Source organism: Nonomuraea sp. NPDC049684 (assembly GCF_044465345.1).
Lineage (GTDB): Bacteria > Actinomycetota > Actinomycetes > Streptosporangiales > Streptosporangiaceae > Nonomuraea.
On sequence record NZ_JBITLO010000004.1, the window covers coordinates 168,877 to 225,311 of the forward strand.

52 protein-coding genes (2 of these 52 only partly in view) are annotated in these 56,435 nt (G+C 72.0%); 27 read left to right on the plus strand and 25 right to left on the minus strand.

What is annotated here, in order from left to right; genetic code table 11:
- The 5 genes from ACIBST_RS14740 to ACIBST_RS14760 all read right to left on the minus strand — a co-directional run.
- A protein-coding gene (locus tag ACIBST_RS14740) for a type I polyketide synthase (protein WP_397171922.1) crosses the window boundary here: on the minus strand, positions 1–1,486 show its 5' portion. Its footprint begins 2,327 nt before the window's first position; only the first 1,486 of its 3,813 coding nucleotides appear in the window; it begins with the start codon at positions 1,484–1,486; its stop codon lies beyond the left edge, outside the window.
- 22 nt (positions 1,487–1,508) lie between these two features.
- On the minus strand, positions 1,509–2,552 hold the full coding sequence (locus ACIBST_RS14745; RefSeq protein ID WP_397171924.1) for a ketoacyl-ACP synthase III family protein: 1,044 nt from the start codon (positions 2,550–2,552) through the stop codon (positions 1,509–1,511).
- A gap of 20 nt (positions 2,553–2,572) precedes the next feature.
- Positions 2,573–2,830 (minus strand): acyl carrier protein, encoded by a 258-nt coding sequence (locus tag ACIBST_RS14750; protein ID WP_397171925.1) that lies wholly within the window; start codon positions 2,828–2,830, stop codon positions 2,573–2,575.
- Positions 2,827–3,837 carry a ketoacyl-ACP synthase III family protein gene (locus ACIBST_RS14755; RefSeq protein ID WP_397171927.1) on the minus strand — a complete coding sequence of 337 codons (1,011 nt, stop codon included), beginning with the start codon at positions 3,835–3,837 and terminating at the stop codon, positions 2,827–2,829. The genes ACIBST_RS14750 and ACIBST_RS14755 overlap by 4 nt, the downstream gene beginning before the upstream one ends.
- 351 nt (positions 3,838–4,188) lie before the next feature.
- Positions 4,189–5,508 (minus strand): cellulose binding domain-containing protein, encoded by a 1,320-nt coding sequence (locus ACIBST_RS14760; RefSeq protein WP_397171929.1) that lies wholly within the window; start codon positions 5,506–5,508, stop codon positions 4,189–4,191.
- A 433-nt stretch (positions 5,509–5,941) separates the two neighbouring features.
- On the opposite strand from ACIBST_RS14760, the gene ACIBST_RS14765 reads away from it, so the two are divergent.
- Positions 5,942–6,160 carry a hypothetical protein gene (locus ACIBST_RS14765; protein WP_352327660.1) on the plus strand — a complete coding sequence of 73 codons (219 nt, stop codon included), beginning with the start codon at positions 5,942–5,944 and terminating at the stop codon, positions 6,158–6,160.
- An 86-nt stretch (positions 6,161–6,246) separates the two neighbouring features.
- On the opposite strand, the gene ACIBST_RS14770 is transcribed toward ACIBST_RS14765, so the two are convergent.
- From ACIBST_RS14770 to ACIBST_RS14780, 3 genes are read right to left on the minus strand one after another with little or no spacing between them, the layout of a single operon-like run.
- Positions 6,247–7,461 carry an ROK family protein gene (locus tag ACIBST_RS14770; protein WP_397171934.1) on the minus strand — a complete coding sequence of 405 codons (1,215 nt, stop codon included), beginning with the start codon at positions 7,459–7,461 and terminating at the stop codon, positions 6,247–6,249.
- Between the two features lie 31 nt (positions 7,462–7,492).
- The gene (locus ACIBST_RS14775) at positions 7,493–9,268 is read right to left on the minus strand and encodes a sensor histidine kinase (protein ID WP_397171935.1); all 1,776 of its coding nucleotides are present in this window, start codon (positions 9,266–9,268) and stop codon (positions 7,493–7,495) included.
- A complete protein-coding gene (locus ACIBST_RS14780) occupies positions 9,265–9,948 on the minus strand; it encodes a response regulator transcription factor (RefSeq protein ID WP_397171937.1) in 684 nt (227 codons plus the stop codon). The genes ACIBST_RS14775 and ACIBST_RS14780 overlap by 4 nt, the downstream gene beginning before the upstream one ends.
- A 90-nt stretch (positions 9,949–10,038) precedes the next feature.
- On the opposite strand from ACIBST_RS14780, the gene ACIBST_RS14785 reads away from it, so the two are divergent.
- On the plus strand, positions 10,039–10,767 hold the full coding sequence (locus tag ACIBST_RS14785) for a L,D-transpeptidase (RefSeq protein WP_397171939.1): 729 nt from the start codon (positions 10,039–10,041) through the stop codon (positions 10,765–10,767).
- A gap of 29 nt (positions 10,768–10,796) precedes the next feature.
- The gene (locus ACIBST_RS14790) at positions 10,797–11,048 is read left to right on the plus strand and encodes a hypothetical protein (RefSeq protein WP_397171941.1); all 252 of its coding nucleotides are present in this window, start codon (positions 10,797–10,799) and stop codon (positions 11,046–11,048) included.
- Here the strand turns inward: ACIBST_RS14790 and ACIBST_RS14795 are convergent, their stop codons facing one another.
- Positions 11,049–11,243 carry a hypothetical protein gene (locus tag ACIBST_RS14795; protein WP_397171943.1) on the minus strand — a complete coding sequence of 65 codons (195 nt, stop codon included), beginning with the start codon at positions 11,241–11,243 and terminating at the stop codon, positions 11,049–11,051.
- A gap of 728 nt (positions 11,244–11,971) precedes the next feature.
- On the opposite strand from ACIBST_RS14795, the gene ACIBST_RS14800 reads away from it, so the two are divergent.
- Genes ACIBST_RS14800 through ACIBST_RS14810 form a run of 3 tightly spaced genes read left to right on the plus strand, consistent with a single transcriptional unit; the run spans position 11,972 to position 25,919 of the window.
- Entirely contained in the window at positions 11,972–16,726 is a 4,755-nt protein-coding gene (locus ACIBST_RS14800; protein WP_397171944.1) for an amino acid adenylation domain-containing protein, read from the plus strand.
- A complete protein-coding gene (locus ACIBST_RS14805) occupies positions 16,723–24,918 on the plus strand; it encodes an amino acid adenylation domain-containing protein (RefSeq protein ID WP_397171946.1) in 8,196 nt (2,731 codons plus the stop codon). The genes ACIBST_RS14800 and ACIBST_RS14805 overlap by 4 nt, the downstream gene beginning before the upstream one ends.
- Positions 24,919–24,935: 17 nt before the next feature.
- Positions 24,936–25,919: a threonine/serine dehydratase gene (locus ACIBST_RS14810; RefSeq protein ID WP_397171948.1), complete on the plus strand. Its 984-nt coding sequence runs from the start codon at positions 24,936–24,938 to the stop codon at positions 25,917–25,919.
- Positions 25,920–26,144: 225 nt separating this feature from the next.
- On the opposite strand, the gene ACIBST_RS14815 is transcribed toward ACIBST_RS14810, so the two are convergent.
- Complete coding sequence (locus ACIBST_RS14815; protein ID WP_397171949.1) at positions 26,145–26,351, minus strand: hypothetical protein; 207 nt, start codon at positions 26,349–26,351, stop codon at positions 26,145–26,147.
- A gap of 163 nt (positions 26,352–26,514) precedes the next feature.
- Here ACIBST_RS14815 and ACIBST_RS14820 point away from each other — a divergent pair, with 163 nt between their 5' ends.
- A complete protein-coding gene (locus ACIBST_RS14820) occupies positions 26,515–27,120 on the plus strand; it encodes a DUF6461 domain-containing protein (protein WP_397171951.1) in 606 nt (201 codons plus the stop codon).
- 158 nt (positions 27,121–27,278) lie between these two features.
- Here the strand turns inward: ACIBST_RS14820 and ACIBST_RS14825 are convergent, their stop codons facing one another.
- Positions 27,279–28,352, minus strand: coding sequence for a serine hydrolase domain-containing protein (locus ACIBST_RS14825; RefSeq protein ID WP_397171953.1), 1,074 nt, complete (start codon positions 28,350–28,352; stop codon positions 27,279–27,281).
- Between the two features lie 212 nt (positions 28,353–28,564).
- Between ACIBST_RS14825 and ACIBST_RS14830 the strand changes: the two genes are divergently transcribed.
- Complete coding sequence (locus ACIBST_RS14830; RefSeq protein ID WP_397171954.1) at positions 28,565–29,842, plus strand: serine hydrolase domain-containing protein; 1,278 nt, start codon at positions 28,565–28,567, stop codon at positions 29,840–29,842.
- 64 nt (positions 29,843–29,906) lie between these two features.
- Here ACIBST_RS14830 and ACIBST_RS14835 read toward each other — a convergent pair whose 3' ends face one another.
- Complete coding sequence (locus ACIBST_RS14835) at positions 29,907–30,200, minus strand: hypothetical protein (protein WP_397171956.1); 294 nt, start codon at positions 30,198–30,200, stop codon at positions 29,907–29,909.
- A gap of 300 nt (positions 30,201–30,500) precedes the next feature.
- Between ACIBST_RS14835 and ACIBST_RS14840 the strand changes: the two genes are divergently transcribed.
- The 9 genes from ACIBST_RS14840 (at position 30,501) to ACIBST_RS14880 (ending at position 34,983) form a co-directional block, all read left to right on the plus strand.
- Positions 30,501–30,869 carry a hypothetical protein gene (locus ACIBST_RS14840; RefSeq protein ID WP_397171958.1) on the plus strand — a complete coding sequence of 123 codons (369 nt, stop codon included), beginning with the start codon at positions 30,501–30,503 and terminating at the stop codon, positions 30,867–30,869.
- A 74-nt stretch (positions 30,870–30,943) separates the two neighbouring features.
- Positions 30,944–31,603 (plus strand): hypothetical protein, encoded by a 660-nt coding sequence (locus tag ACIBST_RS14845; RefSeq protein WP_397171959.1) that lies wholly within the window; start codon positions 30,944–30,946, stop codon positions 31,601–31,603.
- A 176-nt stretch (positions 31,604–31,779) separates the two neighbouring features.
- Positions 31,780–31,971 carry a hypothetical protein gene (locus ACIBST_RS14850; protein WP_397171961.1) on the plus strand — a complete coding sequence of 64 codons (192 nt, stop codon included), beginning with the start codon at positions 31,780–31,782 and terminating at the stop codon, positions 31,969–31,971.
- Positions 31,972–32,140: 169 nt separating this feature from the next.
- Positions 32,141–32,584 (plus strand): S26 family signal peptidase, encoded by a 444-nt coding sequence (locus ACIBST_RS14855; RefSeq protein WP_397171963.1) that lies wholly within the window; start codon positions 32,141–32,143, stop codon positions 32,582–32,584.
- A gap of 51 nt (positions 32,585–32,635) precedes the next feature.
- Complete coding sequence (locus ACIBST_RS14860) at positions 32,636–33,508, plus strand: ArsR/SmtB family transcription factor (protein WP_397171965.1); 873 nt, start codon at positions 32,636–32,638, stop codon at positions 33,506–33,508.
- A 96-nt stretch (positions 33,509–33,604) separates the two neighbouring features.
- Positions 33,605–33,784, plus strand: a complete 180-nt coding sequence (locus ACIBST_RS14865; protein WP_125645566.1) for a hypothetical protein — start codon at positions 33,605–33,607, stop codon at positions 33,782–33,784.
- Positions 33,785–33,851: 67 nt separating this feature from the next.
- Positions 33,852–34,349: a MauE/DoxX family redox-associated membrane protein gene (locus ACIBST_RS14870; protein WP_397171967.1), complete on the plus strand. Its 498-nt coding sequence runs from the start codon at positions 33,852–33,854 to the stop codon at positions 34,347–34,349.
- Positions 34,349–34,834, plus strand: a complete 486-nt coding sequence (locus ACIBST_RS14875) for a TlpA family protein disulfide reductase (protein ID WP_397171968.1) — start codon at positions 34,349–34,351, stop codon at positions 34,832–34,834. The genes ACIBST_RS14870 and ACIBST_RS14875 overlap by 1 nt, the downstream gene beginning before the upstream one ends.
- Positions 34,831–34,983, plus strand: a complete 153-nt coding sequence (locus ACIBST_RS14880; protein WP_397171969.1) for a hypothetical protein — start codon at positions 34,831–34,833, stop codon at positions 34,981–34,983. Before ACIBST_RS14875 ends, ACIBST_RS14880 begins: the two co-directional genes overlap by 4 nt.
- A gap of 64 nt (positions 34,984–35,047) precedes the next feature.
- Here the strand turns inward: ACIBST_RS14880 and ACIBST_RS14885 are convergent, their stop codons facing one another.
- The 4 genes from ACIBST_RS14885 to ACIBST_RS14900 form a co-directional block, all read right to left on the minus strand.
- The gene (locus ACIBST_RS14885; protein WP_397171971.1) at positions 35,048–36,031 is read right to left on the minus strand and encodes a hypothetical protein; all 984 of its coding nucleotides are present in this window, start codon (positions 36,029–36,031) and stop codon (positions 35,048–35,050) included.
- A gap of 167 nt (positions 36,032–36,198) precedes the next feature.
- The gene (locus ACIBST_RS14890) at positions 36,199–37,218 is read right to left on the minus strand and encodes a ferritin-like protein (protein ID WP_397171973.1); all 1,020 of its coding nucleotides are present in this window, start codon (positions 37,216–37,218) and stop codon (positions 36,199–36,201) included.
- A gap of 78 nt (positions 37,219–37,296) precedes the next feature.
- The gene (locus ACIBST_RS14895; protein WP_397171975.1) at positions 37,297–37,707 is read right to left on the minus strand and encodes a cupin domain-containing protein; all 411 of its coding nucleotides are present in this window, start codon (positions 37,705–37,707) and stop codon (positions 37,297–37,299) included.
- A 9-nt stretch (positions 37,708–37,716) separates the two neighbouring features.
- Complete coding sequence (locus tag ACIBST_RS14900; protein WP_397171977.1) at positions 37,717–38,469, minus strand: SDR family oxidoreductase; 753 nt, start codon at positions 38,467–38,469, stop codon at positions 37,717–37,719.
- A 185-nt stretch (positions 38,470–38,654) separates the two neighbouring features.
- On the opposite strand from ACIBST_RS14900, the gene ACIBST_RS14905 reads away from it, so the two are divergent.
- Positions 38,655–39,221 (plus strand): RNA polymerase sigma factor, encoded by a 567-nt coding sequence (locus tag ACIBST_RS14905; protein WP_397171979.1) that lies wholly within the window; start codon positions 38,655–38,657, stop codon positions 39,219–39,221.
- Positions 39,218–40,207 carry a CU044_5270 family protein gene (locus tag ACIBST_RS14910; RefSeq protein ID WP_397171981.1) on the plus strand — a complete coding sequence of 330 codons (990 nt, stop codon included), beginning with the start codon at positions 39,218–39,220 and terminating at the stop codon, positions 40,205–40,207. Before ACIBST_RS14905 ends, ACIBST_RS14910 begins: the two co-directional genes overlap by 4 nt.
- Positions 40,208–40,491: 284 nt before the next feature.
- Here ACIBST_RS14910 and ACIBST_RS14915 read toward each other — a convergent pair whose 3' ends face one another.
- Together ACIBST_RS14915 and ACIBST_RS14920 are read right to left on the minus strand one after the other, a co-directional pair.
- Positions 40,492–41,676: a low temperature requirement protein A gene (locus ACIBST_RS14915; RefSeq protein WP_397171983.1), complete on the minus strand. Its 1,185-nt coding sequence runs from the start codon at positions 41,674–41,676 to the stop codon at positions 40,492–40,494.
- 124 nt (positions 41,677–41,800) lie between these two features.
- Complete coding sequence (locus ACIBST_RS14920; protein ID WP_397171985.1) at positions 41,801–42,460, minus strand: sigma-70 family RNA polymerase sigma factor; 660 nt, start codon at positions 42,458–42,460, stop codon at positions 41,801–41,803.
- A 245-nt stretch (positions 42,461–42,705) separates the two neighbouring features.
- Here ACIBST_RS14920 and ACIBST_RS14925 point away from each other — a divergent pair, with 245 nt between their 5' ends.
- The 6 genes from ACIBST_RS14925 (at position 42,706) to ACIBST_RS14950 (ending at position 50,123) form a co-directional block, all read left to right on the plus strand.
- Positions 42,706–45,480 carry an AAA family ATPase gene (locus ACIBST_RS14925; protein WP_397171986.1) on the plus strand — a complete coding sequence of 925 codons (2,775 nt, stop codon included), beginning with the start codon at positions 42,706–42,708 and terminating at the stop codon, positions 45,478–45,480.
- An 847-nt stretch (positions 45,481–46,327) separates the two neighbouring features.
- The gene (locus ACIBST_RS14930; RefSeq protein ID WP_397171988.1) at positions 46,328–46,687 is read left to right on the plus strand and encodes a hypothetical protein; all 360 of its coding nucleotides are present in this window, start codon (positions 46,328–46,330) and stop codon (positions 46,685–46,687) included.
- Between the two features lie 221 nt (positions 46,688–46,908).
- Positions 46,909–47,229, plus strand: coding sequence for a hypothetical protein (locus ACIBST_RS14935; protein ID WP_397171990.1), 321 nt, complete (start codon positions 46,909–46,911; stop codon positions 47,227–47,229).
- Positions 47,230–47,731: 502 nt separating this feature from the next.
- Positions 47,732–48,130, plus strand: coding sequence for an RHS repeat-associated core domain-containing protein (locus ACIBST_RS14940; protein ID WP_397172577.1), 399 nt, complete (start codon positions 47,732–47,734; stop codon positions 48,128–48,130).
- A gap of 353 nt (positions 48,131–48,483) precedes the next feature.
- A complete protein-coding gene (locus ACIBST_RS14945; RefSeq protein WP_397171991.1) occupies positions 48,484–48,795 on the plus strand; it encodes a hypothetical protein in 312 nt (103 codons plus the stop codon).
- Positions 48,796–48,857: 62 nt separating this feature from the next.
- A complete protein-coding gene (locus ACIBST_RS14950) occupies positions 48,858–50,123 on the plus strand; it encodes a WD40 repeat domain-containing protein (RefSeq protein ID WP_397171993.1) in 1,266 nt (421 codons plus the stop codon).
- A gap of 609 nt (positions 50,124–50,732) precedes the next feature.
- Here the strand turns inward: ACIBST_RS14950 and ACIBST_RS14955 are convergent.
- The 3 genes from ACIBST_RS14955 to ACIBST_RS14965 form a co-directional block, all read right to left on the minus strand.
- Positions 50,733–51,179, minus strand: coding sequence for a hypothetical protein (locus ACIBST_RS14955; protein WP_397171995.1), 447 nt, complete (start codon positions 51,177–51,179; stop codon positions 50,733–50,735).
- A 149-nt stretch (positions 51,180–51,328) separates the two neighbouring features.
- On the minus strand, positions 51,329–52,384 hold the full coding sequence (locus tag ACIBST_RS14960) for an FAD-dependent monooxygenase (protein ID WP_397171997.1): 1,056 nt from the start codon (positions 52,382–52,384) through the stop codon (positions 51,329–51,331).
- 488 nt (positions 52,385–52,872) lie between these two features.
- Positions 52,873–53,238, minus strand: coding sequence for a hypothetical protein (locus ACIBST_RS14965; protein ID WP_397172579.1), 366 nt, complete (start codon positions 53,236–53,238; stop codon positions 52,873–52,875).
- A gap of 104 nt (positions 53,239–53,342) precedes the next feature.
- Between ACIBST_RS14965 and ACIBST_RS14970 the strand changes: the two genes are divergently transcribed.
- Positions 53,343–53,603, plus strand: a complete 261-nt coding sequence (locus ACIBST_RS14970) for a hypothetical protein (protein ID WP_397171999.1) — start codon at positions 53,343–53,345, stop codon at positions 53,601–53,603.
- Between the two features lie 214 nt (positions 53,604–53,817).
- Here the strand turns inward: ACIBST_RS14970 and ACIBST_RS14975 are convergent, their stop codons facing one another.
- Together ACIBST_RS14975 and ACIBST_RS14980 are read right to left on the minus strand one after the other, a co-directional pair.
- Positions 53,818–54,261, minus strand: coding sequence for a hypothetical protein (locus ACIBST_RS14975; RefSeq protein WP_397172001.1), 444 nt, complete (start codon positions 54,259–54,261; stop codon positions 53,818–53,820).
- Positions 54,262–54,278: 17 nt separating this feature from the next.
- Positions 54,279–54,788, minus strand: a complete 510-nt coding sequence (locus ACIBST_RS14980) for a MarR family winged helix-turn-helix transcriptional regulator (protein ID WP_397172003.1) — start codon at positions 54,786–54,788, stop codon at positions 54,279–54,281.
- 258 nt (positions 54,789–55,046) lie between these two features.
- On the opposite strand from ACIBST_RS14980, the gene ACIBST_RS14985 reads away from it, so the two are divergent.
- Complete coding sequence (locus ACIBST_RS14985) at positions 55,047–55,439, plus strand: DUF4158 domain-containing protein (RefSeq protein WP_397172005.1); 393 nt, start codon at positions 55,047–55,049, stop codon at positions 55,437–55,439.
- 130 nt (positions 55,440–55,569) lie between these two features.
- Here the strand turns inward: ACIBST_RS14985 and ACIBST_RS14990 are convergent, their stop codons facing one another.
- Together ACIBST_RS14990 and ACIBST_RS14995 are read right to left on the minus strand one after the other, a co-directional pair.
- Positions 55,570–56,391 (minus strand): hypothetical protein, encoded by an 822-nt coding sequence (locus ACIBST_RS14990; protein ID WP_397172007.1) that lies wholly within the window; start codon positions 56,389–56,391, stop codon positions 55,570–55,572.
- On the minus strand, positions 56,361–56,435 hold the final stretch of the coding sequence (locus tag ACIBST_RS14995; RefSeq protein WP_397172008.1) for a helix-turn-helix domain-containing protein. Its footprint extends 348 nt past the window's final position; only the last 75 of its 423 coding nucleotides appear in the window; its start codon lies off the right edge, out of view; it ends in the stop codon at positions 56,361–56,363. The genes ACIBST_RS14990 and ACIBST_RS14995 overlap by 31 nt, the downstream gene beginning before the upstream one ends.

Sequence of the window (56,435 nt, forward strand, 5' to 3'; positions counted from 1 at the left end):
GCAGATGGGTGCGCCGCAGCGCCAGCGTGTGCCCCGCCGACGCCGGGTCGACGCCCGTGCCCAGGTGATCGGCGAGCCGGCCCGCGTACTGACGGAGGGCCTGCTCCGACGCGGCCGACAGCGGGAAGAGCCGCTCCGCCCGGGGAGCCGCCTCCTCCGCCTGCGCGTGCCGGGGCGGCGGGGCCTGTTCGAGCACGATGTGCGCGACGGTGCCCCCGTACCCGAAGCTGGAGACGCCCGCCCGGCGCGGGTGGTCGCGCTGCGGCCAGGACGATCGCCGCGTCACCACGCGCAGGCCCGAGGACTCCCACGGGACGGCCGGGTTGAGCGCGGACAGCACGCTCGGCGGGATCTCCCCGCGGTCGAGGGCGAGCACCGCCTTGATGACCCCGGCGATGCCGGCGGCGCCTTCGAGGTGGCCGATGTTGGACTTCACCGAGCCGATCAGGCACGGGTCGCCCGGGGGCCGCCCCGCGCCGTACACCGAGGACAGCGCGCCCGCCTCCAGCGGGTCGCCGAGCCGGGTGCCGGTGCCGTGCGCCTCGACGTAGTCGACCGTGGACGGCGCGACGCCCGCCTGCCTGCAGGCCCGGTTCATCACGTGCTCCTGGGCCTCGCCGCACGGCGCCATGATGCCGTTGGTGTGCCCGTCCTGGTTCACGGCGCTGCCGATGACCAGCGCGAGCACGCGGTCGCCGGCGCGCTGCGCGTCGGACAGGCGCTTGAGCACGACCACGCCGCAGCCCTCGCCGCGGCCGTAGCCGTCGGCCGCCGCGTCGAACGACTTCGACCGCCCGTCGGGCGCCAGCGCGCCGGCGGTGCCGAGCGTGAGGGTCTGGCCGGGGGTGACCAGCAGGTTGACGCCGCCGGCGAGGGCGACGTCGCTCTCGCCGAGCCGCAGGCTCTGCGCGGCCAGGTGCAGCGCGACCAGCGACGCCGAGCAGGCGGTGTCGATCGCCATGCTGGGGCCGCGCAGGTCGAGGGAGTAGGAGATGCGGTTGGCCACGGCGCAGGTCGCGGCGCCGATCCCGGTCCACGCCTCGATCTCGGGCAGGTCCTCCAGCAGCCGGCCGCCGTAGTCGGCCGTGCAGACGCCGACGAACACCCCGGCGTCGGTCCCGGCCAGCTCGTGCGGCGGCAGGCCGGCGTGCTCCAGGGCCTCCCACGCGGTCTCCATGAGGATCCGCTGCTGGGGGTCCATCAGCTCGGCCTCGCGGGGCGACAGGCCGAAGAACTCGGCGTCGAAGCCCTCGATGTCGCTCAGGAAGCTGCCGTGCCGCACGGCGTCGCGCAGCGCGGCGGCGTCCTCGGGGCTGCGGGTCTCGTAGCGGCGCCAGCGTCCGGCGGGCAGCGGCCCGGTCGTGTTGCGGCCGGCGCACAGCAGGTCCCAGAACTCGTCCGGCGAGTGGACGTCGCCGGGAAGACGGCATCCGATCCCGACCACCGCGACTGGTTCCACCCTGGCGCCGCGCGGAGTGTCGACCATCTGCGTTCGTTTCCCTTCGGTGTCAGGCCCAATGAGGAGTTTCGAGGATTTCGAGCACGGCGCCGGAGACGGTCACCCCTGGCCCGGTGCCGAGCATGAGCAGGTGGTCGCCGGGGCCCAGCTGCCCGGTCGTGAGCAGGTGGTCGAGGGACAGGACCTGGTCGCCGGCCCCGCAGTGGCCGATGGTGCGGCCGTAGTCCCAGGTGGAGCGGGACATGGGCAGGTCGACCACGGCCATGCACCGCTGTTCGACGATCTCCTCGGAGTAGTTCATGAACGCCACGCGGGCCAGGTCGCGGGCCTCGATCCCGCTCTCGTCCAAAACGCGCTCGACGATCTCCATCAGCGCCCGCTGGATGTTGAACAACGCCGCGCCGGCCTCGCCCTGGGGCATGACCTGCTGCCGGAACTGCTCGTTGCGGGCCGCGAAGCTCATCCGGCGCCCGACCGTGACGCCCGGCGGGAACAGCGGTTCGCTGCCCCGGTGCAGCTCCTCGGCCTCGGCCACCGTCGTCGTGCAGACCGACGCCAGGCGGGCGAACCCGCGGTCCTTGGTGAGGACGAGCGCGGCGGCGGCGTCCCCGCCGATGTAGCCGGGGCCCATCCGCCACCGGTCCATCAGCGGGGTGCCGTAGTTGTCGGCGGTGACCAGCAGGGCGGCCTGCCTGCCGGGAGCGGCGGCCAGGTGGCCGGCCGCCAGTTCCAGGGCGATGAACATCCCGTTGCAGCCCTGCCGGATCTCGGTGGCCAGGACGTCCCCGCCGACGAGATGGCGTTGCAGGTAGGAGTGCGGGGGCCAGCCGTCCGGGCCCTGGTGCCAGGTCGAGGCGTACAGGAGGAGGTCGAGGTCGCCCGGCGCCCGGCCGCTGCGCTTGATCGCGCTGCGCGCCGCGTGCAGGGCCATCTCCGGAGCCGGCACGTCGCCGGCGACCACCGCCCCGGCCAGGTTGTGCAGCTCGGCGTCCGCCGCCGGGTACCAGCCCTTGGCGACGGCCTTCTCGACGCTGACGACGGTCCGGGGCAGGTAGGTTCCCACGCCGCCGATGTAGGTGTCCGCGTACCGCATGACTTCCGTCCTCGTCCCGGCTAAGCGGATTGGAGTTGTCTGACCATCGTCACGATGGTCGCGACGTCCCTGAAGTTCTCGGGGTCGAGCATGGCGGCGGTGATCCGGACGCCGACGTCCTTCCTGAGGAAGTTCAGCAGCCGTGCCGTGCGCAGGGAGTCCAGCAGGCCCGACACGAGGAGCGGGGTCGTCTCGTCCACCTCGACGTCGTCGCCGTCCAGGACGAGGTTGTCCTGGACGAAGTCGACCAGCCGCCGCGCGAGGTCGTCGTCGCTCACGCGCGGGCTCCTCTCGTGACGGGAGCGGTGGACAGGACGCGGAACGCCGCCGCGGCGACCGACGTGCCGGAGCCGAAGCCGACCATGAGCAGGTGGTCGCCGGGCACCAGCCCGCCGGTCGCGATCAGGTGCTCGAAGGCGATGAACTGGTCGACCGCGCCGCAGTGGCCGACGCGGCGGCCGTAGTCCCAGGTCGTCTGGTCCTCGTCGATGCCCAGCCAGGACATCTGCCCGTCCAGGTCCTCGCGGCGGCCGTGCGGGAAGGCCACCCGGGTGATGTCGGCGAAGCCGATCCCGGCCTCGTCCAGGGTCTGCTCGACCTGCTGCATCATCGTCTTCTGGATCGTCAGGTGGATGCCGGTGCCCTGCGACTTGAGCAGCCGCTGCCGGAACTCCTCGTGCCGGTCGCCGAAGCTCAGCCCCCTGCCGACGGTGGCGTCCGGGGGGAAGAGCGGGTAGGCGCCGTCGTTGACGGCGTCGGCCTCCGGGATCACCGTCATGTTCACCGACAGCAGCTCGGCCATGCCGTAGTCCTTGCCGAGGACGAGCGCGGCCGCGGCGTCGCCGATCAGCGCCCCGGGGGTCATCCGCCAGCGGTCCACCAGCGGAGTGCCGTGGTTGTCGGCGGAGACCACCATGGCCGTCTGCCGGTCGGCGGCGGCCTGGAGGTAGCTCGCCGCCAGTTCCAGCGAGCTGATCATCCCGACGCAGCCGCTGCGGATCTCGTGCGCCGGCACGCCGCCGCCGAGGAGGTGCATCTGCAGGTAGTGCTGGGGCTGCCAGCCGTTGGGGCCCTGGTGCCAGACCGACGGGTAGAGCAGCAGGTCCAGTTCGCGCGGGGAGGACTCGCCCCACCGCTCGTAGGCGTCCAGGACCGCGAGCCGCGCCATTTCCGGCGCCGGCATGTCGCCGGCCACCGCCGCGCCGATCTGCCGGAACCTCTCGGCGTCCGCGGCCGGGTACCAGCCCTCGCGGACGGCCTGCTCGACGCTCACGCTGTCAGGCACGTAAACGCCCAGGCTCCTGACGAACATGTTGGGTGTACGCACACGCCCCCTAACTCATCGACGAATCCCGGACAACGGCCCTCGACAGGGAAAAGCGCTTATCCGATTTATTTCCGGCCAGGAGTCACGTGGCCCCCGGCCGGTCGGTGAATACGACGGTAAATGCGCCGGCGGGCCGTCCCGGGTAAGGATAGGGGCGGCCCGCCGAATAAAGCAATATCGTGATCCGCGACCTTCCGTGACCAAGGTTCGACGGAACGTGGCGCAATAAGGGAAAGCCGCTATTCGGCTCCCCGCCGCGGATTCGCCGAATGAAATTCGGGAAACCGCGGCGACGGAACCCCGGTCGTCTCAGGCGGGCACTCTCGTGCAGAGGAGGTTGTTGAGCTTGAACTGGGCGGGAATGTCGTTCGTCCCGGTGACGGACGCAGAGAAGCCGAGGCTCTGGCTGGAGCCGGGGCCGATGTAGGTGTTGGTGCCGGCGTCGCGGGCGGTCACCTGCGTGCCGGTCTGGGTCACCGTGGCGTTCCAGGCGTTGGTGATCTGCTGGTTGCCCGTCCAGGCCCACGTGACGGTCCAGCCGTAGATGGGCGTCGTGCCGGTGTTCCTGATGGTCAGGCTGCCGTTGAACGCGCCGTTCCAGACCTCGGTGGCGTAGGTGACCTCGCAGGAGGTGCCCATCTTGAGCCCGCCGCGCAGGAAGGTCGTGAAGTTGGGCCAGGTGGGGTCGAGGGTGCCGGTGCCGACGGTCTCGCCGCAGTTCTTGGTGGTGCGGACGGTCTGCGTGCCGTAATGGGCGGGGTCCATGATCTGCGGCATCATGTGGTCGGCGCCGGGCACCGAGACGAAGGTGGCCGACCCGCACTGAGCCTTGATCTTGTTGTAGAGCAGCACGCTCTGCCCGTGCGGCACCAGGAAGTCGGCCTGGCCGTGCAGGAACATCAGCGGCGGGTCGTTGGCGTCGACGTAGGTCATCGGGTTGGCCTGGGCCACCGTGGCCGGGCAGGTCTGGATGGGACAGCCGACCAGCAGGGACTCCGGCGAGGCGGGCGAGTTGTGGTCCAGCCCGCCGGTCGGCAGGTTCTGCGCGTTCATCTGCAGGAAGTCGGTCGGGCTGTAGAAGGCGAGCCCGGTCTGCACGGCGCTGGAGACGCCGGTCGTGCCGATGCCGCCCTCCAGCGCCGAGACGCCGCCGGACAGCGTGGCCATCTCCGTCAGCCAGCCGCCCGAGGAGTCGCCCATGATCGCGAATCGGCCGGGATCGAGCTGGTACGTGGCGGCGTTCGCGCGCAGCCAGCGGATCGCCGCCTTGATGTCGTGCACCTGGGCCGGGAAGATCGCCTGGGCGCTGGAGCGGACGCTGACGCCGGCCACCGCGAAGCCCAGCGGGTTGAAGATCGCGGCGATGGCGTCCGCGCCGGCTTTGCCGTCGTCGCTGCTCCACGCCGAGCCGGTGTGCCAGATGATCAGGGGGCGTGGCGTGATGCCGGTGGCGGGCAGGTAGAGATCCAGCAGATGCCCTCTGCTGCCGGCCGGTTGCGCGGGCGCGTAGGCGATGTCGGTGATCGTCTGCGTCGCGTGCGCCGGCGGCGCGATGGCCGCCGGCACACCGACGGCGGCCAGCACGGTCATCGCCAGGCCGACGGCGGCCGTGCGGATTCGAGCTTGCATGGTGCGACTCCGGTTGGTCGGATGGTCGCCGCTTCCCCGGGTGGCCGTCCGTGTCTCGTCCGATGGCAGGGCGGCCGTGATGAGCACGCCGACCTGTAGCTCCTGTGAGAACAACGTCCTGTTCGAGTGTCGCGGCTCACATCGATATGGGCGGGGAGACGATATGACACCTACGCGACGGTGGTCAAAGTTTTCGAAGTTTCGTTTCCTTTAGAACGGGAAAGCGGCATAAATCGTACTTTGGGGCTGTAAGGCGCGGAGACGGCCCCAGATGATCCATGGCATGCACAGCCGGTCGGATACATCCCCGCGGCGTCTTTCACGCCGATGAAACTTTCATGACCTGACGGCCCGCGATTCCGCCGCGACAATCCCGCCGGAGCGGTGAGTGATAATGTCCACCGACATGATCTCCCCAGTCGCAGGAGGACGAATGCGAAAGGCACGCGCTGTTCTCGTCTCGGCCGTCATGGTCCTTGGAGTGTCGCTGACGATCGGCGCCGCCCCGGCGAACGCCGAGAAACTGGCGGGCGTCTTCAGGGAGCACGCGGAGTGCGAGCGGATCGGCACCCAGGGCGTCGACCAGAACTGGTGGGACGACTATTCATGCCAGTGGGAGAGCAAGTACAGCTACTACTTCCTCTACGCGTGACCCCGTGAGGCGCACGCCCCCCGGGCCCGCGGATCGAACCGGGGGCGCGTGCGCCCGCCGCGACCGCCGGACGCCGGACGGCCGGCTCAGCGGAGGGCGGCCAGGGTCGTGAGGGGGTTGTCCAGGAGGCCGGCGAAGGCGAGCTCGGCGGCTCCGGCGAGCGTGGTGTCGTCGCCCAGGGCCGTCACGGCCAGGCGCACCCGTTCCCGCGACACCGGCAGCACATGCGCGTCGATCCGGGCGCGGACGCGCGGCTCGGCGCCCGGATAGACGTCGCGCAGCATCCCGCCGAAGACCACGAGCGCCGGGTTGAACAGGTTGATGAGGTTGACGACGCCGACGCCGAGCCAGTCGCCGACGCGGTCGAGGGCGTCCCGCGCCCTGCCGTCACCGGCCCGGGCGAGGGCGACGACGGACCGGATGCCGTCGCGGCCGACGAGGTCGCCGGAGCGTCCCGCGTAGTCGAGCAGCGCCTCCTCCCCCACCTCGGCCTCCAGGCAGCCGCGCGACCCGCACAGGCAAGGCCGGCCGTCGAACGGGTTGACCAGCATGTGCCCGAGTTCGCAGCCGTAGCCCGTGTCGCCGTCCAGGAGGTCGCCGCCGACGATGATGCCGCCGCCGACGCCGACGTCCCCGTGCAGGTAGACGAGGTCGTCGACGTCTCGTCCCGCGCCGCGCACGTGCTCGGCGACGGCCCCCATGTGCGCCTCGTTGCCCACCTCGACGGGCAGCCCGAGGCCGAGCCCCGCCCCGAGTTCCGTGCCGAACGCCTGGTCCACCCAGCCGAGGTGCGGCCCGTACCGCACGGTGCCGTCGGTCCGCCTGATCAACCCGCAGTACGAGGCGCCGACCCCCACGCACAACGCGCCCGGCGCCGCCCCGGCGACCAGCTCGCGGCCGAACGCGGCCAGGACCCCGACGACGTCCTCCAGGTCGACCCCGGCGCGGGCGCGGACCGCCTCCCTGCGGTCGAGGACCCGGCCGCCCAGCCCGACGCGGGCCGCGACCAGCCGGTCCACGGCGACGTCGAACGCCAGCCCGTACACCGTGCCCTGCTCGGGCATGACGACGATGGACGGCCGCCCCGCCCGGCCCCGCCCGGCGGGCACGCCCTCGCGGACGAGCCCGGCCGCGGCGAGTTCGGCGGTCAGGTCCATGATGGTGCTGCGGTTGAGGCCCATCCGGCGGCTCAGCGCGGCGCGGGACACCGCACCCTCGTCGTGGACGCGGCGCAGCACCTCGCTCAGGTTCCGCTGCCGCATCTGCTCCTGCGTCCGCACGCCCACCGCCGATCCCGTCATCTCCGTCACCCTAGGACGTGTCCTCACAGGATCACGGTCGCGCCGGAAGGCGCAAGGCGAAGGTGGTGCGGACGCCCGGGGTGCTGGCGGCCGTGGCGGTGCCGCCGTGCGCCTCGGCCAGGTCGCGGACGATCGCGAGGCCGAGGCCGCTGCCGCCGGTGCGGCGGTTGCGCGACTTCTCCGCCCGCCAGAACCGGTCGAAGACGTGCGGAAGGTGCTCGGCGCGGATGCCGATCCCCGTGTCGGTCACCTCGATGACCACGTGGTCGCCGTCCTGGCGGGCGTCCAGCGTGATGTGCCCGCCGGGCGGCGTGTAGCGCAGGGAGTTGGTGACGAGGTTCCCGACGGCCTGGCGCAGCCGTACGGGGTCGGCGGTCAGGGTGGGGGCGGCGGCGCCACCGGCGGTCAGGGTGAGCCCGGCGGCCTCGGCGCGGCCCCGGTGGGCGGTGGCCACCTGGTCGAGGAGGTCGCCGAGGTGCACGGGTTCGAGGTGCAGGCGCAGCTTGCCCGCGTCGGCGAGGGCGAGGTCCTGGAGGTCGTCCACGATGTGCTGCAGCAGCAGGAGCTCCTCGACCAGGGAGGCGATCAGCGCGGGGTCGAGCTCGGCGACGCCGTCCTGGGCCGCCTCCAGCCAGCCCCTGAGGTTGCTCAGCGGGGTGCGCAACTCGTGGGAGACGTCGCTGACCATGGCCTTGCGCTGCTCCTCCATGCGCTGGAGGTGCTCGGACATCTCGTTGAACGCGGTGGCCAGCTCGCTGATCTCGCCGGTCGTCCTGACCTGGACGCGGGCGGAGCTGTCCCCGTCGCGCATCCGCCGGGCGGCGTGGGTGAGCGCGTTGACCGGGCCGACCAGGCGCCTGGCCGCCATGACGCTGACGCCGACGGTCAGCACGAGCACGAGGAGGGCGGCCCCGGCGATCGAGGGCAGCGGGATGCGCGGCCCGGCGGCCTCGGACGGGGATCCGATGTACAGGTAGGCGGCGGGGGCGACGTAGGGATCGAGCTGTTCCTTGCGGGCGGCGGCGATGCACGAGGAGATCGTCTGGCCGGGTTCGGCGGCCGAGGACGCCGGCCGCTTCTCCTTCGCGACCCAGGTGAGGTCCAGGCCGACCGAGCCGCGTTCCGCGCCCTTGCCCTTCAGGCACCTGCCGACCAGGAGGTTGAGCTGCTTCAACGCGGCCTTCTCGGTGCGCGTCGGCGTGTTGAAGGCGGCCGCGTCGCAGGGGGCCGTCACCGCCGGGGCCGGGCTCGGCTCCTGCGGGACGCCCTCGCCGGTCGTCGTCACGGACGGCCTGCCGGTGTGGGAGACGACCGTCCGGACGGGCTGACCGGTACGTCTCATGCAGGCGGCGTAGGCGTCGGCGGCCTTCCCCAGCCGGACGCGGTCACGGTCGGGCAGCAGGAAGGGGCCCACCGCGCGCGGATCGATGCGGTCCTTCGCCGCCCCCGGCACCAGGGTCACGTCCACGGCCAGCGGATCGACGACGGCCGACACCCGGGCGGGCAGCGGGGTCCCGGCGGCCGCCGAGTCCGCGATGAGGGCGCCCTTCTCGGTGGTCAGCGCGATGCGGCGGCTGTTGGCGGCGGCGAGGTCGCGCACGGTGGCCGCGACGCCGGACCAGTCGGGATGGCGGGCTGCGTAACCGAGCAGGCTGTTGTTGATCTGGGCGTCGCTGGCCAGCGTCTGGCCCTGCTCGCGCTGGATGGCGCCGGAGGTGCTGTTGGCGGCCAGCCAGGCCGTCGCCGTGATCGAGCAGACCGCCACGACGGCCGAGCTCGTGAGCAGCCTGACGAACAGCGACCTCATGCGTGGGTCAGCTTGTAGCCGACGCCGTACACGGTCAGCAGCCGGGACGGGCGGCGCGGGTCGGGCTCGATCTTCCTGCGCAGGTTCATCACGTGCACGTCGACCGTGCGCTCGGTGATGAACCGGTCGAAGCCGTGGACGCGCTCCAGCAGCTGCTTCCTGGTGAACACCCGTTCCGGCTCGGCGGCCAGCGTCTCGACGATCCGGAACTCCGCGAGCGTGCAGTCGACCGGCGTGCCCGCCACGGTGACGGTGTGCCTGACCGGGTCCACGACCAGGTCGCCCGCCCGGAACAGCCGGCCCGCCTCCGGCGACCTGCCGGTGCGGCGCAGCAGCGTGCGCACGCGGGCCATCAGCTCGCGCGGGCTGTACGGCTTGGTCATGTAGTCGTCGGCGCCGAGGTCGAGCCCGAGCAGCAGGTCGTCCTCGGTGGACCTGGCCGTCAGCATCAGGATCGGCAGGTCGGACTCGGCGCGCAGCACCCGGCAGACGTCCAGCCCGTCGACCTTCGGCATCATCACGTCGAGCAGCACGAGGGCGGGGTCACCCTGCCGGGCCTCGTCGATCGCCGAACGCCCGTCGTGCACGACGCGGACCTCGTGGCCCTCCCGCTCCAGGTAGCGCCTGAGCAGTTCGGCCTGCTTGGGGTCGTCCTCGGCGACCAGCACGTACGCGCACATGGCCCGAGGTTATGCGCCCGCCACGAGTGCATACGGGATCCGCATGACAGGCAAACAGGTTCCACACATTCTGCCGCCAGGCTGCGCCGGGTGAGAACCAACCTGCTTCGTACGGCCGCGGCGACGGCACTCGCCCTCCTGGCGGCGGGCTGCGCGGGCAGCGCGGACAGTGCCGTGCGACCCGATCCCGCGACCACCACGGCGAGCACTGCGGCGAGCACTGCCAGGTCGAAGATCGCGAGCGTCAAGGGGGCACGGATCACGATCTACCGGGGCAGACAGGGCGCGGCCCAGCGGACGATCGCCAGTCCCAACGACTACGGCGCGACCCGCGTCTTCCTGGTGGAACGCGACGAGGGCGACTGGCTCCAGGTGCTGCTGCCGGTCCGGCCCAACGGCAGCAAGGGCTGGATCAAGGCCGCCGACGTGACGCTCGCGGAGACGTCCCACCGCGTGGAGATCGACCGCCGCGCGTTCCGCTTCACGGTCTACGACGGCGACCGGCCCGTCAGGACGGGCAAGGTCGCGACCGGCGAGGCCGGCACGCCGACGCCTCCGGGCCGCTACTTCTTCACCGAGCTGGTGAGGCCCACCGGCGACGGCGGGGCCTACGGCGCCTACGCCTTCGGGCTGAGCGGCTTCTCGCCGGTGCTGAAGAGCTTCGCCGGCGGCCCCGGCCAGCTCGCGATCCACGGGACGAACAAGCCTTCCGCCATCGGCACGCGGGCCAGCCACGGCTGCGTCCGGGTCAGCAACGACGACATCACCTGGATGGCGAAGAACCTGGCGATCGGCACCCCGGTCGTCGTCAAGGGCTGAGGCCCTGCTCGAAGGATGAGAGGAACCCTATGAAGATCAGAACCATGCTCGTCGGCGGCGTCGCGGCGCTGGCCCTCGCGGCGGGCCTCGCCGGGCTCTCGGGAACGGCCTCGGCCGAGCCCAAGAAGCCCGCCGCGGTGCCTGCCGCGGTGCCCGCCGCAGTGCCCGCCGCGGTCACCTCCCCGGCGCCCGCCCCGGTGCCCGCCGAAGGCCGGCCCACCGTGGAGCGGACGGCGGGGCCTAAGGAGCCGGTCGCCGTCAAGCCGCGTTACACCGGCTGATCACGACCCGTCGCCGCCGCGTGACGTCCCGCCTCTCCTGCCCGTCGGCCGCGTCGGCGGCCTGGCCATCACGGGCGGGAGCCGGGCCCGGACGCCGCGGCGCGACGTGCGGGCGGCGACCGGGGCGGCCACACCGTCCCTGACCACCCACCGCCGCGCCACGTGCGCGGCGGCCATGCCGTCCTGACCGCGCACGACACGGCGCCACGTGCGGGGCGGCCACGCCCTCGCTGTCCGCGCACGACGCGGCGTCCGTGACGCCGCGTGTCCCCCGCCGGGGCCCTACCCCGGCGGGGGCCTTCTTTTTCCGGGCCGTCCTCCGCGACGACGCCCGCGGACCGGGCCTTTCCCGTCGCGCTGCCGACCTCGCCGTCCTCCGAGGTCCTGCGACGGATGTGCTTGCCCGTCCGCGTCTTTCGCGCCTTTCGACCCCGTTTGCGGGAGCGCCCCGGCGAAGAGGATCATGTCGGTGTGGCGTTCCGGAGCGGTGGCGAGAAGGCCGCACTCCTCGCCTGCGTCCGGAGCCCGGGGTTTGCCTGTCGCCGGTCCGGGAGGTTCGCGCGCTCCGGCCGACGCCGGGCGCCGGGACGCCGCTGACCTCCTGCCGAGCCGTCCCGCGCCCACCGGCCGGCGACGCCTGCAAGCAAGATCATGGCAGGTTCCAAGTCAGTGGCAAGCCGGCTCACCGATGCTGTCGTGCGGACGACTATGGGCGAAAGGAGCACGCAACCGCAGAACACGACATTTGCCGCGAATGCCCCCCGCCGCACCCGCCTACCGCGCGACACTGAACCGCCCGCACGACCCCGCACGACCCCACGCGCCCAGCGACGACCTCGCCCTGGCCCGCGTGCCGTCCCGAGGAACGGGCTGTTCCATAACGCCCACCCGGGCACGTTTGACCTTTGCTGGAAAGAGGACACATGAATACGGATGTGACGGGCGCGAACCGCCCTCTCACCGACTCGCCGGGACGCCTCCACGAGGCCCTGGAGGCGCAGTGCCGGCGGACACCCGATCGCCTCGCCGTCGTCGCGGGCACGAGCCGGATGACCTACGCCGAGCTCGACCGCAGGGCCAACGGGATCGCCAACGCCCTGGCCGGGCGGGGTGTCGTACGCGGCGACCTGGTGGGCATCTGCCTCGACCGCGACGAGTGGCTGGTGCCCGCGCTGATCGGGGTGCTCAAGGCGGGCGCGGCCTACGTGCCGCTGGACCCGGCCTATCCGGCGGAACGCTTACGTTTCATGGCCGAGGACGCCGCCATGACCGCCGTGGTCACCTCGACGGCGCGGCGCGAGACGGCGGCGCCGACCGGCGCGGACGTCGTGCTCGTCGACGACGTGACGCCCGCCGCGCACGGGCCCGAGGTGCCCGGCGAGCCGGGCGACGCCGCGTACGTGATCTACACCTCCGGCTCCACCGGCCGTCCCAAGGGCGTGGTCGTGGAGCACCGCAACACCCTGAACCTGGTGCGCTGGGAGGCGTCCGCCTATACGGCCGAGGAGCTGAGCGGCATGCTCGCCGGCTCCTCCATCTGCTTCGACGCCTCGATCACCCAGATCTTCACGCCGCTGTACGCGGGCGGGACCGTGATCATGGCGGACAACGTGCTGGCGCTGCCCACGCTGCCGGCCCGCGACGAGGTGCGCACGGTATTCGGCGTCCCGTCCGCGCTGTCGGTGCTGCTGCGCGAGCCGCTGCCGGAGGGCGTGCGCATGGTGCTGTCCGGCGGCGAGCGGCTGACCGCCGCGCTGGTCGCGCGCGTGTACGCCAACCCCGGCGTGCGCCGGGTGCTCAACATGTACGGCCCCACCGAGTGCACCACCGGCTCCACCCTGTTCGAGGTCGCCCGCGACCACCAGGGCGAACCGCCGCTGGGCGGGCCGATGGCGGGCGCGCTGCTCAGCGTGCGCGACGCCGACGGCAGGCCGGTCCCGGACGGCGAGGTCGGCGAGTTGTGGATCGGCGGGCCGAACGTGACCCGCGGCTACCTGGGCCACGACTCGCAGGCGTTCGGCGCCGACCCGGACGGCACCCGCGTCTACCGCACCGGCGACCTGGTCCGGTGGGTGGACGGCGAGCTGCGCTACGTGGGCCGCGCCGACGACCAGGTCAAGATCCGCGGCTACCGGGTGGAGCTGGGCGAGGTCGAGTCGGCGCTGGACCGCCATCCCGCGGTGCGCCGCGCCGTCGTCCTGGCGCACACCGACGACGACGGCATCGCCTACCTCGTCGCGCACGTGGCCGCCTCCGGCGTGACCGAGCCCGAGCTGCGCGACTGGCTGCGCGACCGGCTGCCCGACCACCTTGTCCCGGCCAGGATCGGCGTGACCGGCGACCTGCCGATCGCCCCCACCGGCAAGGTGGACCGCGCGGCCCTGCCCAAGCTGGGCGCCGCCCGGACGGGGAGCGCCGCGCCGGTCGCGCCCCGCACGGACGACGAGCGCCAGGTGGCCGAGGTGATCGCGGACGTGCTGGGCCTGCCGGAGGTGGGCGTGCACGACCGGTTCGCCGACCTGGGCGGGCACTCGCTGGCCGCCGCCCGGGTGGTGACCGAGCTGTCCCGGCGGCTCGGGCACACCGTGCCGCTGGCGACGTTCCTGACCGAGCCGACCGCGGCCGGGCTGGCGGCGCGCCTGCGCGAGCCGGGATCGGCTCCGGTGCGGCGGACCGGCCGGACCCGGCACCCGCTCACCGCCGCGCAGCGCGAGTTCTGGACGTTGCGCCAGCTCCACCCGCACAGCCCGGTCACCACCGTGTCGATCCGGCTGCGCGTGCGCGGCCTGAGCGGCAGCGCGCCGCTACGCCGGGCGCTGGACGCCGTCCTGCGCCGGCACGAGGCCCTGCGCAGCACGATCTCCGCCGGCGAGGACGGCGTCCCGTACGCGGTCGTGCACCCGCCCGTCGCCGTCCCGCTGGTCGAGCATCCGGCGGGCGCGGACCCGGTGAAGGTGGCCCGCGCCGCGGTGGAGCACGTGTTCGACGTGACGACCGAGGTGCCGCTGCTGCGCGCCAGCCTGTGCCCCGTCGGAGAGGGCGTGGCCGAGCTGGTGCTCGTGACGGACCACATCGCCTTCGACGGCGGTTCGGTCGGCGTGCTGATGGACGAGCTGGCCGCCGAGCTGGCGGGTGAGCCCGTCCCCGAGCCCGCGGTGCAGCTCGGCGACGTGGCGGTGCGCGAGCAGGAGGACCGGCCCGACCTCGCGCGGCTGCGGGAGTTCTGGCGCGGCGAGCTGGCGGGGGCGCCGGTGGCGGGCCCGCCGCCCGGCGACCTGACGACGTGCCGGGTGATCAGGCCGCTCACCGAGGAGTTCACGGACGGCGTGGCCGCGCTGGCCCGCGCGTGCGGCGCGACCCCGTACGCGGTGTACCTGGCCGCGCTCGCCCTGGTCGCCGGGGAGCCGGACACGCTGGTCGGCATGGTCGCGGCGCGGCGCGCCCGGCCGGAGCTGGCCCGGGTCGTCGGGCCGCTGATCGACACGGTGCCGGTGCGGCTGCGGCCGGACGCCGCGCCGACCTTCCGCGACCTGGTCCGGCAGGCCGGGCAGGCCGCCACGCGGGCGCTGGTCCACCAGGAGGTCCCGCCCGCCGACGTGCCCCGCGCCCCGGTGCTGCTGGCCATGCAGCACGCCGAGGTGCCGGTGCGGGCCGGCTGCCTGGAACTGCTGACCGAGGTCGGCTCGGGTGCGGCGGTGCACGAGTTCAGCGTGCTCGTCAACCGGACGGCCGCCGGCGCCGAGCTGCACCTGGAGTACGCGGTCGCGCTGCTCGGCCGGGAGGCGGCCGGGGCGTACCTGGACCGGCTGCTGTGGCTGCTGCGGCGCGTGGTGGCCGAGCCGGACCTGGCGATCGCCACGTTCGAGCCGGTCACCCCGGACGAACGCGCCGAGCTGCTGGCCCGCGCGGCCGGCCCCCGGCTGCCCGACGACCTGCCGCCGGTGCCGCTGTCGCTCGCCGCGCACGCGAACGGCACGGCGGGCACGGCGGGCACGGCGGTGGTCGGCCCCGACGGCGTCGCGATGAGTCACGCCGAGCTGAACGACCGCGCCGACCGGATCGCGGCCGGGCTGCTGGCGCACGGGGTGTCGCGCGGCGACGTGGTCGGCGTCCGCGTGCCGCGGGACGAGATGTTGCCCGTGGCGCTGCTGGGCGTGTGGCGGGCGGGGGCGGCGTACCTGCCGCTGGACCCGGAGCACCCGGCCGAGCGGCTGCGCCTGCTGGCCGCGGACGCCGGCGCCCGCGTGGTCCTCACCCGCGGCGGGACGCCCCTGGAGACGGCGCCCGACGCGGACGGGCCGGTGACGCTCGACGCGGACCGGCTCGCGGCGGGCCCCCGCGCGGACCTTCCCGAGGTGCGCGCCGAGGACCTGGCGTACGTCACCTACACCTCAGGCTCCACCGGCGCCCCCAAGGGGGTCGAGGTCACCCACGGCTCCCTGGCCGCCCTCGTGGCCGGCATGATCTCGACGCTCCGCCTCGGCCCGGCCGACGTGCAGCCCGCGGTCGCGCCGCTGAGCTTCGACGCCTCGGCCTCCGAGCTGTGGAGCGTCCTGGCCGCCGGCGGCACGTCGGTGGTGGTGGACAGGGCCACGGCCACCGACGGGCACGCGCTGGCGGAGCTGATCACCAATAGCGCGGCCACGGTGATCGACCTGGTGCCGACCTCGTACCGGATGCTGATCGCGGCCGGCTGGGCGGGTGACCCCGCGCTGCGCGCCGTCGCCGGCGGGGAGGCGCTGGACCCGGCGCTGGCCGAGCAGATCCTGCTGCGCGTCGGCGAGTTGTGGAACGCCTACGGGCCCACCGAGACCACCGTCACCTCGACGCTGCACCGGGTGCGCCCGCATGAGGGCGACCGGGTGCCGATCGGGTCGCCGATGCCGGGCGAGCGGGCGTACGTGGTCGACGCGCGGCTGCGGCTGGTGCCGCCGGGCGCGGTCGGCGAGCTGCTGCTCGGCGGCGCCGGGGTGGCCCGCGGCTACCGGGGCCGTCCGGACCTGACCGCGGCCGCCTTCGTGGCCGACCCGTTCACGCCGGGCGGCCGCTGCTACCGCACCGGTGACCTGGTGCGCCGGCGGCCGGACGGGACGCTGGAGTTCCACGGCCGCCGCGACCACCAGGTGAAGGTCCGCGGATACCGGATCGAGCTGGGCGAGGTCGAGGCCGTGCTGCGCGAGGTCGCCGAGGCCGCGGTGACCGTGGCGGGCACGGACGCGCAGGCCCACCTGGTCGGCTACGTCGCGCCGGAGACGGCGGACCTGGCCGCGGTCGAGCGGCACGCCCGGTCCCGGCTGCCCGGCCACATGGTGCCGCGCCGCTGGGTCGCGCTGCCGGCGCTGCCCACGCTGCCCAGCGGCAAGGTGGACCGCCACGCGCTGCCCGAGCCGGACACCGGCCCGGCCCCGGCGCGGGTCGAACCCTCCACCGAGGCCGAGCTCCTGGTGGCCGCCGTCTGGTCCGAGGTGCTCGAACGGCCCGAGGTCTCGGCCGGCGACGACTTCTTCGCCCTCGGCGGGGCCTCCTTCGCCGCGACCAGAGTGGCCGCCCGCCTGCGCGAGATGTTGCAGGTCACCGTGCCCGTGCGGCTGGTGTTCGACCGGCCGGTGCTGGCCGACTTCGCCGCCGCGCTGGAGGAACTGCTGGCCGCCGACCTGATCGAGGGGAACGAGGGATGACCGAGGTACGTGAGGACCGGATCGCCGAACTCGTCCGGTCCAGGCTCGCCGCCGCCCTGAAGCAGAAGGAGCAGGCGGCCGTCCCGCGGATCCCTGCGACGTCGGCCGCGGACATGCCGCTGTCGCCGGCGCAGCAGCGGCTGTGGTTCCTGGCCCAGCTCGAACCCGGCACGCCCGCCTACAACGTGCCGCTGACGCTGCGGCTGCGCGGCCCGGTGGACGTCGCCGCCCTCACCGGCGCGGTGGCGGACCTGGCCGAGCGGCACTGGATCCTGCGCGGCGTCATCGAGGACGGCCGCGTGCGGCCCGTCGCCGCCGTGCCGGTGCCCGTGGTGGACATGACGGACGCCGTCCCGGCGGACCTGGAGCGTGAGCTGGCCGAGCACGCCTGGCGGCCGTTCCGGCTGGACGCCGAGCCGCCCCTGCGGGCCGCGCTCTACCGGCTCGGCGACGAGGAGTTCGTGCTCGCGCTCACCCTGCACCACATCGCCACCGACGCCTGGTCGGAACGCGTGCTGCTGGACGATCTCGCCCACCTGTACGCCGCCCGCCTCGGCCTGGAGCCGCCCCCCGCTCCCCCGGCCCTGCAGTACGCGGACGTGGCCGCCTGGGAGGCCGGGCGGCCCGACGCCGACCTCGACTGGTGGGCCGGTCACCTGGCGGGCCTGCCGCCGGTGCTGGACCTGCCGCTGGCCCGGCCGCGCCCGGCCGTCCCCACGTGGGAGGGGGCGGCGGTCGCGGTGGAGGTGCCCGAGGCGTTGTCGGCGAAGGTCCGCGCGGTGGCCGGGACGTCGCCGTTCATGGTGTTCCTGGCCGGGTTGCAGGCGTTGCTGAGCCGCCTGTCCGGCGTGCACGACATCGCCGTCGGCGTGCCGCACGCGGGCCGCCACCACCCCGACGCCGAGCGGGTCGTCGGCTGTTTCATCAACACGCTGGTGGTGCGCGGCGACACCGCGGGCGACCCGACCGGCGCCGAGCTGCTGGCACGGGCCCGCACGGCGGCGCTGGACGCGTTCGCGCACGCCGGCACGCCGTTCGAGCGGGTCGTCGAGCGCCTGCAGCCGGAGCGGAACCTCGCGGTCACGCCGCTGTTCCAGGTGATGCTCAACGTCTATGACACCGGCGCGCCGCCGTCGCTGCCGGGGCTGGCGGTCGAGGCCGGGACGCCGCCCGTGCCGACCGCCAAGTTCGACCTGAACCTGGAGCTCGGCGACGACGGCACCCGTTTCTCGGGCGAGTTGCGCTTCCGCACGGACCTGTTCGACGAGGACACCGTGCGCCGGCTCGCCGGCTGGTACCTGGAGCTGCTGGACGGCATGCTCACCGACCCGGACGCGCCGGTGCGGCTGCCGGCCGGCGACGACCTGCGCGGCCGGGACGCCGGCCTGCCCGTGGACGTGCCGCTGCACACGCTGGTCGAGCGGATGGCCGACGCCCGCCCCGACGCGGTCGCGGTCGGCTCGCTGAGCTACGCGGAGTTGGACCGCCGCGCCAACCAGGTGGCCCACTGGCTGCTGGAGAGCGGGGTGCGGCCGCAGGAGCCGGTCGGCGTGCTGCTGGAGCGGCGGCCCGAGCTGGTGGTCGCCATGCTCGGCGTGCTCAAGGCGGGCGCCGCCTACCTGCCGCTCGACCCGGTCTACCCGGAGCGGCGCAACCAGGCGGTGGTGGCCGACGCCGGAGCGCGGATCGTGCTCACCGGCGCCGAGCTCGCCGCCGCGGCGGAGGCGTCCGGCGAGCGTCCCGGCGTGGCGGTGGCGCCGGAGAACCTGGCGTACGTGATCTACACCTCGGGCTCGACCGGGCGGCCGAAGGGCGTCGCGGTCGAGCACCGGCACATCACGCACTACCTCGGCGCGGTGGCCGAGGTCGTCCCGGCGGGGCTGACGTCGTTCGCGCTGGTCTCCACCGCCGCCGCCGACCTCGGCATGACGAACGTGTGGTGCGCGCTGACCACGGGCGCCACCCTCCACCTGATCGACCACGAGACGGCCACCGACCCGGCCGCGTTCGCCGCCCGCCTGGCGGCGCACCCGGTGGACGCGATCAAGATGGTGCCCAGCCAGCTCGAACTCCTCGGCACGGCCGCCCTGCCCGGCAGGCTGCTGATCCTGGCCGGCGAGGCGGTGCCGGCGGACCTGGTCGCGCGGGTCCGGGCGGCGCGGCCGGACCTGGAGGTGCAGATCCACTACGGCCCGACCGAGACCACGGTGTCGGTGCTGGCCTGCGACGCGGTCGAGGCCCTGGCCGAGCTGGGCCCGGGCCGGGCGCCGCTGGGCCGGCCGCTGGCCGACGTGGTGTGCCGGGTGGCCGACCCGTCCGGGCGGGCGGTGCCGCCCGGCGTGCCCGGTGAGCTGTGGATCGGCGGGCCGAGCGTGGCCCGCGGCTACCTGGGCCGTCCTGACCTGACCGCCGAGCGTTTCACCGGCGGCTGGTACCGCACCGGCGACCGGGTCCGGGTGACCGGCACCGGGCTGATCGAGTTCCTGGGACGGATCGACGACCAGGTGAAGGTGCGCGGCTTCCGCGTCGAGCTGGGCGAGGTCGCCGCGGCGTTGCGCGCCCTGCCGCAGGTCGCGGAGGCGTACGTGCAGCCGCTCGGCGACGGCCTGGAGCGCCGCCTGGCCGCCTGGGTGACGCCCGCGACCGTGGATGCCGCGGCCGTGCGCTCGGCGCTGCGCGAGCGGCTGCCCGACTACATGGTGCCGGCCGCGATCGGCGTGCTGGAGGCGTTGCCGCTCACGCCGAACGGCAAGGTGGACCGGGCGGCGCTGCCCGTCCCCGAGGCCGGGCCCGCGGTGCGGGTGCCGCTGGGCACGCCGGCCGAGCGCCTGGTCGGCGAGGTCTGGGCCGACGTGCTCGAACTCGCCGAGGTGTGGGCGGACGACGACTTCTTCGCCCTCGGCGGGCACTCGTTCGCGGCGACCCGGGTGGCCGGGCGGCTGCGGGAGCGGCTGGGCGCGGCGGTGCCGGTGCGGCTGCTGTTCGAGCATCCGGTGCTGGCCGACCTGGCCGCCGCGCTGCCCCGTCCGGCCACCGCGGCGCGCGTGCGGCGCGCGCCGGCGGACGGGCCGGTGCCGCTGTCCGGGGTGCAGGCCAGGCTGTGGTTCCTGGCGCAGCTCGAACCGGACAGCAGCGCCTACAACGTGCCGGTGGCGCTGCGGCTGCGCGGCCCGCTGCGCGCGGAGGCGCTGCTGGACGCGGTGCGTGACCTGGCCGAGCGGCACCACGTGCTGCGCGGCGTGGTCGACGACTCCGGCCCCGAGCCGGTGATGGTGGTGCGGGAGGCCGCCGAGGTGCCCGTCTCCACCGCGCGCGTGGACCCCTCCGAGGTCGAGGACGTGCTGGCCGGGCACCTGGCAACGCCGTTCGCGCTGGACCGCGAGCCGCCGATGCGGGCGGTGCTGCTCACCGTCGGCGACGGCCGGGACGACGACGAGCACGTGCTCTCGCTCACCTTCCACCACATCGCCACCGACGCGTGGACGCGGGGGCTGCTGCTGTCGGAGCTGTCCGGCCTGTACGCCGCCCGCCTCGGCCTGCGCCCGCCGCTCGACCCGCCCCCGGCGCAGTACGCCGAGGTGTCGCCGGTCCCCGACCCGGCCGACCTGGACTGGTGGGCCGGGCACCTGGACGGCCTGCCGCCGGTGCTCGACCTGCCCACCGACCGGCCGCGCCCCGCGGTGCCGGACCCGGGCGGAGCCGCGCTCGACCTGGAGCTCCCGGCGGAGCTGAGCGAGCGGATCAGGGCGGTGGCCGCCGCCTACCGGTCCACGCCGTTCATCGTGCTGCTGGCCGGGTTGCAGGCGCTGCTGGCCCGGCTGTCGGCGAGCGCGGACATCGCGGTCGGCGTGCCGGTCTCCGGCCGCGACCACCCGGACACCGAAGGCGTGGTGGGCTGTTTCCTCAACACCGTGGTCGTGCGGACCGACGTGGGCGGCGACCCGACCGGGCGCGACCTGCTGGCCCGCGCGCGGGAGTCGGCCCTCGGCGCGCTCGCGCACGCGGGCACGCCGTTCGACCGGGTGGTGGACCGGCTGCGGCCGGAGCGGAACCTGGCGGCCACGCCGCTGTTCCAGGTGATGCTCAACTACATCCCCGGCGTGGCCGGGGCCGGGCTGCCCGGCCTGGAGACGTCCGAGATCCACCTGCCGGAGCTGACCACCAAGTTCGACCTGAGCTGGCACGTCGTGGACGACGGGCCGGGCGCGCCGCTGCGCGGCGGGCTCGCCTACCGGACCGACCTGTTCGAACCGGGCACCGCGGCCAAGCTGACCCGCTGGTACGCCGCCCTGCTCGACGGGCTGCTCGCCGACCTGGACGCGCCGGTGGGCGCGGTGCCGCTGGAGCCGGTGACCGGCCCGGCGCTGGACGGCGGTCCGCCGCCGGAGCCGCCCGCCGGGGCGGTGCACCACCTGATCGAACGCTGGGTGGACGAGACCCCCGGCGCGCCGGCCGTGGTGGGCGCCGACCGCGCCCTGACCTACGCGGAGCTGGAGGCGGCCGCCAACCGGATCGCCCACTGGCTGCTGGAGGCCGGGGTGAGCGCCGACGAGCCGGTCGGCGTGCTGCTGGAGCCGGGCGTGGACCTGGCGTGCGCGTTGTTCGGCATCCAGAAGTCGGGCGGCGGCTACCTGCCGATGGACCCGGCGTACCCGGCGGCGCGGATCGCCGCGATGCTGGAGGCCGCCGGGGTGCGCGCCGTGGTGACGGTGAGCGAGTTCGCGCCCCTGATCGGGGACGGCAGGCAGGTGCTGGCGCTGGACCGGCCGCCGTCCCTGCCGGACACCCGGCCCCGGGTCGAGGTGCTGCCGGAGCACCTGCACCACGTGATCTTCACGTCGGGGTCCACCGGCACGCCCAAGGCGGTGGCCGCCGAGCACGGCGGCGTCCTGAACTACCTGGGCGGCATGCTGCCGCGCATCGGCGTGCCCGGCGGGTCGTTCGCCGTGGTCTCCACACCGGCGGCCGACTTCGGCCTGACCTGCGTGTTCGGCGCGCTGACCACCGGCGGGACGGTGCACCTGGTGCCGCGCGAGACCGCGATGGACCCGGCCGCGTTCGCCGGATACCTGGCCGAGCACCGGGTGGACGTCGTCAAGTGCGTCCCGAGTCACCTGGAGCTGCTGGCCTCGGGCGGCGACCTGGCCGCCGTGCTGCCGGGCCGGCTGCTGATCCTGGCGGGCGAGGCGTGCCCGTGGGACCTGGTGGAGCGGGCCCGCGCCGCCCGTCCCGAGCTCAGGATCCAGAGCCACTACGGCCACACCGAGTCCACGATGATCTGCCTGGTGTGCGACACCGAGGAGATCCCCGCCGACCGGCGGACCGGCATCGTGCCGCTGGGCCGTCCGCTGCCCGGCGTGTACGGCCACCTGGTGGACGCCGGAATGCGGCCGGTGCCGCCCGGCGTGCCCGGCGAGCTGGTCGTCGGCGGCCCCGGGGTCACCCGCGGCTACATCGGCCGGCCCGAGCTGACCGCCGAACGGTTCGTCCCCGACCCGCTGACCGGGCAGGGACGCTGCTACCGCAGCGGCGACCTGCTCCGCCTCACCGCCGACGGACAGATCGAGTTCCGCGGCCGGGTGGACGACCAGGTCAAGGTGCGCGGCTACCGCGTCGAACTCGGCGAAGTGGTGACCGCCCTGCGAGCCCTCCCCCAGATCGCCGAAGCCGTCGTCCTGCCCGTCGGCGAGGGCAAGGCCAGGCAGCTCGCCGCCTGGGTGACGCCCGCGACCGTGGAGGCCGCGGCCGTGCGCTCGGCGTTGCGTGAGCGGCTGCCCGACTACATGGTCCCGGCGCACGTCGTCGCGCTCGACCGGCTTCCCCTCAACCCGAACGGGAAGATCGACCGGGCCGCCCTGCCCGAGCCGGTGGCCGAGCAGGCCGCGTACGCGGCGCCCTCGACGCCGAACGAGGAGCTGGTCGCCGGGGCCTTCGCCCGGGTGCTCGGCGTGGAGCGGGTCGGGGCGGGCGACGACTTCTTCGCCCTCGGCGGCGACTCGTTCGCCGCCGTCCGCGCGGTCAAGGAGATCGGCCGCGGGCTGCGGGTGATCGACCTGTTCACCCGGCCCGCCGTGGCCGACCTGGCCGCGTACCTGGGCCGCGAGGACGGCGGCGGGCTGCTGCACCGCCTGGGCGGCGGCCGGACCAGCGAGTTCACGCTGGTGTGCGTGCCGTACGGCGGCGGGTCGGCGGCGGTGTACCAGCCGCTGGCCAGGGCGCTGGGCGACCGGGTGGAGGTGCTCTCGGCCGAGCTGCCCGGCCACGACCCCGCCCGCCCCGACGAGCTGCCGCTGCCGCTGGCGGAGCTGGTGGACGTGCTGGCCGCCGAGGTGGCGGCGACCGCGTCGGGCCCGGTCGCGGTCTACGGCCACTGCGTGGGCTCCGCGCCCGCCGTCGCGCTGGCGCGGAGGCTGGAGGCCGACGGCGTGCCCGTGCTGGGCGTGATCGCCGCTGCCAGCTTCCCGGCGGCACGACTGCCCGGAATGGTCAGGCGGCTGTTCGGCGGCGACCGCTGGGTCTCCGACCGGATGTTCCGCGACGCGCTGCGCGCCTCGGGCGGGCTGCTCGACGACATGGACGAGGCCGCCAAACGCACCGCCGTACGCGCCATGCGGCACGACGCCGACCAGGCGCAGGAGTGGTTCGGCCAGGAGCTGGCCGGCGGGGGCACGCCGCTGCGCGCCCCGATCCTGAGCCTGGTCGGGGAGCGCGACCGCGCCACCGAGCTGCACGAGGAGCGCTACGCCGAGTGGGCGGCGTTCGCGCCGCGGGTGGAGCGGGCCGTGCTGCCCAGGGCCGGTCACTACTTCCTGCGCCACCAGGCCGAGCCGCTGGCCGCCGTCGTGCTGGCGCACCTGACCCGCTGGGCGGCCGGAACGCTGCCCGATCCGGTACGACCGCCGGAACGCACCAGACTGGGGTCCTTCTACACCGTCGCCGGCGGGCAGATCGTCTCGGCGCTGGGCACGGCGCTGAGCTCGTTCGCGCTCGGCGTGTGGGCCTACCAGCGCAGCGGCGAGATCCTGGACCTCGCGCTGGTCACGATGCTGGCGCAGATCCCGGCCGTGCTGCTCACCCCGCTCGGCGGCGCGCTGGCCGACCGGGTGGACCGTCGTAAGATCATGCTGGCCTGCGACGCGCTGTCCGGGATCGCCATGGTGGCGCTGGTGCTGCTGCTGACCACCGATCGGCTGGAGTTCTGGAACGTCTGCCTCATCGTGGGCGTGACCTCGGTCGTGTCGGCGTTCCAGCAGCCCGCCTGGCTGGCGGCGATCGCGCAGCTGGTGCCCAAGCCGTACCTGCCGCAGGCCAACGCCCTGGCCAACGTGGGCTTCGGCGCGGGCAACGTGGTCGCGCCGCTCGCGGGCGGCGCGCTGATCGGCCTGTTCGGGTTGTCGGCGGTGGTGGCCGTGGACGTGGCCACGTTCGCGGTCGGCGTGCTGACGCTGCTGCTGGTGCGCTTCCCCGACCGGCTGTTCCACCGGCGCGAGGAGACGTTCATGTCGGCGCTCACCGGCGGGTGGCGGTTCCTGCGCCGGCGGCGTCCGCTGATGGTGATGGCGCTCTACTTCGCGGTGGTGAACTTCTGCACCGCGCTGATGTGGGTGCTGGTCACCCCGGTCGTGCTGGCCATCGGCGACTCGGCCGACCTCGGCGCGGTGACCGCCGTCGGCGGCGTCGGCGCGGCCGTGGGCACCGGCGTGGTGCTGGTGTGGGGCGGCACCCGGCGACGGGCGACGGGCATGATCGGTTTCGTCGTCGGGTCCGGGCTCGGCGTGGTGCTGATGGGCGTGTGGCCGGTCGTGTGGCTGGTCGCGGCCGGGTTGTTCGTCCGGCTGGCGTGCATGAGCATCGGCAACGCGCACTGGCTGTCGATCATCCAGGTGAAGGTCGGGCCGGAGCTGCAGGGGCGGGTGCTCGCGGTGAACATCATGATCGCCACGGCCATGCAGCCGATCGGCTTCCTCTCCGCCGGCCCGCTGGCGGACTGGGCCGGACGGTTCGCCGGCGGGCCCGGCGGGGGCGCCGGGGTGGTGCTGCTGGCCAGCGGCGTGTTCCTGGTCCTGTGGGGGCTGCTGGGGCTGCGGCACCGGCCGCTGCACCACCTGGAGGACCTCGTCCCCGACGCCGCCCCGCCCTCGGAGGCCGCGGCCGACCTGGACGCCATCCAGGAGAGGGTGCTGAGCGCATGAACGGCGGTGCTGAGCCCATGGAAGCGGAGGATGCGGCGGGCGTGCGGCTTGTCGCCGCGGCCGACGTCCGGGCGGCCGGTGACCGGATCGCGCCGTACGTCCGGCGCACGCCGCTGCTGCGGCTGCCCGGCGAACGGCTCTGGGTCAAACCGGAGAACCGGCAGCCCACCCGCTCGTTCAAGGTGCGCGGCGCGGTCAACGCCGTGGGCCGGCTGGCCGGACGCGGCGTCCGGCACGTGGTGGCGCAGTCGTCGGGCAACCACGCTCAGGCCATCGCCTACGCCGCCGCCGAGCACGGGGTGCGGGCGACCGTCGTCCTTCCGGACACGGCGCCCGAGCTGAAGGTGAGCGCCGCGCGCCGGCTCGGCGCGGAGGTGGTGATCGTCCCGCCCGCGCTGCGGGAGGAGGCATGCCTGGCGCTGGCCGACCGGTTCGGCGCGACGGTGATCGGCTCCGACGCGTTCGACGTCATCGCCGGGCACGGCAGCGCCGGGGCCGAGATCTGCCTGGACCTGCCGGACGCGGGGACCGTCCTGGTGCCGGTCTGCAACGGCGGCCTGCTGGCCGGGATCGCGGTGGCGGTCAAGGCCGCCGACCCGGCGATCCGGGTGATCGGCGTCGAGCCCGAGCTGGCCGCCGACGGAGCGGCCAGCTTCCGGTCGGGCACGCGCACGGCGTGGCCGGTGGAGCTGACCTACCGCACGCGGGCCGACGGACTGCGCGCGCCGGTGCTGGGCGCCCTGGCATGGGAGCACATCCACCGGTACGTGGACGACATGGTGACCGTGACCGAGGACGCCATCGACGCCGCCGCCGTCCTGCTCCGGCGGGAGCTGGGGGAACGCGCCGAACCCAGCGGCGCGGTGGCCACCGCCGCCTACCTCACCCACCAGGCGCACCTGCCGCAGGGGCCGGTCGTCGCGGTCCTGTCGGGCGGCAACGTCGCGATCGGAACGGAAACCAGTCAGGAGCCGCAGGAGCCACTGGCCCGAAGCACCTGACCACGTGTTCGCGTTGCTCATGATCACGCTTCCCGTCACACGTGATCACACTCTCCGTCGCGCGCGCCCGCTGACCGGGGGTGCGTGACGGTCGTGGTGGCTGTGGTGGGGGGGGGCCCCCCCCCCCCCCCCCCCCCCCCCCCCCCCCCCCCCCCCCCCCCCCCCCACGCCCGCCTCCGGCACCCCGGAGAACCCGCAGCCCCCGGAGAACCCCGCAGACTGTCCCTAACCGAGACGTTCCCGCCCCTTGTCCGTCAACGACGCCAGGTGGACGCCCACGCCGAAAGTGGTGAAGCCCGACCTGGCCGCCTTCGTGAACTCCGCGACCACCACGTCCGACGGAAAGTCCTTCACCAGGACGTCATAGGCCGCGAATCCGTGATCCCGGACGGCGGCGAGAACCATGTCCGTGGTCAGCTCGGGGTTATCCACGATCTCCTCCAGCAGGTCGCCCTGCCTTCACAGTCGCACCGTTGCCGCCACCTGTCACCCGCAACAACCCTTTCCGTCCCGGGGCACGGCCGCCGATCGGTCGTCCGCGTCTCTCGCCGATCGTCGCGATGATGTCCGGAAAACTGATCATGGGAGCGCTGACGTGACGGACGCGTACAAGGAGTTCGACTGGCTGGCCACGTACGGCCCGTTCTATGACGTCTCGTGTGTGTCCTTCGCCCGATCCCTCACCCCTCGCGAAGCGCTGACCCGGCTCGGCGCGGGGACCGGCGACATCGAGCAGGTGACCTTCGACGGCCTCCAGGAACGGACGATGGAATGCATCGACGCCGACAACCTGCGCAGTGGCTACGTGGGCGCACTTGAGACGCAAGGCTGGACGGTGCTCGTCCAACTCTGGACAGAATCTTGCAACCGCCGGCTGCCGATTCTCTCCCAAGGGACCGAGGTCGTGTCGATCAGCCGGAATCTCCACGCCGACGACTACTTCACCTATGCGATCGACGGCGAACGGATCACCTACTTCAACCTGCTCTCTCCTCAAACACGCATGGGCAGTGAGCCCGATCGCTTGTTTCTCGAGATGTGGGAGACAGGGCTGGATCCCTGCCACGCCTGGGAAGGCCCGGACCTCCATGCCCCCTTCCAGCGATCGTTCGCGCTGGCGAAGAAGCTCACCGGCGTCGCCTTCTCCCAGAGCATGCTGGACCTGGGATTCCTCGCCGCCAGGATCAGAAACGAAGGATGACCATCCCGTCGCCCGTCTCGTCGGTACGGATCCCGAGGCGTCCGTCTCTATGGACTCGACGCGCGTAACCGGGCGTGCAGGTTGTCGATGCGCCTGCTGCGCCTGCTCCTTCGCCGTTGAGGCCGTCCGCGGGAGGCGACCTCCGGGCCGGACCGGGACTACCGGCCGCACAGGGCGGTGCCGAAGGCTTCGAAGATGTGCGCGTCGGTCTTCGGGGTGCCGGTCACGTACAGGGTGACGGCGCGGCCCGAGCGGTCGCGGCCGCTGAGGACGCGGGTGCCGGGCAGGCCGCCGTCGTGCATCCAGGCCGGGCCGCAGGCGAACGGGTAGGAGTAGACGCCCAGGCCGTAGTCGGCCTTCGGCGGGTCGTTGGCGGGGACGGTCCGGGCGAGCATGGTCTTGATCGTCGAGGCGGGCAGGGACTGCCAGAAGCGGTTCAGGTCGTCGGGGGTGGAGATCAGGCCGCCCGAGGCGCCGAAGAGGTGGCCGGGCTCCAGGGTCGTGTCGACCACCTTGCCCTGGCTCTTCGGGTCGAACGGGTTCACGCCGTAGGTGTGGGCGTGCTCGCCGCGGATGTCCAGCTCGTTCTGACGCGGCCAGTAGCTGTGCCGCAGGTTCTTCAGGACGCCCTGACGGGTGGCCGTACGGAAGTCCTTGCCGGTGACCTTCTGGATGAGCATGCCGGCCACCAGGTAGTTCGTGTTGGAGTAGGCCCACTTCTCGCCGGGTTCGCCGGCAGGCTCGGCGTCCAGGGCCAGGCGCAGGAACTGGGCGTCGGGGTCGGTGCCGAGGCGGGCCGGGTCGATCAGCGTCAGGTACTCGGGCAGGCCGCTGGTGTGCGTCAGCAGTTGCCGCACGGTGATCGGCCTGCCGTCGAGCAGGCCGGGCGCGTACTGCTCCGCCTGGGCGTCCAGATCGATCCTGCCCTGGTCCGCCAGGCGCACCACGGTGGCCGCGACCACCGACTTGGTCACGCTGGCGACGCGGAAGTGCGCGTCCGCGCCGACCATCGGCCGGTCGGAGCCGCGTTCGGCGACGCCGGACGTCCACGTCCTGACCCGGCCGTCGGTTTCACGCACCGACACCAGCGCACCCGCCAGCCCGTCCTGCCGCGTCAACCGGTCAAGCTGCTGCTGCACGGTGGGCGACGACGGCTTGGCGGCGGCCAGCGCCGGGGACGCGGCGCCCAGCAGGACGACGGCTGCTGCGGCTGCGGCAAGATACCTACGCATGTTGTCGGCGACTCCCTTGGATGAGGTGATGTGCCCATCCTGCGGCTGCCGAGCGCCGGAATCGATCATGCCGCCCGGTGTCCCGATGGTGGGGACTGCCCTACCGACCCGCGAGCCCTACCAACCCGCGAGCTCGTCCGGCCCGCGCCACCGGCGGCGAAGTTTCAGATAGTTTGCCCGGTGACGTGTTGTTCGATCAAGGAGGAAGACAGATGCCTGACAGGCTGACCCGACGCGATTTCGGCCGGACGATGGGCCTGGCCGGGCTCGGATTGGCCGGCGCCGGGCTCGTCACCGGTCAGCCGGGCAGGGCGGAGGCCGCCGCCGCGACCTGGAAGACGTCCGGAACCCTCGGATCCGGGCTGGGCAGCTTCGACAGCACGATGAAGGCCTTCATGCAGGCCCGCAACCTCTCCTGCGGATCGCTCGCCGTCGCCCGCAAGGGCAAGCTCGTCCTGGCCCGCGGCTACACGTGGACGACCAGCACCACCCTGAAGACCCAGCCGACCTCGCTGTTCCGGATCGCCAGCCTGAGCAAGCCCATCACCGGCGCGGCCGTCCTCAAGCTGGTGCAGGACGGCAAGCTCAAGCTCACCGACCGGCTGCCCGACCTGCTCCCCCTGACGCCGCCGTCCGGCAGGACGCTGGATCCCCGGCTGAAGGACGTGACCGTCCTCAGGTTGCTGCAGCACCTGGGCGGCTGGGACTCCTCCGTCACCGCCGACCCCATGTTCAGCGACCTGGCGGTCTCCAGGGCGCTCGGCACGGCGCTGCCCGTCCGCCAGGCCGACATCATGCGGTACGCCGGCGGCCTCGCCCTGGACCACGACCCCGGCAGCACCTACGCCTACGCCAACTACGACTACCTGCTGCTCGGCCGGATCATCGAGAAGGTCAGCGGCATGCCGTACGGCACGTACGTGCAGCAGAAGATCCTCGCACCGCGCGGCATCACCCGGATGAGGCTCGGCCGCACGCTCAAGGCCGGCGCCGTCACCGGCGAGGTGCCGTACGTCTCGAAGTACACGGGAAAGACGGTGTTCGACGCCTCCGGCAGCTCTGTGCCGGCTCCGTACGGTTCGTTCAACCTGGAGAACATGGACGCGCACGGCGGCTGGCTGGGCACGGCGGTCGACCTGGTGCGCTTCGCCGGGATCTTCGACGCCGCCGGCTCGGTGCTCACCTCGACGTCCATCTCCCGGGCCTTCGCCCAGCCCGAGACCGGCGTCAACGGCGACGGCTGGTGGTACGGCTGCGGCTGGTCGGTCCGCAACGTCACCGGCGGCCGCAACACCTGGCACACCGGCAGCCTCCCCGGCACCTACACCCTCCTGGTACGGCGGTACGACGGGCTGACCTGGGCTGCGCTCTTCAACCAGCGCGACGACGCCTCCGGCCTCAGCTACGCCGACATCGACCCGGCCCTCCACAAGGCCGCCAACGCGGTGACCACCTGGCCCACCACAGACCTGTACGGCACCTACCTCTGACGAGCACCCGCCGTTGACCCGCCTCCGGCACGTGAGGCCAGTCGCGCGGGACCCTCTTGCGCGCTCAGGGGATGTACACCTCGTAGTAGAAGCCCGGCAGGTAAGGGCCGCCGCCGCGGAACCAGTGGCAGTAGACGAGGCCGGTGTACTGACCGTTCTGCGCCGCGTCCTCGTAGGCGAGGTCGCAGGCGGCCAGGGTGGAGTAGGGGCCCTGGAGGTACCAGTCCGGCGTCGGCCAGCCCGCAGCGGCAACGGACGCGCTGGCCTGGGTGGCCGCGACGGCGGGGGTGGCGACGGCCAGGACACCGGCGCCCAGCGCCAGGGCGAGTGCGGCGGAAGGTAATCGGCGGATCTTCATTTCGGGAGACTCCTCACACTCGGGCAGGAGAACACATTCAGGTGAGCACCGGCCACGAGCGATCGTCAAGACCTGGAATCAACGCCGCGTGTTTCTGCCTCCCGAACGAGACGCAACCAATGAGCTCTTTTCATCCTCGTTCGCCAAGCGCCTTGGATGGAGGCCGATGTGGCACTGCCCTGCGGCCTGCCGGGCAGCGGTTCACCCGTTCTCCTCTATCCGTTGGCCAGCCATGATGCTGCGGCTCCTGGATGAGGAAAGGCCGGCGGCGACCGCTGGAAGTGCGCCAGGCTTAGGGACATGACCATCAACAAAGTGCTGGATGACGCGGTACTCGCAGTACAAGGTGACATGGGCGTGACCGGTGTCGCCGGACGACTCGGCTTCGACATCCCGGAGTGGGACGAGCACGGTTACCTGCGCGTCGAATACAAGGGTCGATACTCCAGCCAAGGACTGCGTGCTGACGAAGAGCATGAACCGGTTGCCACCCTCGTGCTGATCGCCGACCTGGCCCAAGCGGTGATCGCCGAGCAGGATGGGAAGGCCTGGCCGACCTGCCCGGCACACTTCTTCGGGCTGCATCCGGAACAGGTGGGCGGGGCAGCGCGCTGGACCTGCAAAGGCGGTGGCGGGCACGTGGTGGCCGCTATCGGAGAGCTGAAGTGATGGGCTTCGACACTGGGACCCACGATCATGTTGTGCTCAGCACCCTCTACCACCGGGGATGAAAAGGGTTCAATGTGCCGGTGATCGCGGGCGAGGTGCGTCCGGCACGAGAGGTGATCCGACTTATGGTCAGCTCGCACGCCGAAAAGCCGGGCCGGTGCGATAGCGTCCCTGAGCAGAAAACGGTCCAGAAGGCGATCTCCGCCTTTGCCGAGAGGCCTGTGATGCATGAAGTCACGCACCGTCGACGCCGCCTACGCTCTCCCTCGATCCTCGCCGTGATCGGCGTGTTCTTGCTTTCCGGCTGCAGCCTGGCGCCGTCCGGTGATTCCGCGCCTCGCCCCTTGGCCATGGGGCGTACCGACGACGGCCGGTTCAGGTTCGTCGTGCCGCTCTGCGAGGGAGAGAACGTCCTTTCGTTCGAGGTTCAGGATCACCGGACCGAACGGCTCGTGTGGAAGGCTTCGCAGCCGACCCGATCGGCGGAACGCGAGGGATCGATCACCTTGGGCGACGCCCAAGGATTCACGACGGAGGAATCCCCGTTGTCGTCGCCTCTGCCGCCCGATATCAGCGTCGACGTGCAGGTGACGAGCGATGCTCCGATCGGGCGAGGCTTCCTGTTCGGTGAGGCGCCGAAAGAAATGAGCGGCACAGATCTGGTGACAGCCCCCAGCGGTGCGAGAATCCCGGAAAAGCAATTCCGGCAGGAGACGATCGCCGAGTATTGCTGACCACAACAGAAACAGGCGCGCCCAAGGCCCGAACTCGTAGCACGCGGCCCACGAGCAACCTTCACGGACCTCACCGCACGACCTGGCACCCCCGTGTCGAACAATCTGCGGGCATGGATTCCGCAAGACGCCCTGTCACCACGGACGTCCCGACCAAGCCGACCTACGCTGCCCGCATGGCTTTTGTTATCCCAGAGATCAAGGTCGGCCTGGCCGAGCTCGGCGGCGGGCCGGACTCCTGGTGCTCGAAGTGCGGCAAGCGGGCGACCCTGTACGCCGTCGACCCGGCGACCGGAAGGCCCACGTACGTCTGCACGGCCGACGCCGGTTCCGAGGTGGAGGCCATGCTCCTGCGCTCCCCCGACTAGGCGGAGCACCACCGCGAGGTCGCCCTCCGCCCCCGAGGAACGGGCGCCCCATGCCGTCCGTACGGCGCTCAAGCCGGGTGACGGCGTTCGTCGCGGACAGGACTTCAGCCCCTCCCGTCCGGCCGGACGAGTTCTTGAGCCCCACAGCCCGGACGCTTACGCTCGCGCCATGCCCGTGATCGCCGTGATTGCCGTGTTCGCCACATTGCTGATCGTGGTCGTCGTTCTCGGCAGGCGCCGATTGGCGGTGGTGACCGTACGGGGGGAGAGCATGGTGCCGGCGTTGCGGCCCGGCGACCGGTTGCTGGTGCTGCGCGGGAAGGCGGCCCGGCGCGGGCAGATCGTGGTGCTGGAACCGATCGGGCCGGGGATGCGGTGGCGGGACGGGCCGCTGCCCGAGGTCGCGGCGGCCGACTGGGTGGTCAAGCGGGTCGCGGCGCTGCCGGGCGAGCCGGTGCCGCCGCAGTGCCCCGGGCTGCCCGCCACGGTGCCGCCCGGAACGCTCGTGGTGCTGGGCGACGGGGAGGTCAGCGCGGACTCGCGGTTGTGGGGGCTCGTCCCGGCCGATCGGGTTCTGGGGGTCGTCCTGCGCACCCTTGTTAGTACGTCCTAACAGCCGCATACTCCAATATGTCCGGACATTTCCTGACAACGGGGCTGGGGTATGCGTCTGGTCTTCTCTGCCGCAGGACTGGCCGCGACGACCTTCACCATCTCCCCCCTCCACCACACCCTGTTCGCCGCCCTGTGCCTGCGTCATCCCGGCTTCGCCGTACCCGGATCGCCGTGGCGTGACCTGGCGCGCAGGACGCCCGCCAGAGCCATGCCGTTCGTCCGGCGGGTCCACCACGCGCCGCACAGCGTGTCCGGCTTCCTCTGGGCCGACCTGCCGCTGCCGCCCGGGGTGGGCACGCTCAACGACGAGCTCGACGTCCAGCCCGGCCTCGGTGACGTCGCCGACGCGCTCCGCGCCTTCTACCTCAGCTGCGTGGCCCCCGAGTGGGACGCGATACGCCGCCGCCTGAGCGCCCACGTGAACCGCTGCTCCGAGCTGATCTGCGTGCGCGGATTCGGCCGTACGCTGCCCGGACTCACCCCCAGGCTGAGCTGGTACGGCTGCGCCCTGCAGATCGACACCTCGGACCTGTGCCCGTCGCCGGTGGAGCTCGGCGACGGGGGCGTCGCGTTCTCGCCGCTGATGTGCGCCAGCCCCTGCTTCCTCGCGCTGTCGCCGCCCCGCGGCGACAGCAGGGCCGTCATCGCCTATCCGGTCAGCGACGAGGGCGCCCGCCGTCCCACGTCGGTGGACGCCCTGGCCCAGGTCGTCGGGCAGGCCCGCGCCAGGGTCCTGCGCTCGATCGGCGGCGGCTCGGCGACCGGCGAGCTGGCCAGGTCGCTGGCGGTGAGCGCCTCCACGGTGTCCGAGCACGTGACGGCGTTGCGGCTGGCGGGGCTCGTGAACACCTACCGCGAGGGCCGGGCCGTGCGGCACGTGCTCACCTCGCTGGGGCACGAACTCCTCGACTACAGCGCCTGATTTGTCGCATTTCGGTGGCGGTCCGAAAGGATTGCCCCTTCCCTGACCCGATGGTGATGATCAGGCGAATACAGTCCCTCTCCCCCAGGAGGTCGGATGACTCGCACACTCAAGGCGTTGGGCGACCGGATGCTCGGCGCCCTGCTGCCCGCCAGCACCGCGGACGCCAGAGGGTGCCCCTACGAGTGCTGGTGCTACCACTGGCTCGACCACACCGCGTGGACCTGCGTGCGGCCGGACTGCACGACCTACGTGTCCTGCTACGAGTGCTGCTGACCCTCCACACCCCGCCCACGCCCTCTCCGCAGGAGGCCGTGGGCGGCCCCCCACGTGAAGGAGCGCGATGCCGTACATAGAGCTGGGCTGCCGGGCCGTGCTCTGCCTGGTCTTCCTGGCCGCGCTGGCGGGCAAGGCCGCCGGCTGGCGCGCCTTCGTGTCCTCCGTCCCCGGGCTGGCTCCCGGGCTGCCCGCCGTGCCGGTCGCGGTGGCCGTGCCGGCCGGCGAGGGCGCCGCCGTGGCGCTGCTCGTCCTGGGCGAACGGGCCGGGTTCGTGCTGGCCGCCGTGCTGCTCGCGGCCTTCGCCGCCGCGATCCTGCTGGCCCTGCGCCGCGGCTCCGCCGCCACCTGCCGGTGCTTCGGCGTCACCGCCGCTCCGCTGAGCCGCGCCCAGATCGTGCGCAACCTGCTGCTGATCGCGGTCGCGGTCACCGGCTGGGCCATGCCGGGCGGGCGCGTCGAACTCGCCGGGGTGGCGCTGGCGCTGGTCGCCGCCGCGGTGCTCGCCGCCGTACTGGTGCTCTTCGACGACCTCGCCGACCTTCTCCTGGAGAGGAACCTCTGATGCCGTACGTCATCGCAGCCCTGGTCATCGTGGGCGTCATGAGCGCGCTCAACCTGGTGCTGACGTTCGCGGTGATCCGCAGGGTGCGCCACACCGAGCAGCACGCCGCTCCCGCGGGGCCGCCGTTGCTGCCGGTGGGCTCGACCGTCCCCGACGTGCGCGGGATCGGGCGGCCCGCGGTGATCGGCTTCTTCGACACCGAGTGCCAGGCCTGCCCCGGGCAACTGCCGCCGTTCCTCCAGCTCGTCGCCAACGCGGGCTACTCCCCCTCGCAGGTGCTCGCCGTCGTCTCCGGCCCCGGTGGCGAGAGCTACCGGGACGCGCTGCGCGGCAGCGCCACCGTGATCGCCGAGCCCGCCAACGGGCCGGTCTGCCTGGCCTTCCCCAACGCCGCCTTCCCCGCCTTCTACCTGCTCGACGACTCCGGCCGGGTCAGGTCCCGCGCGGTCACCGTGGCCGGGCTCGGCGCTCCCGTCACCGCATGACCCACGACCTCACCGCGGCGGAGAACAGCTCGCTCGGCGCCTCGCCCGAGCAGGTCAGGACGGCGGCGCGGCCGGCCGGGGTGGACACCGCGCTGGACGCCCTGCCGCACGGCCACGACACGTTGCTGAGCAACCGCTTCCTCGACTGATTCTCGGCCGAAGAGCGGGCGACTCCGCCGGGCGGCCGCAGCGTCTGCGCAGGCGCTCCCGGGGCTATGAGATCAGGCCGAACCCGCGGATCGCCCGCGCGTAGTGCTCGGAGAGCTCGCAGTCGATGCGAGAGGACGCCTGCGCAGTCAGCAGGTCGGCGTCGCCGGTGTCCATGCCGATCTCCGACGCCCGGTCCAGCGCCGACGTCCGGATCGCGGACGTGGCGGCCCCGCGCAACGCCGCGGCCTGCACCGGCGCCAGGAACCGCGCGCCTTCCATCAACTCGGACAACTCGCGCAGGTCGGCGTCCGTGACGACCGCATCCACCTCCGGCAGCTGCTGCTCCGTACGCCTGCCGCCATCGGCCCGTGCGAGCCTGATCAGCAGTCGCTGAAGCACCAGCACCGGCCAGCCCAGCACGTGGCCGACCGCGCGCCCGATCGACCCCGCCGCCTCGTACGTGCCCGCCGGCGTGCCCTGCACGCCGAACAGGGCGCCGATGCGGGTGTGCTGCTCCTCACGCAGGTGCGACGCGCTGCCGCCACCGCCCTGCAGCGACTCACGCCACTGCGTCAGGGTGGTCAGCGCGGTGCCGACGATCAGCCCCTCATGGGCCTGCTCGGCGTAGGCGCGCGCCATCAGGGCAACCCGGTGTCGGGCGGGCAGCACCAGCCACGTCGGCAGCCCGATCACCAGTGCCCTGCCGCCGAACCCGGTTCGTACATATTCGCTGGTCATTCCGAGATCCCTGACCGCCACCCGGGCCGGCGGCTGGACGTGCACGGCCCGCGCCACCCTCTCGGCCAACGCGTGCAGTTCGGGCGCGGCTGACCGCTCCACCACCTCGGCGTCGGCGGGTAAGCGGGGCGGCCGAGGACACATCAGCACGCCGACGCCGATGAGCACGCCCCCGATCATCCAGGCGAAGAGGAAGCCGGGGTTCACGTAGATGACCCGGACGCCCAGCGCGATCAGCGCCAATGTGCTCGCGTGGATCACCAGCGCCATCAGCACGGCAGCAGCCCTTCGGACCTTGACCACCTGCACACTCCCGTTCGTCGTCCGCGACCGGCCTGCTCCCGCGTTCGCCGAGCTGTCCGGTCCGTCATGGCGGTGTGCTCTGTGGTCGGCGCGGGATCCACCTCAAGATCCTCTCTCAGCCGCACCCAGGCCGTCGAGAGCTTCGCGGGCTACGTGCCTTCCGCCGTCGTGGATCAGCCGCGTGCTTCGCGCGGCACGTAGGCGAAGGTGGGGCCGGCGTCGCCGGGCAGCGCCATCAGGGCCTGCGCCTGGGCCCTGAGCGTGAACATGGCGCGGGTGGCGTCCGTGAGCCGCTTCGGGTCGCCGTTGAACGCCTGCTCCAGCAGCTCCAGCAGGGTGCTGTAGGTGGTGTCGAACCGATCCTGCGCCGCCCGCACGGCGCTGCCCTGCGCGGCGGGCCGGGGGTTGGGGGTCATCGGGAGCACGCCGTCCGGGTCGACGCGGACCTCCTCGCCGGTCGGGCCGGTCTTCGGGGTGTCGCCTCGCCGGTATCGGCGGCCGAGCTTGAGCTCCTGGAAGCGGTAGTAGTGGGCGACCTCGTCCCGCTCGGGGTGGAGAACGTCCTGGTCGCCGTCCCAGACCTCGCCGCGCGCGTTGCCCTCCCCCTGCTCGACGATCTCCTTCAGCGCGCCGAGCGCGGACTCCAGATCCTCGACGGCGAACAGCGAACCGGCGGTGTGACGGAAGTGAGCGCCGCTCACCTGCCGGACCGGGTCGCCGCAGAAGACCTCTTTCTCGCCGAGCGTGTCGCACAAATGGCGCAACCCCTGCTCGATCGCCGCGTAGAACTGCCCGATCGTCTCGTAGCCCTCGTCCTCCGGCGGCGCGCCGGGCGGCGCGGGCTGTTCCAGGCGCAGGAACATCTCCAGCGCCTGCGCGCCGAACGGCACCAGCGACACCTCCAGATCGCTGTGCGGCAGCCTGCGCGGGTGCGGCGGCAGCATCTCCGGCATGTCCAGGCGCGGCGTGCCGCCGACGGCGTTGAGCAGGTTGGCCGCCAGCGCCAGGTGCAGCATCTCCTCCACGAAGACGCCGCTCACCACCTCCACCGCAGCGGGGTTGCGCTCGGGGTCCAGCGAGTACAGCGCCGTCAGGTACGGCGGCAGGGTCGCGTGCTCCAGCTCGATCGCCCACTGCAGGTGCTCGCGCAGGCTGTCGAGCGTGCCGATCCGAACCGGTCGTTCATGTTTCATTCGTGTCATACCTCGGGTTGTCGGCATGGCGGATCGGGCCGCCGGCCCGCGGGCCGGCGGCCTGGCTCGATCCGGGGTTCAGGACGGACGTGCCGCGCGGCGATCCTCGCGCCGGGCCAGCTCGGCCTCCTCCACCAGCGTGAACATCGGCTTGCCCGGCTCACACAGCATGGTGACCGTGAACCGCAGCGGGACATCGTCGCGGTTGTTGCCGTCCTGGTAATGGATGACATCGCCGCCCGGCTCCCAGAACGCCTCACCGGCCCGGATCACCCGCTCCGGTTCCCCTTCCAGCTCCATCAGCATCTCGCCCTCCAGGACGACGCCGAAGGCGGGACCAGGATGGCGATGCGGCGGCGCGCCCGGGTCGCCGGGCGGGTACTCGATGACCACCGTCATCACGTGCGCGCCCTCGGGGATGTACGGCGGCCGCGCCTCCTGCAGCACGGTCAGCGCCGTCTGCCACGCGGTCGATCGCGGTTTGCCCATCGCCCTGCCCTACTTCGCGGCGGACCGGTCGAGCCAGTCCTTGTAGGTGATGGTGCCGAGCTGCGCGCCCTCGCCGGGCACCAGCGACCGCTCGCCGAGCACGCTGCCGAAGTAGCGGGCCTGCGGGTCGGCGACGACCTCGCGGGGGTCGCCCCAGGCGGCCAGCGCCTTACGGAAGAACTCATCCATCCTGTACTGGTTCGGTCCGGCGATCTCGATCCGGCCGTTCAGCGGCGTCCCCACCGCGGTCCTGCCCACCGCCTGAGCCACGTCATCGCCCGCGATCGGCTGGAACAGCACCGGTGCGACGTGCACCTTGCCGTCGACCGTGCCCTCGTCGGCGATGCCGCGGGCGAACTCGAAGAACTGGGTGGAGTGCACCAGCGAGAACGGGATGCCCGACTTCTCGATCAGCTCCTCCTGGGCGATCTTCGCCGCGAAGTAGTCGTTCTCCGGCATCCGCTCGGTCCCCACGATCGACACGGCCACGTGGTGGCCCACGCCCGCGGCCGCCTCGGCCGCCAGCAGGTTGCCGGTGGAGGTCCGGAAGAAGTTCATGACGGCCTCGCGCTCGAACGAGGGCGAGTTCGACACGTCGATCACGACCTCGGCGCCCTTCAGCACCTCGGCCAGCCCCTCGCCGGTCAGCGTGTCGACGCCGGTGTTCGGCGACGCGGCCACCGCCTCGTGGCCGTGCTCACCCAGCTTCTTCACCAGCTTCGACCCGATGAGCCCGGTCCCGCCGATCACCACGATCTTCATTGTTGACACCCTTCTGGCTTTGTGGACGCTGTACCGCGCCCCCGTCGTCAGCTAAGACAAGGCAGCCCCCTCGGTTGTGACAACGCGGCCACCGAAGCTGACCGGTTCGCGCTCCGGACGCGTGAACACTTGTCTCCCGATCGGCGAAGGACCGGTGTGAACCCAGGAATCAAGAGGTGACCGCGATGTCACGCGCGCTGCCGGCCCAAGCAGCGGACGCCGTGATCATCGAGCAGTCCCGGCGCGAGCCCGAGCGCTTCGCCGGCATATTCGACCGCTACTACCCCGAGATCCACGGTTACGCCGCGCGCAGGTTAGGCCCGGGCCTGGCCGACGACGTCGCCGCGGAGACGTTCCTCATCGCCTTCGACAAACGGGCGGGCTACGACCTCTCCCGCGCCGACGCGCGGCCCTGGTTGTACGGCATCGCCTCCAACCTCATCGCCCGCCATCATCGCGCCGAAGTACGCCAGTACCGGGCCCTGGCCAAGGCGGGCGCCGACAGCCCCGTGGAGGACCACGCCGACCAGGTCGCCGGGGCCGTCGACGCGGGGGCCCGCACGCGCCGGCTCGCCGAGGCGCTCGCCGGGATCGCCGATCGCGATCGGGACGTGCTGCTCCTGGTCGCCTGGGCGGAGCTGACCTCGGAGGAGGCGGGCAGCGCGCTCGGCATCCCGGCCGGGACGGCCCGCTCACGACTGCACCGGGCCCGCAGAAGCATCCAAGCCGCACTGGAAAGGGACGCATCATGAACGACCTCGAAAGGCTGCGCGAGGACTGGACGCGCCCGGCGCCGCCGGCCCCCGACGCCCAAGCCGCAGCGCGGGCGGCTCTCCTGGCCCGTGCCGGCCGTCCGCGTTCCAGGCGCGGATGGGCGGTCCGGGCGCTGGCGGTGGCCGCCGCCGCCGTGATCATCACGACCGGGGTGAGCGTGTTCCAGGGCGAGCGCACGCTGCCCGCCGCCAACGCGCAGGTGGTGCTGACCAGGATCGCGGCGGCCGTACAGAAGAAGGACTTCACACCCCCTCGCGACGACCAGTGGATCTACACCGAGAGCCGGGTCGCGGACCGGGGCAAGGGCATCGCCCAGGGCGAACGGCTCACCCCGCGGACACCGCTGCCGGAGAGGGCCGACCCGTGGTGGACCCGGGCCGACGGCAAGCGGGTGGGCTATATGGTGAACGGCAAGCTGCAGACCTCCAACCCCGGTGAGAGGATGCCGGAGAACACCTACGCGTTGCTGGCCTCGCTGCCGACCGACCCTGACGCGCTCCTGGCCGAATACCGTGAGTTCTACCAGGGCGTGGGCCCCGCCGACGACGAGTGGATCTTCCTGCGCTTCGCCGTGACCCTCAGCCAGAACCTCGTCTCCCCGGAACATGAGGCCGCGATCTTCCGGGCGATGGCCAAGCTGCCCGGGGTGACGGTGGACGAGACGGCGACCGACACCGAGGGACGTCCGGCGCTGTCGGTCTCCCAGGTCGCCGAAGGCTGGCGCAACGTCGAGATTCTGCTGGACCCCGTGACCTACGCCTACCGGGCGCGGCGGGAGACGGCGATCGCCGACCACGAGGAGCGTTACCCCAAGTCGGACGGTGTCCTGATGTCCACCTTGAAGGACGGCAAGTGGGTGCCCGCTCCCCCGCATCTGGAATGGAGCATCGAGAAGGGAACGACCTGGTCGGTCTTCACCCGCGTCGCGATCGGCGTCGTGGACCGCGCCGGGGAACGGCCATGACCCCCTCCTCGTCCCCAAAGGCACGGCCGCCGGGAGCCCTCCTCCAGCACCTCGACCGCGTCGCGCAGCACCCGCAGAGCGATCCTCTCGCGCACCGCGTCCGCCGGGTCGTACAGCCACTCGGTGACCGGCCGGCCCATCTCCTCCTCCGGGTGGCCGGCCTCGGCGATGACCAGTTCCTCCTCGATCTCGGCGTGGAGCTCGTACAGGAACTCGCGCTCGGCGTTCGGGTCGCTCATGTCTCCTCCATGTGATCGGCCGACCAGGTGTCGTCGGGGCCGGTTTCATGCACGTACCGTCCAGATGGCGACGGCGACCAGCGCGACGCAGGCGGCCGCGATCACCGCGACCACGCCGGCCACCCCGATCCACGGCGCCGCGAGCGGCGACGACACGACGGCGACGACGCACCCGGCCAGGGCGGTGCGCGGCAGGGCGGAGTGCGCGCCGAGCAGCGCGTGCACCGTCCGGAGCAGCACGAGGTACGCCCCGACCGGGATGGCGACCGCGTAGCCGAGCGCCGTCGGCGAGGCCGCCACCTGCCGCCCGCTCTGCTCCACCGCCACTTCGAGCCCGGCGCCGAGCGCCGCCAGCGCGGCGAAGACGCCGAAGTGCCCGTACCCCCACCAGTACGACCGGTGACGCCGGTCGCTGAGCCCCTCCCCCGCCTCGACCAGGAAGTACAGCCACCACAAGGCGAACAGCAGGACCAGACCCGATCCGGCGATGACGACGAGAGGACCCGCTTCGAGCGCCCCTTCGACCCCCCTGCTCGCGGCCAGGACGCTCTCGCCCAGCAGGATGATCGTGAACAGGCCGTAGCGCTCGGCGATGTGCCGCGGATGCCAGGTGGTCGCCCTGACCCGCTCCGCCCACCACGGCACCGCCAGCTCCAGGACGACCAGGCAGGCGAAGAACGGCAGCCCGAGTGACTCCGGCAGCACGCCCGCCTCCACCAGGGCGAGCCGGAGCAACCAGCCCGCCTCGGCCAGGCTGATGCCCGCGGCGTAGCGCAGCCCCGTACGGCGGCTCGCCGGGTCCTCGAACGCGGCCCTCAGCCACTGGGCGACGAGCCCGGCCCGCATGACGAGGTACCCCAGCGTGATGATCCCCAGGTCGGCCCGGCCGACCGCGGCGGGCACTCCGGCGGCCAGGACCAGCACGCCCGCCATCTGCACCATGGTCAGCAGCCGGTACGGGACGTCGTCAGTGTCGTAGGACGAGGCGAACCAGGTGAAGTTCATCCACGCCCACCAGATCGCGAAGAACACCTGGAGGAACGGGACGATCCCGGCCACCGCGTGACCTTCGGCGATGGCGTGCGCGAACTGCGCCGTGACGGCCGCGACCGCGACCACGAAGGTGAGATCGAAGAGCAGTTCGAGCTGGCTCGACGCGCGATGCGGCTCGTCGACGGGCCGCGAGCTCATCCGGACCCTGATCCGAATGCTGGTCCTGGTCGAGGGCACGCGCACGCTCCTGTCGTTCCTGCCGAGTCCGGTTGTCGCCCACTAGGACCGGACAGCCTCGCGATCTGTGACAGACCGCCACGACAGCGTGCGGAAGTCAGCGGGCGGAAGTGAGCGGATGAGGTCAGCGGGCGAGGTCGGCGGCGAGCACCTGTTCCAGCCCGGCGAGGTCGCCGGACCGGGCGGCGGCGACGAACGTCCGTACGAGGCGCCGGTGCGCGATGGCGCTCACCTGGCGGCGTCGCTCGGTGGTGACGTGTTCGCGGGCCCGTCGCAGGAGTTGCCGCGCGTGGTCCTCGCCCAGGTGGAGGGTCTCGGAGATCTGGCGGTAGGGGTAGTCGAAGGCCGTGCGCAGGAGGTAGACGGCTCGTTCGGCGGGCCTCAGCCGCTCCAGCAGCAGCCGGATCGCGGTGTCGACCGCCTCGCGTCGTTCGGCTGCCGTCTCGGGCCCGGCGGAGAGGTCCGCCGTCTCGGGGAGCCAGGGGCCGGCCGAGGTCTCCCGGCGCCTGCGCGCGGACTGGGCCACGTTGAGGGCGAGCCTCGTGGTGGTCAGCGCGAGGAACGCCGGCGGGCTGACGACGACCGACCGATCGGCACGGGCCCAGCGCAGCCAGGTCTCCTGGACCACGTCCTCGGCTTCGCCCGCGTCCTGCAGGACGCGCAGACCGATGGAGAGAAGCCGGGGCGCGGCGCTGACGAACGCCGAGGCGGCTCCGTCCCCTTCCGTGATCGACCGGTCAGGGGTCTGCTCCGCGTGGTCCTCGCGCGACTCCAAAAGGCTCATGGTCACGATGTCGGCTCCGTTCAACCCGGGCATCCGGTGATGCCGCTGGGATCACGGTCGCCGCTCGGGCCGCTGCATCGAGCCCCGGGAACCCCGTGGTCCGTACCGTGGCCTGGAGTCACGGGCAAATTGCTGGGCTTGATGGCAGACCGGTAGGTTACGTGTCCGTCTAGGATGTAGCGCCGGTTTCTCCCCGTGGTCGGCGGTCATGGGGCAACACACAGACGATCGTCGGGGGCAGCGCCATGGCAAGCAGAGGTCCCGGATCGCAGCTTCGCGGCCGGCAGATCGAGTGCGAGACGCTGGACCAGCTCGTGGCGACGGTGCAGGACGGCCACAGCTCCGTCCTGGTCCTGCGCGGCGAGGCCGGCATCGGCAAGACGGCGCTGCTGGAGTACGCGCGAGACAGCGCGTCCGGCTGCCGGACGGCCAGGGCGACCGGCGTCGAGTCGGAGATGGAGCTGGCCTTCGGCGGGCTGCACCAGCTGTGCGCCCCGTTCCTGGACCAGCTCGGTCGCCTGCCGGCCCCGCAACGCGACGCGCTCGGGACGGCGTTCGGCCTGAGCGCGGGAACGCCGCCGGACCGCTTCCTCGTCGGGCTCGCGGTGCTCAGCCTGCTCGCCGACGCGGCCGGGAAAGGGCCCCTGGTCTGCCTCGTCGACGACGCGCAATGGCTGGACCAGGTCTCCGCGCAGACCCTCGCCTTCGTCGCGCGACGCCTGCTCGCCGAGCCGATCGGGCTGGTGTTCTCGGTACGCGGACAGCACCTCGAACCGGAGCTGAGAGGGCTGCCCCAGCTCGACGTCGGACGGTTGAGCGACAGCGACGCCCGCGCCCTGCTGGACTCCGTGACCCCTGGACGACTCGACGAGCAGGTCCGGGACCGGATCGTCATCGAGGCGCAGGGAAACCCGCTGGCCCTGCTCGAACTGCCCCGGGGGCTGGCGCCGGCGGAGCTGGCGGGCGGATTCGGACGGCCCGACGCGCGACCGCTGGCCAGCCAGATCGAGCAGGGCTTCCTGCGCCGGGTCGGGTCGCTGCCTGCCGAGACCCAGCGGCTGCTGCTCATCGCGGCGGCCGAGCCGGTCGGCGACGTGACCCTGCTGACTCGCGCGGCGGAGCTACTGGGCGTCGAGGTGGCCGCCGCCGCGTCGCCGGCCGAGGCGGCGGGGCTGATCGCCATCGGCACACGGGTGCGCTTCCACCATCCCCTCATGCGCTCGGCGGCCTACCGCGCCGCGTCCCCGCAGGACCGGCAGGACGTCCACCGCGCGCTGGCCGACGCCACCGACCCCCGAACGGACCCCGATCGCCGGGCCTGGCACCTCGCCAACGCGGCGGCCGGCCCGGACGAGACGGTGGCCGCCGAGCTGGAGCGCTCGGCCGATCGGGCGCAGGCGCGCGGCGGGATCGCCGCGGCGGCCGCGTTCCACGGCCGGGCGGCCGAGCTGACCCCTGATCCCGCCCGCCGCGGCGCCCGGGCGCTGGCCGCCGCACGGGCCAAATACCAGGCCGGCGGGTACGACGCCGCACTCGAACTGCTGGACGCGGCCGAACTCGGCACCCTGAACGAACGCGAGCTCGCCCAGGCCGGCCTGCTGCGCGGCCAGATCGCGTTCGCCTCCAGGAGCGCGGGTTCTGCCTTCCCGCTGCTGCTCAGAGCCGGTGAGCGCCTGGCGCCGCTGGACTCCGGGCTGGCCCGCGAGACCTACCGCGACACGTTGAACGCCGCCATGAACGCGGGCCGGCTGCCGAGCGGCGCCCAGGTGGTGGACATCGCCGAGGCGATGCTCGCCGCGCCGCCGGGGCCGCCGCCGGAGCGCAACGACCTGCTCCTGAACGGCGTGGGCGTGGCCCTCACCGAGGGATACGCCGCCGGCGCGCCGATGGTGCTGCGCGCCCTGGAGGCGTTCCGCGCCGAAGGGGTCTCCAGGGAGGAGGGCCTCGGCTGGCTGCCGTTCGCGTCCCGGATGGCCCACAACGTCTGGGACTTCGACAGCTGGTCCGTGCTCTCCGCGAGACTGGTCGACCTGGCACGCGGGACCGGAGCGCTGTCCGTGCTGCCCTCGGCACTTCACATGCTCGTCTCGAACAGGGTCCTGGCCGGCGAGTTCGCCCTGGCCGACGCGCTGGTCGCCGAGGCGGTGACGATCGCCGAGGTGACGGGCAGCCGCTACCTGGCCCAGTACGCGACCCTGATCCTCGAAGCGTGGAGAGGACGCGAGGCCGCGACACGACAGGTGAGCGCCGCGATCACGCGGGACCCGGCCCTTCAGGGGGAAGGCAAGGTCCTGACCGCCACCCAATGGGCGAACGCGGTGCTCTGCAACGGCCTCGGCCGCTACGAGGAGGCGTACGTCGCCGCCGAGCGGGCCTTCGAGCACCCGCAGGAGCTCGGCGGGACGGCCATCAGGTCCACGATCGAACTGGTCGAGGCCGCCGTCCGGAGCGGAAGGCCGTCCAGGGCCGCCGAAGTCGCCCGGCAGCTCGACGAGATGGCCCGAGCCGGCGGCACCGACTGGGCCCTCGGCACCTCGGCGTGCGTACGGGCCCAGGTGAGCGACGGATCGCACGCCGAGGCCCTGTACGGCGAGGCGATCGAACGGCTCGGCCGCACCGAGGTCCGGACCACGCTCGCCCGCACCCGGCTGCTCTACGGCGAGTGGCTGCGCCGGGAGAACCGCCGCCTCGACGCGCGCGAACAACTGGGCCTGGCGTACGAGATGCTCGGCGACATGGGTGCCGAGGCGTTCGCGGAACGCGCCCGGCGCGAGCTCCAGGCCACCGGCGAGACGGTACGCAAGCGCACCGTCGAGACACGCGCCACGCTCACCGCCCAGGAGGCGCAGATCGCGCGCCTGGCCGGCGACGGGCTGACGAACCCCGAGATCGGCGCCCAGCTCTTCATCAGCCCGCACACCGTCGAATGGCACCTGCGCAAGGTCTTCGCCAAGCTCGGCATCACCTCCCGCAAACAGATCCGCACCACCCTGCTCAAGGGCACCACCCTCACAACCTGACGCGCCACGCCGAGCGCCCTGCCCCCCTTCGTCGCTGCAGCGCCACGCCCTCGCCGTACTCATCCGCAGGGGACGCCCATGGCACCGTGGCCCGATCTCCGGTCCTCGCCATGCCGTGGGCGGGGAACGGGGATCACAACGAGCAGCCCCACTCCCGCCGCTCGCCGAGCGCGCGGCGCACGCCTGCGCGAAACTAGCCAGCCGCTCGGGCCCCAGCACGTCGATGAACAGGACGTGCACCAGCTCGGTGTGCTCGGAGACGGCCTTGTCGATCACCCCATGGCCCTTGTCGGTGAGCCGCACGTCGGGGCAGCGGCGGTCGCCAGAGTCCACCCGCTCGACCAACCCGCGCTGCGCCATCAGGGTGAGCTGGTGAGACAGGCGACTCTTCTCCCCCTGCGTCGCGGCGGCCCCTCCGCGACGGACATCTCCCGCCGCTCCGACTCCACGAGCCGAACCAGGACCTCGAACTCGGCCGCGCACAGGTCACCACCTGGCTGGCCCCACCGGCACACCATCCCGCACTGACCGGCGCCCCCTCCTCCACGTGGCCTGACGACCGTTCAACCCTGCCCAGGCCCGAAGCCAGGCGGACCACGAGGTCCGTCCCGGCAATACGAATCAGAGCCATGGATCGAGCGTAGTCGGCCGATTACCAGCGGCGAGGGATTCGCAGTCTCCGAGAAGGGGCTCACATGCAGGCAATCCGCCGAACCCTCACCCTTTCCCTAGCAGCGGTTTCAGCGGGCACACTCCTCACGACCACCTCACCCTCCGGCGCCGCGGCAACCAGTTCCCCGTGCGGCAAAGGCCCCTGGCCCGAGTGGCACGACCCACCATCAGCGAGATGACCGACATCAGGGAAGTGGTGAACCAGACGACGCACGAAGTACAGGTCAACGACGGAGAGAACCAGGACCTCCGTTTCACCGTCCCGGCCGGCCGCCAATGGACCGGTTCCATGTGGGTCCCCTGGGCCGGCCATCAGGACGAGATGTGGAAGAGCATCACCATCAAGTGGGGGAACCGGAATCGCTACTGGGTGTTCCAGAGATACGGCGGATCCGACCACGGCGACATCAAGTGCAGCGCGATGGGCGACTTCGACAACAGCGGCCGCGTGTCCAACGGCATCGAAGGCGGCAGAAAGAGACTCGTCATCCGCAACAACGACACCCTCTTCCTGGAGTGGATCAGCTACCCCTGACCCCGGCCTGAACAATCAGCAACAACCCCGGGCGTACTCATCGGAGAATCCGAACTGTCCAACTGCGCCGCACCCCCCGGCACCTGAGCCCATAGGGTGGCACACTAGACCACAGCGGTAACCCCCACGCAACCATCACCGTCTCCTGCGGATGTGTGGTCGTCCCGGCCCACGCCTGGGACAGCTCCAACTTGAGCACGGCCGTGGATAATGATCAGGTGATGCCAGAACTCGTGTGGGTTTTACTCGCGGTAGCCACCCTCAATGCTCTCTTAGGCGCCTACACCGTGGGCAAAGGCCATCCGCCGGCGTGGATGGCCCGGCGGGGCAAGCGCCGCCCAGGTCGCCTCACCGGATGGGCGAATCTCCTGATGTCGGTGTTCATCGCTCTGCTCGTCATCAACATGTCGAACGTTGTTCCGCTGGACGCGAGTCTCGTGGTGATCACGATTCAAGTCCTCTGCGGCTTTGCAGCCCCAGTGCTGATGCTCATCGACACCAATCGCCAAAGCGAGCCCGACAGAGCCCCACTGGAGAGGTGAGCAGCGGGTTGGACGATGAAGCCGTTGCTCACCATGGATGGCCGTATGCCGTCGAACCGCGACGTGAGCTGGTTGAGGAGCGCCTGCTCCAGCGCCGTGCAGGTCGCGCGTCGCCCGCAGATACGTCGCCCGGGTCACCGATCGTGACAGGCGGCCTGAGCTGCACCTCCGAGCCGTTGCCGCCCGACCGAAACGTCAGCCGCCTGCCCCTGATGTAGATGCGGTCGTCCATTGCGGGCATGCCGCTCATGTCCGGAGCGGCCATGCCGCGCTTCGAGCGCATCGACGCGCTTCCCCAGCTCGCGGTAGCGGGCGCCATGTCCGTGGTCAGCGGGTCGAAACGGTTGCTCATTCGACGGCACCGCCGCGGCCGTCACCTCCATCGAGTACGGCGACGACCTGGACGACAACATGACGTCCGGACGGGGGCGGCGCTCAACTCGCCTTCTGCGATCTGCGCGATGACCTCATCGGGGCCTTCACCGTCACCGGCACCGCGCTGATCGAGTCGGTCGCGTACAAATTCTCCGGCGAGGTCGTCACGCGCACCGGGACCGCCCATACGCTCGGCTATCAGGGCGGCCACACCGACCCGAGCAGTGGCAAGATCAGTATGGCCGCCCGCTGGTACCAGCCGACCATCGGCAGCTTCATCAGCCGCGACACCGTCACCGACCCCGACGGCCACAAGACGAGCAAGCCGAAAAAGCCGAAGACTCAGTACGACAAATGCAAGAAGAACCTCACAAGAAGGGCTTCGAGAAGTGTGTGTTCGGGACGAATAAAACGACACAGCAGTGCAAGAAGGATGCCGTTCACAAGGTTAGTGAGGAGTATCGGCACAAGGGCAACAGATGCGATGGCGCTGCCGTATGGACCGGGGTACGACACCTGGATGTGAGGCAGCGCGTGAGGCCTACTCGGTGTGCACCTACGACGGCTGGGCATCGTCGGGGCGGATTAGCTACAAGCAGTCGGACGCGTCTGTGCCGATGTGGCCGACAGCGTGAGCAACTGCCATGTCCGAGGAGGCGATCCGAAGACCTGCTCCGGAGGAGGGCTCATAGACCTCGAATGCATCGGGAAACCGGAAAGGTCGAAGGATGCGCCAAACTGCACGCCGACGTGAACGAGTGCATTCCTCACCTGAAGCGCGCTGGATGTGACGACAAGCCGATCGAGACCTGCATCGAGAACTCAAGCACAAGTACGAGGAACGCTGCTAGCAGAGCTGCTCCCCCGCCCAAGGTATGGATGAAGAAGATACTGCGGGACAAGCAGCCGGGCTCGGTCAACGGTGTATGTGGGGCCATTGACGTAATCGGTGGATTCCTGGGCGTCGATAAGATTCCTGTGGTCGGACAGTACAAGGGCGTGGTCGGCAACATCTGCAAGGGGTTGTCCGCCATGGAGAACATCCTGCTCGACCATGGTGTCAGCTGGGAGAACATGAAATGGGACCGGCTGCGCAAGAGCAACCCGAGCCAGTGGCACTTTCACGTTCGACTCCTGCGGTCGATGGCTTCAGGCCCCGCCCCGACTACTTACAGATGGCGCGAGGAATGACGAATCAACGTGCTGCACGCGGTCGGTCCTGGTCAGGTCTTGGCCTGATTCTGCTGGCAGGCGTGCTGCTGGCCGCTCTGGCCTGGGTGGTGGTCGACGGGCGTGAGAGCGCCAGGATCGCCACCGCCAGGGACCTGGCCCTGCAAGGGGTGAGGCTGCGTGATGTCGATGACCTGGCCGCGCGGCTCGTGGGCGCGGCCGCGGTCGAGCTGCACGCCGATGCCGGTACGCGGGCCGCGCTGATCGGCACGTTGCTCGCCGGGCGTCAGGGCGATCTGCCGGGCGCGAGCGATGTGCGGGACCTTGCGCTGTCGGCCGACGGGCGGATCGCGCTGTCGGCGGACGCGCACGAGCGCGTCGTCCGGTGGGAGCTGGCGCCTCAGGGGCTTCCCGGGCGCGGCCTGCTGGTGACCGCGTCGAGCACGTTGCAGGATCGCCTGGACGCCTCCGCGGTGGCGCTCACCGCTGATGGCCGCACCGGCCTGATCGGTGGCCGCGACGGTTCGGTGCGCGTGTGGGAGATGAGCGGTCATTCCCGCTCGCGCACGGTCGTGGCGGGTGATGGCGTGCGGCCGGTGAGCGCGGTGGCGCTGTCGCGGGACGGCGGGAGGGCCGTGGCGGGCTTCGACGGCGGCGGGGTCGTCTTCTGGGACGCGGCCGGCGGGCAGATCCGGCGGCCGTCGGCGGTGCACGCGTCGGCGGTGTCGTCGGCGGGGTTGAGCTCCGACGGGCGCAGGGCGTTGACGGTCAGCGAGGACAAGGCGGTGGTGTGGGACCTGGCCGACCCGGCGCGTCCGGTTCAGGCGGGGGTGCTGACCCGGCCGGGTGGACCGTGGGGTGCGGGTGCGCTGAGCGCCGATGGGCGTACGGCGGTGACGGGGAATCAGGTGTGGGACGTGGGCGATCCGGCCAGGCCACGGCGGCTGGCGACGTTGCCAGGGGTGCGGAGCCTGGTGATCGGCGTGGCGTTGACGTCCGATGGGAGTGGCGCCGTGACGGGCGAGGACGGCGGCAGGGTCGGTTGGTGGGGGCTGCGTGACCGGGTGCGTCCGGTGCTGCTGGCCGATCTGCCCGGGGCGCCGGGCCCGGTGGGCGCGGTGGCGTTGAGCGCCGACGGCGGGGTGGCCATGAGCGCGGCGGCCGGGTGGGGGGTGAGGTCGTGGCTGGTCGGCGGGATCAGCGGTGATCCTCTGCGTGACGTCTGCGCCGACTCGGCCTTACGTGCTCTCCGGGTGACACCGGAGACGTGGGCGAAGATCGCCGGTGGCGTGGGCTGGCCGGATGGACTCGGCGATCCAGGCCCCCACAACCCATGTCCTGCGCTCTGATCATGAGGAAACACCGAAACGCGAGTAGTCAGGGCGTGCTGGAAGGGAGCGTAGGGGCTCCATTTCTTGAGGGGTGTCTCCCGCGGGGACGACTGTGGAATGCCGCCACAGCGCTCGACGTGATCGTGACGGTGATGGGCTGTGGTGACGGCACAACCTTGCATCTGCCGGTGATTACGTCCGCCCTGGTCATGACCCTACGAGGGCTCGCGTGGCGTGCGCGAGTTCCGGCCACCTTGGAGAATGCGTGCGGCAAGATGGTCGGCCGTATTCCTTCGCCTCGCCTACCTGACCATCACCAACACATTCGCCGCCCCCATGCGCACTCGGGTCAAGGACGTGGAGATTCGCGCCCGAAGACCGGACCTTTCTTGCCGCTCTCCTGACCTCGCTGCCCCGCGAGGCCCTACACCGGTTACGGCTCCTCGTCCGACCGGACACCATCCTGCACCGGCACTGCGATCTGATGGACCAGCGTCATGCCGGTACCTGCCGACCGAAGCAGCCCGGTGATCTTGCCGCAGCTCTGCCGGTCTCGACCTAGTCACCTGGCCGCCGACGTTTCTGACATCAGGGCAGTGCGCCACTGCCCGGGTCCATTCCGCGCTGTCAGCCACCGGGCGAGGGCAGCTTCCAGACGTTCCCGTTGCACACCCGGCCCTGATAGAGATACTGCCGGCCGCTGTCCGACGTCGCGGTGAACCGGTCGCCTCGCGAATGCTCCCAGTAACCCGCGGGAAGCGCAGTGGCCCTCATGCGACCGGGCGGCAAGGTGGCGTAGATGGCGTCGGCGGACAGAGTGAGCAGAATCAGGAGTCCCGCCGCTGCCCGCCCACCTGCCGGCTCGCTCATTCGAGTGACCTCCTTTTGACGGCCCGGCAGGAACACCACGCGCTCCTCCCGGGCGGCGCGCACGGTCCTTCGGAGGTAAAGAAGGCGGTGACCGGCACATCGATGAATAGTGTTTGTCAGGGACGTGGTACGCGTCCAGCAACTGGCCTTCACAGCGCTGATCCTGACCGTGTAGGCGATGGAGACCTCGCCGAGGTCTGTCATCGATCTGCTGCGTCCCGAATCCCCAGGGAGTCAGAGACGCGGGCGTGTCCGCGCCGGGCTGTGACCCTGCTGATCGGCTCGGACTCGTTCGACGACGGCAGGGTCCGCTCCGTCATCGGCCACCTCGTCCGCGACCTGCGCTGACCCCGTCAGCACGACAACGACTGCAGTGACCCGGCGATCCGGTGCCCGGCCCAGCGCTTGATCTTGCGCAGCGCCTCCAGCCGGCTCGCCGCCCGGTCGAGCCGGTAGTACAGCCGCGGCGGCATGTACGACAGCAGCGGCGAGTGCCGCTGGCCGAGCAGCGCGAACATCTCCGCAGGCTCCAGGCGCAGGTAGCGCGGCAGGTCCTCGTAGAACCGCGCGCTGTAGCGGGCGGCGCTCTGGACCGGCAACAGCGCGGCTCTGCGCTCCCGCGCGTAGGCCGCGAGCGCGGGCTCCAGGGCGGGGTGGCGCTCGATCGCGCCGGCCAGCGCGATGGCGTCCTCGATGGCGAGCGTGGTCCCGGCGCCGATGGAGTAGTGCGTGGTGTGCGCGGCATCGCCGAGCAGGACGAGGTTGCCGCGGTGCCAGGAGCGGTTCGTCACGGTCTGGAAGCGCAGCCACCGCGCGACGCCCTGCCCGCGCCCGATGAGCCGATGCCCGTCGAGCAGGTCGACGAACAGCTTTTCCAGCAGCTCCAGGTTGCCCGCCTCGTCGGCGCGGTCGAGCCCGAGCCCGCGCCACGTGACGGGCGCGCACTCGATCACGCAGGTGCTGCGCTCGTCGTCGAAGGGGTAGCCGTAGCACCAGATCCAGCCGTGCTCGGTCTCCACGAAGGCGAAGGTGAAGGCGTCGAAGACCCTGGTGGTCCCGAGCCAGATGTAGGTGTTGCCGCCAGTGGCGATCTGGGTGCCGAAGTCGTGGCGGCCGCGCAGCGGGCTGCTCACCCCGTCGGCGGCCACCACCAGGTCGGCGTCCGGGACCTCGCCGAGGATCTCGCACCCGAACTCCACCCGCACGCCGAGTGCGATCGCCCGGTCGGCCAGGATGCCGAGCAGCCGGTGGCGGCCGATGCCGAAGCCCTCGTCGCCGCGGTGCGTGGTGGTGCGGCCGCCGACGAGGGCGATCCCGTCATTCCACCGCACGGACGCCTCGCCGATGGCGCGGGCCGACTCCGGATCGCTCGCGTACAGCCGGTCGAGCAGGCTGCCCCAGTACGTCACGCCCCAGCCGTATGTCGAACCTGCCGGATCGCGCTCGAAAACCGATATGTCACACGAAGGATCGCGCAGCTTCATCAGGATCGCGAAATAAAGGCCAGCGGGTCCGCCACCGACACAAATCACTTTCTGCACTTCATTTGGCACAGAGTAGTTATACGCGCACAGTAAGCTACCGCGCGCGATACGCCACGCCGGATCCGCTGAGGGTCGTAGCAGCGCAGACCACGTTGAGCCGCAGCGTGGACCGCGTACGCGAGTGCCAGGCAACACGTCGATGACCAGGTGAGCAACCGCCGATACCGACACCCGTTCTCGTAAGTGATTTCGCCTGGCGTCAAAACCTCGGACAATGGCAGAGCTCGGGCCGGCCATATGGAGAAAGAGGACGTCTCAGTTGGCGGAGCTCAGAGGTCGCGCGGATTGGTGATGGCATCCGTCAGAGCTCGCGTACCGGCCTGAGTGCTGTGAGGGGACGGTCGCCGGCAGCGTCACAACAGCCACGGGAAGGGGCCGCGGAGGATGTCCACGACGCGAGTGGCGACGGCCTCGGCGTGAGGTGGCGTGCCGCGGCCGGCCAGCCCCCGGGTCAGGTGCATGTGGAGGGACTGCAACGTGGCGAAGGTGTTGAACGCCCACGGCGGCACGGGTCCCGGTTCGGCGCCGGCGAAGGTGTGGGCCACGGTGTCCAGCCAGTCGGTGGCCTCGTCCACGGACGGAGAGGAGGCGAAGAGGATGGTCGTGATGGCGCGGGCGAGTCGCGCGTCCTCCAGTTGGACGTAGCGGTGGCGAGCCGCCTTGGCCGTCATTCGGCGGGCGCACAGGTCCAGCAATGTGCTGCCGCGCCAGGGCAGGATGGAGGCGAAGGCGGCAGCTGCATCGGCGCCGTGGGCGACGGCGTGGAGCCAACCTCAGCTTCACCGAGGCGCTCTGGTACGAATCACGCGGCACCGGGCTGCGCGTGATGGCGCTGTCGCCAGGTGCCACCGAGACCGAGTTCTTCGACGTCGCCGGCGCCCAGGCCGACGGCGGCACCAGCCGGATGCGCCCCGACGAGGTCGTCACGATCGCCCTGAAGGCCCTCGACCGGCGCACCCCGCCACCCAGCGTGATCACGGGCACGAGGAACCGGCTGATGGTGCAAGCGGGACGACTGGTCAGCCGACGGCGGATGGCCATGACCATCGGCTCGATGATGGACCAGGCGGGAACGGGGCACTGACCTCTGCTTCCCGATCAACATCGCCGCCGCACCGGCGGCCCGGCCAGAGCGAAACGCCAAAGTTCCTGACCTGCGGCGGCCGATCTACCTTGGGGCTGGGGACATGTTCGGGAGCAGGACGCCAAGACGTACGAGCATGACACAACCCAGCCGAGTCGCCGGCTGCCGGTGCTGGCCATCACGCCCTGTTACGGCAGAACTTCTGGATACGTGCTTAGCTGGTACGTCCTCCGCTCTGGCGGGAGCGGGGTCTGAGGCGCGGCCCCCACAGCAGGATCAGCGCGGCGAGCGCTAGGACGATGCCGGCCGGGTTCAGCGGCGTCTCGCCGGGGATCGTGAACAGTGTCACGATTCCGCCGATCACGTTGTACGCGAGCAGGACGGTTGCCACCACCCGCGCCCACCGCCGGCCGGCCGGGACCTTGACGGCGACCAGGACGTACAGGGCCGCCAGGAGAACGTGCACGCCCAGCGACCCGGCGACGGCCCCCTCGGCGGCGGCCTTGGTCGAGGCCAAGGCGCGGCCGGTGAAGCCCGACACGGTGTCCTGCCAGTTGAGCAGCAGCAGGACGGCGATGAGCGCCTGGAAGGCGGCCAGGGCGTACAGGCACCAGCCGGTCCAGCGAAGCGAGGCGGAAGAGCGCGTAACGTCGAGCATGACGGCCTCCTCAAGGATCAGTCACCGGACTCCGCGGGCGGTGTTGCGGGTTGCGGCCGGAACCGCCAGCGCGGCACGCCCGCCGGCCGGACCTGGCGGCGCGCCGCCGCCCCGCGTTCGGCCCAGTCGGCGCTCAGCCGGTGCATCAGGCGGGTCAGCGTGCGCAGGTCGTCCTCGTCCCAGTTGCTCACGACCTGCTCGAACGCGGCCAGCCCCGCGCTTTCCAGCCGCTCCAGTTCCTTGCGCCCCGCCGCTGTCGCCTCGACCAGGCAGGTACGCGCGTCCGTGGGATCCGGCTCCACGCTCACCTGGCCGGCGTCCTCCAGCGCCTGCACGTGACGGGTCACCGACGACGGCGCCATGTCCAGCCGCTCGCCGATCTCACTGGGCCGCAGGCGCCCGGAGGCAACGGCGCGCAGCACGCCCACGCGCGGCGCGTCGAACGCTCTGGCCATGCCGCGTTGCCCTTCGGTGATGAGGGCGAACGCGGCACGGTTGAGGTCGCGCACCACTTTCTTTCTTTCCATGAAGCAACGATATCCCGAGAGGGTGGAGTAGGCCAGGGACCGGTCGAGGAATGTCGCCAAAACGAACCCCGACTACACCCGGCCCATCTGGTTGACCGGCGTACCGGGAATGGGGTCTTGGGACTATCCGGCCGAAATTGAACGTTAGGCCTCCCGCCGCAGGTCAGGGGGTTGCAGGCTAAGGCGTCGCGAATGAGTTGATCTCGGTTTGGGTGTACCCGCCGATAGACAATCATTGATCTCATACCGTCGCGGGTCATGTCGTTTCAGTACTTGTCCGAGGAGCAGAAGGCCCGCTACCGGCGGTTCTTGACTGATCCGTCGCCGGAGGACCTGGAGCGGTTCTTCTACCTGGACGCGGACGCGTTGGCGGAGGTGGCGAAGAAGCGCGGCCCGCACAACCGGCTCGGCTGGGGTCTGCAGCACGGCCCGGCGATACTGGCGATCAGCGAGCCCGATGCTCACCTGGACGCTGGCGCCAACCTGGGCGAGATCGCCCCGCTCATCCGAGACTTCCTGGGCCGCGCCAGTCGAACCCAACGCCCTCGTGACGGCCCGCGATCCGGCCTGCCGCATCGTAGGGCCCTCCGCTCCCGAAGCTGGCCTCAGCCCCAAAGTAGCTGTGTGAGTGATCAAGATTACGGTTCGTGATCGCGGCGCAGCGGCGGGATCGGCGATCGGCAGCCGGGCCGCCCAGGTTCAGCCTCATCTCGCCATGGGGGCGTACGTGCTGCCAGAACAGCGGGGTCAGCCCGCGCCGGTAGGCCGAGGTGAGCAGGCGCTAATCCCCCCGCCTCCACCGGTGACGTCGCGAGCGCCCCTCGCCCACGGCGAGATACATCCGGCGCCTGGCCTGAGCCGCGGCACGTGTCTTGACGTAGGACCTGATGAGATGCGTGACGCCCAGGGCTGTCAGCAGGACGGTGGCGCCCCCGATGACCCATGCCATCCTTCGCAAGCTGTTGTGGAGGTCGGCCGACTCGCCGGCGGGGCTGGGCGGGACGCGGCCTGCGGGGTCCCATCTGATCTGCAGGACGGTTCCCGGTTTCGCTGCCGGTGACCGGGTCTGCATGGCGTCCGGCGTGCCGCCGGGACAGCGCAGCCGGTAGTCGTACCGGTAGCTGAAGGCGCCGGGGTCGCCGTGCCCGGGGATGCTGTCCATCACGGTGTACGCCCGAACCCCTGTCACCAGGCACACGCTCACTCGGCCGCGTTCCGCGAGCGCTTTGTCGCTGATCAGGGCAGGCGCGACGATGAACGAGACTCCCACCGCGCAGACGAGCCAGCACGCCATCACGGCGACGAGGGTGTCGGCCAGCCAGGACCATATCCAGATCTTGCCCAACGCGTCCACGATCGGGGCCAAGCCCACCATGGCGGCCCACAGCAAGGCCCAACCCACCGGGACCGCCGCGCCCCCCAACACCCACCGCTGCCAGCCGTCCGGACCGTATACACCCAGAAGCGCGAGCAGCCACGGCAGGGCCGGCACCGCCGCCAGAGCGGCGAGCCCCCCGAGACATCGCAGGACGGTGAGAACGCGTTTGATCACCTGACGCTCGCCGGCCTGCTTCACCGCCAGGCGTTTTCCCACCATGCCCAAGCTGCAACTCCCACCGTTCCAAGGATCGAGCAAGGGGGCGGCAC

Coding starts and splice junctions, on each gene's coding strand:
- ACIBST_RS14745 (WP_397171924.1), bottom strand. CDS start 2,552: ATGCGGTACGCGGACACCTACATCGGCGGCGTGGGAACCTACCTGCCC.
- ACIBST_RS14760 (WP_397171929.1), bottom strand. CDS start 5,508: ATGCAAGCTCGAATCCGCACGGCCGCCGTCGGCCTGGCGATGACCGTG.
- ACIBST_RS14765 (WP_352327660.1), top strand. CDS start 5,942: ATGCGAAAGGCACGCGCTGTTCTCGTCTCGGCCGTCATGGTCCTTGGA.
- ACIBST_RS14770 (WP_397171934.1), bottom strand. CDS start 7,461: ATGACGGGATCGGCGGTGGGCGTGCGGACGCAGGAGCAGATGCGGCAG.
- ACIBST_RS14775 (WP_397171935.1), bottom strand. CDS start 9,268: ATGAGGTCGCTGTTCGTCAGGCTGCTCACGAGCTCGGCCGTCGTGGCG.
- ACIBST_RS14780 (WP_397171937.1), bottom strand. CDS start 9,948: ATGTGCGCGTACGTGCTGGTCGCCGAGGACGACCCCAAGCAGGCCGAA.
- ACIBST_RS14790 (WP_397171941.1), top strand. CDS start 10,797: ATGAAGATCAGAACCATGCTCGTCGGCGGCGTCGCGGCGCTGGCCCTC.
- ACIBST_RS14800 (WP_397171944.1), top strand. CDS start 11,972: ATGAATACGGATGTGACGGGCGCGAACCGCCCTCTCACCGACTCGCCG.
- ACIBST_RS14805 (WP_397171946.1), top strand. CDS start 16,723: ATGACCGAGGTACGTGAGGACCGGATCGCCGAACTCGTCCGGTCCAGG.
- ACIBST_RS14810 (WP_397171948.1), top strand. CDS start 24,936: ATGGAAGCGGAGGATGCGGCGGGCGTGCGGCTTGTCGCCGCGGCCGAC.
- ACIBST_RS14825 (WP_397171953.1), bottom strand. CDS start 28,352: ATGCGTAGGTATCTTGCCGCAGCCGCAGCAGCCGTCGTCCTGCTGGGC.
- ACIBST_RS14830 (WP_397171954.1), top strand. CDS start 28,565: ATGCCTGACAGGCTGACCCGACGCGATTTCGGCCGGACGATGGGCCTG.
- ACIBST_RS14835 (WP_397171956.1), bottom strand. CDS start 30,200: ATGAAGATCCGCCGATTACCTTCCGCCGCACTCGCCCTGGCGCTGGGC.
- ACIBST_RS14840 (WP_397171958.1), top strand. CDS start 30,501: ATGACCATCAACAAAGTGCTGGATGACGCGGTACTCGCAGTACAAGGT.
- ACIBST_RS14850 (WP_397171961.1), top strand. CDS start 31,780: ATGGCTTTTGTTATCCCAGAGATCAAGGTCGGCCTGGCCGAGCTCGGC.
- ACIBST_RS14855 (WP_397171963.1), top strand. CDS start 32,141: ATGCCCGTGATCGCCGTGATTGCCGTGTTCGCCACATTGCTGATCGTG.
- ACIBST_RS14860 (WP_397171965.1), top strand. CDS start 32,636: ATGCGTCTGGTCTTCTCTGCCGCAGGACTGGCCGCGACGACCTTCACC.
- ACIBST_RS14865 (WP_125645566.1), top strand. CDS start 33,605: ATGACTCGCACACTCAAGGCGTTGGGCGACCGGATGCTCGGCGCCCTG.
- ACIBST_RS14870 (WP_397171967.1), top strand. CDS start 33,852: ATGCCGTACATAGAGCTGGGCTGCCGGGCCGTGCTCTGCCTGGTCTTC.
- ACIBST_RS14875 (WP_397171968.1), top strand. CDS start 34,349: ATGCCGTACGTCATCGCAGCCCTGGTCATCGTGGGCGTCATGAGCGCG.
- ACIBST_RS14880 (WP_397171969.1), top strand. CDS start 34,831: ATGACCCACGACCTCACCGCGGCGGAGAACAGCTCGCTCGGCGCCTCG.
- ACIBST_RS14890 (WP_397171973.1), bottom strand. CDS start 37,218: ATGAAACATGAACGACCGGTTCGGATCGGCACGCTCGACAGCCTGCGC.
- ACIBST_RS14895 (WP_397171975.1), bottom strand. CDS start 37,707: ATGGGCAAACCGCGATCGACCGCGTGGCAGACGGCGCTGACCGTGCTG.
- ACIBST_RS14900 (WP_397171977.1), bottom strand. CDS start 38,469: ATGAAGATCGTGGTGATCGGCGGGACCGGGCTCATCGGGTCGAAGCTG.
- ACIBST_RS14905 (WP_397171979.1), top strand. CDS start 38,655: ATGTCACGCGCGCTGCCGGCCCAAGCAGCGGACGCCGTGATCATCGAG.
- ACIBST_RS14910 (WP_397171981.1), top strand. CDS start 39,218: ATGAACGACCTCGAAAGGCTGCGCGAGGACTGGACGCGCCCGGCGCCG.
- ACIBST_RS14920 (WP_397171985.1), bottom strand. CDS start 42,460: ATGAGCCTTTTGGAGTCGCGCGAGGACCACGCGGAGCAGACCCCTGAC.
- ACIBST_RS14925 (WP_397171986.1), top strand. CDS start 42,706: ATGGCAAGCAGAGGTCCCGGATCGCAGCTTCGCGGCCGGCAGATCGAG.
- ACIBST_RS14930 (WP_397171988.1), top strand. CDS start 46,328: ATGACCGACATCAGGGAAGTGGTGAACCAGACGACGCACGAAGTACAG.
- ACIBST_RS14935 (WP_397171990.1), top strand. CDS start 46,909: ATGCCAGAACTCGTGTGGGTTTTACTCGCGGTAGCCACCCTCAATGCT.
- ACIBST_RS14945 (WP_397171991.1), top strand. CDS start 48,484: ATGAAGAAGATACTGCGGGACAAGCAGCCGGGCTCGGTCAACGGTGTA.
- ACIBST_RS14955 (WP_397171995.1), bottom strand. CDS start 51,179: ATGACAGACCTCGGCGAGGTCTCCATCGCCTACACGGTCAGGATCAGC.
- ACIBST_RS14975 (WP_397172001.1), bottom strand. CDS start 54,261: ATGCTCGACGTTACGCGCTCTTCCGCCTCGCTTCGCTGGACCGGCTGG.
- ACIBST_RS14980 (WP_397172003.1), bottom strand. CDS start 54,788: ATGGAAAGAAAGAAAGTGGTGCGCGACCTCAACCGTGCCGCGTTCGCC.
- ACIBST_RS14985 (WP_397172005.1), top strand. CDS start 55,047: ATGTCGTTTCAGTACTTGTCCGAGGAGCAGAAGGCCCGCTACCGGCGG.